The organism is Enterobacter sp. BIDMC109 (assembly GCF_001037885.1).
GTDB classification, from domain to species: Bacteria; Pseudomonadota; Gammaproteobacteria; order Enterobacterales; family Enterobacteriaceae; genus Enterobacter; species Enterobacter hormaechei_C.
Map to the genome: position 1 here is coordinate 1,489,197 of NZ_KQ090002.1, position 57,671 is coordinate 1,546,867.

At 51.9% G+C, this 57,671-nt stretch carries 48 protein-coding genes and 3 pseudogenes (2 of these 51 cut by a window edge); 41 read left to right on the forward strand and 10 right to left on the reverse strand.

Going from position 1 to position 57,671, the window contains the following annotated elements; all coding sequences use genetic code 11:
- The 3 genes from udk to asmA form a co-directional block, all read left to right on the forward strand.
- Positions 1-346 carry the 3' portion of a uridine kinase gene (gene udk / locus SK62_RS07000; protein ID WP_000130320.1) on the forward strand. It extends 296 nt beyond the left edge of the window, so the window shows 346 of its 642 coding nt (coding positions 297-642); the start codon falls outside the window, past its left edge; its stop codon occupies positions 344-346.
- A gap of 91 nt (positions 347-437) precedes the next feature.
- Positions 438-1,019 carry a dCTP deaminase gene (dcd, locus tag SK62_RS07005; protein ID WP_006811250.1) on the forward strand — a complete coding sequence of 194 codons (582 nt, stop codon included), beginning with the start codon at positions 438-440 and terminating at the stop codon, positions 1,017-1,019.
- A gap of 23 nt (positions 1,020-1,042) precedes the next feature.
- Positions 1,043-2,893 carry an outer membrane assembly protein AsmA gene (gene asmA, locus SK62_RS07010; protein WP_039270418.1) on the forward strand — a complete coding sequence of 617 codons (1,851 nt, stop codon included), beginning with the start codon at positions 1,043-1,045 and terminating at the stop codon, positions 2,891-2,893.
- Positions 2,894-2,983: 90 nt separating this feature from the next.
- On the opposite strand, the gene SK62_RS07015 is transcribed toward asmA, so the two are convergent.
- Positions 2,984-4,567 (reverse strand): TerC family protein, encoded by a 1,584-nt coding sequence (locus SK62_RS07015; RefSeq protein WP_015572372.1) that lies wholly within the window; start codon positions 4,565-4,567, stop codon positions 2,984-2,986.
- A gap of 693 nt (positions 4,568-5,260) precedes the next feature.
- On the opposite strand from SK62_RS07015, the gene SK62_RS07020 reads away from it, so the two are divergent.
- The 37 genes and pseudogenes from SK62_RS07020 to ugd all read left to right on the forward strand — a co-directional run bounded on the left by SK62_RS07020 (position 5,261) and on the right by ugd (position 48,525).
- On the forward strand, positions 5,261-6,397 hold the full coding sequence (locus tag SK62_RS07020; protein WP_003862079.1) for a polysaccharide export protein: 1,137 nt from the start codon (positions 5,261-5,263) through the stop codon (positions 6,395-6,397).
- Positions 6,398-6,403: 6 nt separating this feature from the next.
- Positions 6,404-6,847, forward strand: a complete 444-nt coding sequence (gene wzb / locus SK62_RS07025; protein ID WP_003862078.1) for a low molecular weight protein-tyrosine-phosphatase Wzb — start codon at positions 6,404-6,406, stop codon at positions 6,845-6,847.
- Between the two features lie 2 nt (positions 6,848-6,849).
- Positions 6,850-9,012 carry a tyrosine-protein kinase Wzc gene (wzc, locus tag SK62_RS07030; protein ID WP_015572374.1) on the forward strand — a complete coding sequence of 721 codons (2,163 nt, stop codon included), beginning with the start codon at positions 6,850-6,852 and terminating at the stop codon, positions 9,010-9,012.
- Between the two features lie 110 nt (positions 9,013-9,122).
- On the forward strand, positions 9,123-9,965 hold the full coding sequence (gene wcaA / locus SK62_RS07035; RefSeq protein WP_017383272.1) for a colanic acid biosynthesis glycosyltransferase WcaA: 843 nt from the start codon (positions 9,123-9,125) through the stop codon (positions 9,963-9,965).
- Positions 9,965-10,455 (forward strand): annotated as a pseudogene (gene wcaB / locus SK62_RS07040) (colanic acid biosynthesis acetyltransferase WcaB). Before wcaA ends, wcaB begins: the two are co-directional and overlap by 1 nt.
- A complete protein-coding gene (gene wcaC / locus SK62_RS07045; protein WP_045348878.1) occupies positions 10,452-11,669 on the forward strand; it encodes a colanic acid biosynthesis glycosyltransferase WcaC in 1,218 nt (405 codons plus the stop codon). Before wcaB ends, wcaC begins: the two are co-directional and overlap by 4 nt.
- Positions 11,644-12,864 carry a colanic acid polymerase WcaD gene (gene wcaD, locus SK62_RS07050; protein WP_048249368.1) on the forward strand — a complete coding sequence of 407 codons (1,221 nt, stop codon included), beginning with the start codon at positions 11,644-11,646 and terminating at the stop codon, positions 12,862-12,864. The genes wcaC and wcaD overlap by 26 nt, the downstream gene beginning before the upstream one ends.
- Positions 12,865-12,880: 16 nt before the next feature.
- Entirely contained in the window at positions 12,881-13,627 is a 747-nt protein-coding gene (wcaE, locus tag SK62_RS07055; RefSeq protein ID WP_003863510.1) for a colanic acid biosynthesis glycosyltransferase WcaE, read from the forward strand.
- 16 nt (positions 13,628-13,643) lie between these two features.
- Positions 13,644-14,198, forward strand: coding sequence for a colanic acid biosynthesis acetyltransferase WcaF (wcaF, locus tag SK62_RS07060; protein WP_015572376.1), 555 nt, complete (start codon positions 13,644-13,646; stop codon positions 14,196-14,198).
- 21 nt (positions 14,199-14,219) lie between these two features.
- Complete coding sequence (gene gmd / locus SK62_RS07065) at positions 14,220-15,341, forward strand: GDP-mannose 4,6-dehydratase (protein WP_003863514.1); 1,122 nt, start codon at positions 14,220-14,222, stop codon at positions 15,339-15,341.
- A 2-nt stretch (positions 15,342-15,343) separates the two neighbouring features.
- Positions 15,344-16,309, forward strand: coding sequence for a GDP-L-fucose synthase (locus SK62_RS07070; protein ID WP_047718275.1), 966 nt, complete (start codon positions 15,344-15,346; stop codon positions 16,307-16,309).
- Positions 16,310-16,311: 2 nt separating this feature from the next.
- Complete coding sequence (locus SK62_RS07075; RefSeq protein ID WP_003863519.1) at positions 16,312-16,791, forward strand: GDP-mannose mannosyl hydrolase; 480 nt, start codon at positions 16,312-16,314, stop codon at positions 16,789-16,791.
- A complete protein-coding gene (gene wcaI / locus SK62_RS07080; protein ID WP_022651482.1) occupies positions 16,788-18,011 on the forward strand; it encodes a colanic acid biosynthesis fucosyltransferase WcaI in 1,224 nt (407 codons plus the stop codon). The genes SK62_RS07075 and wcaI overlap by 4 nt, the downstream gene beginning before the upstream one ends.
- A gap of 3 nt (positions 18,012-18,014) precedes the next feature.
- On the forward strand, positions 18,015-19,451 hold the full coding sequence (gene cpsB / locus SK62_RS07085) for a mannose-1-phosphate guanyltransferase (RefSeq protein ID WP_017693088.1): 1,437 nt from the start codon (positions 18,015-18,017) through the stop codon (positions 19,449-19,451).
- Positions 19,452-19,560: 109 nt separating this feature from the next.
- Complete coding sequence (cpsG, locus tag SK62_RS07090; protein WP_045348874.1) at positions 19,561-20,931, forward strand: colanic acid biosynthesis phosphomannomutase CpsG; 1,371 nt, start codon at positions 19,561-19,563, stop codon at positions 20,929-20,931.
- Between the two features lie 128 nt (positions 20,932-21,059).
- Positions 21,060-22,454 (forward strand): undecaprenyl-phosphate glucose phosphotransferase, encoded by a 1,395-nt coding sequence (gene wcaJ, locus SK62_RS07095; RefSeq protein ID WP_039270430.1) that lies wholly within the window; start codon positions 21,060-21,062, stop codon positions 22,452-22,454.
- Position 22,455: 1 nt separating this feature from the next.
- Positions 22,456-23,934: a colanic acid undecaprenyl disphosphate flippase WzxC gene (gene wzxC, locus SK62_RS07100; protein WP_003863527.1), complete on the forward strand. Its 1,479-nt coding sequence runs from the start codon at positions 22,456-22,458 to the stop codon at positions 23,932-23,934.
- A 15-nt stretch (positions 23,935-23,949) separates the two neighbouring features.
- Positions 23,950-25,229, forward strand: a pseudogene (wcaK, locus tag SK62_RS07105) (colanic acid biosynthesis pyruvyl transferase WcaK).
- Positions 25,226-26,446: a colanic acid biosynthesis glycosyltransferase WcaL gene (gene wcaL, locus SK62_RS07110; RefSeq protein WP_017383280.1), complete on the forward strand. Its 1,221-nt coding sequence runs from the start codon at positions 25,226-25,228 to the stop codon at positions 26,444-26,446. The pseudogene wcaK and the gene wcaL overlap by 4 nt, the downstream one beginning before the upstream one ends.
- 12 nt (positions 26,447-26,458) lie before the next feature.
- Complete coding sequence (gene wcaM / locus SK62_RS07115; protein ID WP_032654200.1) at positions 26,459-27,850, forward strand: colanic acid biosynthesis protein WcaM; 1,392 nt, start codon at positions 26,459-26,461, stop codon at positions 27,848-27,850.
- Between the two features lie 174 nt (positions 27,851-28,024).
- Entirely contained in the window at positions 28,025-28,921 is an 897-nt protein-coding gene (gene galF, locus SK62_RS07120) for a GalU regulator GalF (RefSeq protein WP_039270434.1), read from the forward strand.
- Between the two features lie 318 nt (positions 28,922-29,239).
- On the forward strand, positions 29,240-30,637 hold the full coding sequence (locus SK62_RS07125) for a mannose-1-phosphate guanylyltransferase/mannose-6-phosphate isomerase (RefSeq protein ID WP_032103498.1): 1,398 nt from the start codon (positions 29,240-29,242) through the stop codon (positions 30,635-30,637).
- On the forward strand, positions 30,637-32,019 hold the full coding sequence (locus SK62_RS07130; RefSeq protein WP_023295012.1) for a phosphohexomutase domain-containing protein: 1,383 nt from the start codon (positions 30,637-30,639) through the stop codon (positions 32,017-32,019). Before SK62_RS07125 ends, SK62_RS07130 begins: the two co-directional genes overlap by 1 nt.
- 34 nt (positions 32,020-32,053) lie before the next feature.
- A complete protein-coding gene (locus SK62_RS07135) occupies positions 32,054-33,373 on the forward strand; it encodes an O-antigen ligase family protein (RefSeq protein ID WP_023295011.1) in 1,320 nt (439 codons plus the stop codon).
- On the forward strand, positions 33,370-34,506 hold the full coding sequence (locus SK62_RS07140) for a glycosyltransferase (RefSeq protein WP_032103494.1): 1,137 nt from the start codon (positions 33,370-33,372) through the stop codon (positions 34,504-34,506). Before SK62_RS07135 ends, SK62_RS07140 begins: the two co-directional genes overlap by 4 nt.
- The gene (locus SK62_RS07145) at positions 34,499-35,665 is read left to right on the forward strand and encodes a glycosyltransferase family 4 protein (protein ID WP_047718273.1); all 1,167 of its coding nucleotides are present in this window, start codon (positions 34,499-34,501) and stop codon (positions 35,663-35,665) included. Before SK62_RS07140 ends, SK62_RS07145 begins: the two co-directional genes overlap by 8 nt.
- Positions 35,662-37,155 carry a murein biosynthesis integral membrane protein MurJ gene (gene murJ / locus SK62_RS07150; protein WP_047718272.1) on the forward strand — a complete coding sequence of 498 codons (1,494 nt, stop codon included), beginning with the start codon at positions 35,662-35,664 and terminating at the stop codon, positions 37,153-37,155. The genes SK62_RS07145 and murJ overlap by 4 nt, the downstream gene beginning before the upstream one ends.
- 9 nt (positions 37,156-37,164) lie before the next feature.
- Positions 37,165-38,364: a glycosyltransferase gene (locus SK62_RS07155; RefSeq protein WP_023295007.1), complete on the forward strand. Its 1,200-nt coding sequence runs from the start codon at positions 37,165-37,167 to the stop codon at positions 38,362-38,364.
- On the forward strand, positions 38,342-39,523 hold the full coding sequence (locus SK62_RS07160; protein WP_023295006.1) for a glycosyltransferase family 4 protein: 1,182 nt from the start codon (positions 38,342-38,344) through the stop codon (positions 39,521-39,523). Before SK62_RS07155 ends, SK62_RS07160 begins: the two co-directional genes overlap by 23 nt.
- 43 nt (positions 39,524-39,566) lie before the next feature.
- A pseudogene (gene wbaP, locus SK62_RS07165) lies at positions 39,567-41,004 on the forward strand (undecaprenyl-phosphate galactose phosphotransferase WbaP).
- A gap of 39 nt (positions 41,005-41,043) precedes the next feature.
- Positions 41,044-42,075, forward strand: a complete 1,032-nt coding sequence (locus SK62_RS07170) for a glycosyltransferase (protein ID WP_023295004.1) — start codon at positions 41,044-41,046, stop codon at positions 42,073-42,075.
- A gap of 79 nt (positions 42,076-42,154) precedes the next feature.
- Positions 42,155-43,219, forward strand: coding sequence for a dTDP-glucose 4,6-dehydratase (rfbB, locus tag SK62_RS07175; RefSeq protein ID WP_032103484.1), 1,065 nt, complete (start codon positions 42,155-42,157; stop codon positions 43,217-43,219).
- A gap of 15 nt (positions 43,220-43,234) precedes the next feature.
- Positions 43,235-44,101: a glucose-1-phosphate thymidylyltransferase RfbA gene (gene rfbA / locus SK62_RS07180; RefSeq protein WP_023295002.1), complete on the forward strand. Its 867-nt coding sequence runs from the start codon at positions 43,235-43,237 to the stop codon at positions 44,099-44,101.
- Between the two features lie 12 nt (positions 44,102-44,113).
- Positions 44,114-45,004, forward strand: coding sequence for a dTDP-4-dehydrorhamnose reductase (gene rfbD / locus SK62_RS07185; protein ID WP_048249370.1), 891 nt, complete (start codon positions 44,114-44,116; stop codon positions 45,002-45,004).
- Between the two features lie 10 nt (positions 45,005-45,014).
- The gene (gene rfbC, locus SK62_RS07190) at positions 45,015-45,563 is read left to right on the forward strand and encodes a dTDP-4-dehydrorhamnose 3,5-epimerase (RefSeq protein WP_023295000.1); all 549 of its coding nucleotides are present in this window, start codon (positions 45,015-45,017) and stop codon (positions 45,561-45,563) included.
- A 135-nt stretch (positions 45,564-45,698) separates the two neighbouring features.
- Complete coding sequence (gene gndA / locus SK62_RS07195) at positions 45,699-47,105, forward strand: NADP-dependent phosphogluconate dehydrogenase (protein ID WP_023294999.1); 1,407 nt, start codon at positions 45,699-45,701, stop codon at positions 47,103-47,105.
- Between the two features lie 253 nt (positions 47,106-47,358).
- Positions 47,359-48,525 carry a UDP-glucose 6-dehydrogenase gene (gene ugd, locus SK62_RS07200; protein ID WP_023294998.1) on the forward strand — a complete coding sequence of 389 codons (1,167 nt, stop codon included), beginning with the start codon at positions 47,359-47,361 and terminating at the stop codon, positions 48,523-48,525.
- A 47-nt stretch (positions 48,526-48,572) separates the two neighbouring features.
- Here the strand turns inward: ugd and SK62_RS07205 are convergent, their stop codons facing one another.
- A complete protein-coding gene (locus SK62_RS07205; protein ID WP_047718268.1) occupies positions 48,573-49,577 on the reverse strand; it encodes an NAD-dependent epimerase in 1,005 nt (334 codons plus the stop codon).
- A gap of 192 nt (positions 49,578-49,769) precedes the next feature.
- Between SK62_RS07205 and wzzB the strand changes: the two genes are divergently transcribed.
- Positions 49,770-50,750, forward strand: coding sequence for an LPS O-antigen chain length determinant protein WzzB (gene wzzB, locus SK62_RS07210; protein ID WP_047718266.1), 981 nt, complete (start codon positions 49,770-49,772; stop codon positions 50,748-50,750).
- A 39-nt stretch (positions 50,751-50,789) separates the two neighbouring features.
- Here wzzB and hisIE read toward each other — a convergent pair whose 3' ends face one another.
- The 8 genes in view from hisIE to hisG are tightly spaced (at most 5 nt apart) and all read right to left on the reverse strand, a layout consistent with a single transcriptional unit that may run on beyond the window.
- On the reverse strand, positions 50,790-51,401 hold the full coding sequence (hisIE, locus tag SK62_RS07215) for a bifunctional phosphoribosyl-AMP cyclohydrolase/phosphoribosyl-ATP diphosphatase HisIE (protein WP_032103476.1): 612 nt from the start codon (positions 51,399-51,401) through the stop codon (positions 50,790-50,792).
- Positions 51,395-52,171 (reverse strand): imidazole glycerol phosphate synthase subunit HisF, encoded by a 777-nt coding sequence (hisF, locus tag SK62_RS07220; RefSeq protein WP_003859481.1) that lies wholly within the window; start codon positions 52,169-52,171, stop codon positions 51,395-51,397. The genes hisIE and hisF overlap by 7 nt, the downstream gene beginning before the upstream one ends.
- Complete coding sequence (gene hisA / locus SK62_RS07225) at positions 52,153-52,890, reverse strand: 1-(5-phosphoribosyl)-5-[(5-phosphoribosylamino)methylideneamino]imidazole-4-carboxamide isomerase (RefSeq protein ID WP_047718265.1); 738 nt, start codon at positions 52,888-52,890, stop codon at positions 52,153-52,155. The genes hisF and hisA overlap by 19 nt, the downstream gene beginning before the upstream one ends.
- Positions 52,890-53,480 (reverse strand): imidazole glycerol phosphate synthase subunit HisH, encoded by a 591-nt coding sequence (gene hisH / locus SK62_RS07230; RefSeq protein WP_045333807.1) that lies wholly within the window; start codon positions 53,478-53,480, stop codon positions 52,890-52,892. Before hisH ends, hisA begins: the two co-directional genes overlap by 1 nt.
- The gene (gene hisB / locus SK62_RS07235) at positions 53,480-54,547 is read right to left on the reverse strand and encodes a bifunctional histidinol-phosphatase/imidazoleglycerol-phosphate dehydratase HisB (RefSeq protein ID WP_047718263.1); all 1,068 of its coding nucleotides are present in this window, start codon (positions 54,545-54,547) and stop codon (positions 53,480-53,482) included. Before hisB ends, hisH begins: the two co-directional genes overlap by 1 nt.
- Positions 54,544-55,605: a histidinol-phosphate transaminase gene (gene hisC, locus SK62_RS07240; protein ID WP_045142658.1), complete on the reverse strand. Its 1,062-nt coding sequence runs from the start codon at positions 55,603-55,605 to the stop codon at positions 54,544-54,546. The genes hisB and hisC overlap by 4 nt, the downstream gene beginning before the upstream one ends.
- Entirely contained in the window at positions 55,602-56,906 is a 1,305-nt protein-coding gene (gene hisD, locus SK62_RS07245) for a histidinol dehydrogenase (protein ID WP_047062988.1), read from the reverse strand. Before hisD ends, hisC begins: the two co-directional genes overlap by 4 nt.
- A 5-nt stretch (positions 56,907-56,911) precedes the next feature.
- Positions 56,912-57,671: the 3' portion of an ATP phosphoribosyltransferase gene (gene hisG / locus SK62_RS07250; protein WP_000886595.1), read on the reverse strand. The gene runs 140 nt beyond the window's last position; 760 of the gene's 900 nt are visible here — the last part of the coding sequence; its start codon lies off the right edge, out of view; it ends in the stop codon at positions 56,912-56,914.

The following is a 57,671-nucleotide window of genomic DNA, read 5'->3' on the forward strand; positions in this document are numbered from 1 at the left end:
ACATACCCGCACCCAGGAAACGATCCGTATCGAGCCCAAGAAGGTGATTATCCTTGAAGGGATTTTGCTGCTCACCGACGCCCGTCTGCGCGAATCTATGAACTTCTCGATTTTCGTCGACACTCCGCTGGATATCTGTCTGATGCGGCGTATTAAACGCGACGTTAACGAACGCGGCCGCTCCATGGACTCCGTGATGGCGCAATATCAGAAAACCGTTCGCCCGATGTTCCTGCAATTTATTGAGCCTTCGAAACAATACGCCGATATTATCGTGCCTCGCGGCGGTAAAAACCGTATTGCCATTGATATCTTAAAAGCGAAAATCAGTCAGTTTTTTGAATAAGCCGTGTGAATTGTGTACCGTTCAGAGATAACCTGGTTTTGCCCTGACGCCGTAAGGCTTCAGGGCGCGATGCACGAAAGGAGAAAGTGCCATGCGTCTTTGTGACCGCGATATAGAAGCCTGGCTGGATGAAGGCCGCCTGTCTATCACCCCGCGTCCGCCGGTTGAGCGTATTAACGGCGTGACCGTCGATGTGCGTCTGGGGAATAAATTCCGCACCTTCAGCGGCCACACGGCACCGTTTATCGACCTCAGCGGGCCAAAAGACGAAGTCAGTGCGGCGCTGGATCGCGTCATGAGCGACGAAATCGTCATCGAAGAAGGAGAGGCGTTTTATCTCCATCCTGGCGAACTGGCGCTGGCGGTGACCTTTGAATCGGTCACGCTGCCTGCGGACCTGGTCGGCTGGCTTGACGGACGCTCTTCCCTGGCGCGTCTGGGCCTGATGGTGCACGTCACCGCGCACCGTATCGATCCGGGCTGGTCTGGCCGTATCGTGCTGGAGTTCTTTAACGCCGGTAAACTGCCGCTGGCGCTTCGCCCGGGAATGATGATTGGTGCGTTGAGCTTCGAACCGCTAACCGGCCCGGCAGACCGTCCTTATAACCGCCGTCAGGACGCAAAATATCGCGACCAGCAGGGTGCGGTTGCCAGTCGTATCGATAAAGACTGATCTGTGAGTTCACTGAGGAAGCCATGAGAAGAGTTCTGACAACGCTGATGATTTTGCTGGTGGTGCTGGTGGCTGGCCTTTCAGCGTTGGTGCTGCTGGTTAACCCGAATGACTTCCGGGCCTACATGGTGCGGCAGGTGGAAGCGCGCAGCGGGTATGAACTCAAGCTGGACGGGCCGCTGCGCTGGCACGTCTGGCCTCAGCTCAGCATTCTCTCCGGACGTATGTCCCTCACCGCGCCGGGTGCCGCGCAGCCGCTGGTCACGGCGGATAACATGCGTCTTGATGTCGCGCTCATCCCGCTGTTATCCCATCAGCTCCAGGTTGAACAGGTGATGCTGAAAGGGGCGGTGATTCAGCTTACGCCGCAAACCGAAGCCGTTCGTCAGGCGGATGCTCCGGTCGCACCGCGTGAAAACACCTTGCCTGACGTCCCGTCTGACACCGGCTGGTCGTTCGATATTGGTAATCTGAAAGTTGCTGACAGCGTGCTGGTTTTCCAGCATGAAGATGACGAACAGATCACCGTACGCAATATCAACCTCAGGATGGAGCAGGATGCCAACCATCACGCCACCATGGAGTTCTCCGGGCGGATCAACCGCAATCAGCGCGATCTCAACCTGTCGATGAACGCGAACGTGAACGCCTCTGATTATCCGCACCAGCTGACGGCGGACGTTCAGCAGCTTAACTGGCAGCTGACCGGCGCGGATTTACCCGCGAAGGGGATTGCCGGCCAGGGCACGATGCAGGCGGTGTGGCATGAAGAGCGCAAACAGCTCGAACTGAACGCGCTCAACCTCCAGGCCAACGACAGTGCCCTGAAGGGGCAGGCGAGCGTCACGCTTGATGAGAAACCTAAGTGGGTGCTGGATCTGCAATTCGACAAGCTGAACCTCGAGAACCTGCTTCCGCCCCAACCGGTGAACGCGACCGATGAGGGAGCCACGCAGGTGGGGCAAAGCCAGGTCACGCAGTCGCGTCCGGTGATCTCCTCAAATCTCGATCAGCCTGACTACAACGGCCTGCGCGGATTTACCGCCGACATTCTGCTGAAAGCGAACAGCGTGCGCTGGCGTGGGATTGATTTTACTGACGTCAGCAGCCAGATGTTCAACCACAACGGCCTGCTGGTCATCTCCGAGCTCAGCGGAAAAATGGGAGCAGGGAACCTCTCCCTGCCGGGCTCGCTGGATGTGCGCAAAGACGTTGCCAGCGCCGCGTTCCAGCCGCGTCTGGAAAACGTTGAGATTGGCACCATCCTGAAAGCCTTTAATTACCCGATTGCCCTCACGGGGCAGCTGTCGCTGGCAGGGGATTTCTCTGGTACGAAGATTGATGCGGACGCCTTCCGTCGTAGCTGGCAGGGGCAGGCGCATGTTGAGCTGAAAGATTCGCGCATGGAAGGGCTGAACTTCCAGCAGCTGGTGCAGCAGGCGGTAGAGCGCAGCAGCAGCGTGAAAGCGAATGAAAACTACGACAGCGCAACCCGTCTCGACAGCTTTACCAGCGAGCTTGCCCTCGACAACGGTCAGCTCTCGCTTGACGACATGCAGGGGACGTCGTCACTGCTGGCGCTGACCGGAACCGGCGCGCTGGATCTGGTGAAAGAGACGGCAGACACCCGCTTCAACGTCCGCGTGAAGGCTGGCTGGGAAGGCGAAGGACAGCTTGTGGAGTTCCTGAAAGAGACGCCGATACCGCTGCGCGTGTACGGAAAATGGCAGGAGTTGAATTACAGTTTGCAGGTCGATCAGATCCTGCGTAAGCACCTTCAGGATGAAGCGAAACGTCGGCTGAATGACTGGGCGGACCGCAATAAAGAGTCTCAGTCAGGTAAGGATGTGAAAAAGCTGCTCGATAAGCTGTGATGCCTGTTGTGCCGGGTGGCGGCTTTGCCTTACCCGGCCTACAAAAGCCAGACACCGTAGGCCGGGTAAGCGAAGCGCCACCCGGCTTTTTTACACCTCAAAATCCATCTCATCTTCACCGCGCAGCGGTATCAACTGCACCTTCTGCACGCGATGGCTCTCTACCTGCAAGGTTTTGATCATGTAATCCCCCACCTGAACCTCTTCGCCCGGCTGCGGGATACGTTGCAGATATTCCATCAGCAAACCGGCGATGGTGTGGTATTCGCGCTTCTCGTCCAGCGGAAGCGGAACGAACTGCACCAGATCTTCGAGCGGCATGTGGCCGTTGGCGGTCCAGCTGCCGTCGGCGTTTTTCTGAATATCGTGGCGCGCATCGATCTCATCCACCTCATTAGGCAGATTACCGGCGATGGTTTCCATCACGTCGCTGAGCGTCACCAGCCCTTCCACAGAACCAAACTCATCAACGACAAACGCGAAGTGGGTACGCGCGTTGCGGAACTGCTCCAGCGCGGAGAGCAGCGGCAGCGCTTCCGGGAAGACCAGCGGCTGGCGCACCAGCGCCCGCAGGTTGAGCGGCTCGCCGTGAAGTTGCTGTTGCAGCAGGTCAATCACGTGTACCACGCCCAGCAGCTCTTCTTCCTCTTCACCGCCGGTGACAACCACCCGGGTGTGCTGGTTTTTATCCAGCAGGGCGCGGATCTGCTCTTCCGGCGCGGTCAGGTCTATATGCTCAATGTCATGGCGGGAGGTCATAATACTGCTCACCGAGCGCTGGTTGAGGTTAAGCACGCGCTCTATCATCCGGCGTTCCTGCGGGTTGAAGATCTGCCCGTCGCTGTGGTCGGCAAGCATCGCCGCGGATTCAGCATCCAGCTCGGCATCCTCTTTTTTGCCGCTCAGCAGGCGCATCACCGTATCTGCGGTGCGCTGTCGTAATGTCTGGTTCGCGGAGAGAAAACGGCGACGGTTGAAAATGGCCAGCTGGTTGAGAAATTCAATCAGCACCGAGAAACCAATGGCGGCATACAGATACCCTTTCGGGATATGGAAGCCAAAACCATCCGCCACCAGGCTAAAGCCAATCATCAGCAGGAAGCTCAGACAGAGGATGACGATAGTCGGGTGACTGTTCACGAAGCGCGTCAGGGCTTTACTGGCGAGCACCATCAGGGTGATGGCAATGATCACCGCGGCCATCATCACCGCCAGATGGTCAACCATCCCGACGGCCGTGATCACGGAGTCGAGAGAAAAGACGGCGTCCAGCACCACGATCTGTGCGACCACCGGCCAGAATTTAGCGCCGCGTCGCTGGGTGGGGTTTTCACTGTCTTTTCCTTCCAGCCGCTCATTAAGCTCAACCGTGGCTTTGAACAGCAGGAACAATCCGCCGAAAAGCATGATCAGGTCGCGGGCGCTAAAGCTCAGACCCTGCACGCTGAATAAGGGTTTGGTCAGCGTCACCAGCCAGGAGATTGAGGCCAGTAACAGCAGACGCATCACCATGGCGAGCAGAAGGCCCGTCACGCGGGCGCGGTCGCGTTGTGAAGGGGGTAATTTATCGGCAAGGATGGCGATAAACACCAGGTTATCAATGCCGAGCACTAATTCGATGACGACCAGCGTCACCAGCCCGGCCCAGATTGATGGATCGGCAATCCATTCCATAGTAAATGCAATACCTTCTGTTATATGACTAATGTCACACTTCGATCATGGATAAAGCCGACGGAAATTGCAATGCCGGGGTGAGATTTCTCTTAATGCTACACTCTGGTAAACCCCATTTGCCGGGCGGTGTAAATAAGTTAATTGCGGAGATTTAATTACACAAGTCGACATTTAGGAAATATCGCAATAAATGGTCCGGCGATCTATTTTGTCAATATAAAGAAAATCCGAAAACCTTAAAACTTTGCTCTTAATATTAATCTTAAAAACGAATATTAGGACGGTTGTCTCCTTGCCTGCTATTAGGTTAGCTGCAACAATTCTTCCAGCATCAAATGTTAAATCTCCTTGTTGCTATTTTTGTTTCGGTCTTTGGTGAAGGTTATACATTATCAATCGTCCCTGTGAGGCGTTTGATATATTTCGCAAAAGGCCTTATCCAAGAGGGTGTCTAACCATAACGCATTGTTTAGTCAGTGGATTGGTAACTGAAAGCCAAGGGCGGTAGCGTGCCTGAAAGCGTGTGAATCAGCCTCAATTATTCTGTCAATAGCCAATGGATGAATAAGCTTTTTTTAGGACTGATGCCAGTTATATTGCTAAATGATTAACTGCATTCTGATTGTCACCACGACCCGCGCTTATTTTAATTGCACAGGATAATTACTCTGCCAAAGTGATAAATAATCAATGATGAAATCCAAAATGAAATTGATGCCATTATTGGTGTCTGTGACCTTGATGAGTGGTTGCACGGTCTTTCCCGGCAGCAATATGTCGACAATGGGCAAGGATGTGATTAAACAGCAGGATGCTGATTTTGATCTCGACAAAATGGTGAATGTGTATCCATTAACCCCACGTCTGGTGGAACAATTACGCCCACGTCCAAATGTTGCTCAGCCAAATATGTCTCTGGACCAGGAAATTGCCTCTTACCAGTATCGCGTGGGTCCGGGTGACGTCATTAATGTGACCGTCTGGGATCACCCTGAACTGACCACGCCTGCGGGCCAGTACCGCAGCTCAAGTGACACCGGTAACTGGGTACAGTCCGATGGCACCATGTTCTATCCCTACATTGGCAAAGTGCACGTCGCGGGCAAAACGCTTGCTGAGATCCGTAGTGATATTACCGGCCGCCTGGCGCAGTACATTGCTGACCCGCAGGTGGACGTTAATATCGCCGCGTTTAGATCCCAGAAAGCCTATATCTCTGGCCAGGTCAATAAATCCGGCCAGCAGGCAATCACTAACGTCCCGCTCACCGTTCTCGATGCGATCAATGCCGCAGGCGGCTTAACCGACGGCGCTGACTGGCGCAACGTGGTGCTGACCCACAACGGCAAAGAGCAGCGCATTTCGCTTCAGGCGCTGATGCAAAACGGTGACCTGACCCAGAACCGCCTCCTTTATCCGGGCGATATTCTGTACGTGCCGCGCAACGACGATCTGAAAGTGTTCGTGATGGGTGAAGTGAAGAAACAGAGCACCCTCAAGATGGACTTCAGCGGTATGACCCTGACCGAAGCGCTGGGCAATGCGGAAGGCATCGATCTGACCGCCTCCAACGCCAGCGGTATCTTCGTGATCCGTCCTATCAAAGGCGAGAACGCGAAGGGCAAGATTGCCAACATCTACCAGCTGGATATGTCCGACGCGACGTCCCTGGTCATGGCAACGTCGTTCCGTCTCCAGCCGTACGATGTGGTCTATGTCACCACCGCGCCGGTTGCCCGCTGGAACCGTCTGATCAACCAGTTGCTGCCTACCATCAGTGGCGTTCGCTACATGACGGATACGGCTAGCGACGTTCATAACTGGTAAGCCGCGATGTTTAACAAAATTCTGGTGGTGTGCGTGGGGAACATTTGCCGCTCCCCCACGGCTGAAAGGCTGTTGAAAAATTACCAGCCTGCGTTAACGGTCGACTCCGCAGGGCTGGGCGCGCTGGTCGGAAAAGGTGCCGACGAACGTGCCGCAAGCGTTGCCCTTGAGCATAACCTCTCACTCGACGGGCACGTTGCCCGTCAGGTCTCTGGCCGGATGTGCCGGGAATATGACCTGATCCTCGCGATGGAAAAACGCCACATTCACGCGCTGTGCGATATCGCACCGGAGATGCGCGGCAAGGTGATGCTGTTTGGTCACTGGGATGGTGAGCGCGAAATTCCCGATCCGTATCGCAAGAGCCGCGAGGCCTTTGAGGCGGTATACACCTTACTAGACCAGTCTGCCCGTCAGTGGGCGCAGGCACTGAAAGCTCAGCAGGGATAACAATGACAGAAAAAACAAGACCTTCTGCCGCCCCGACATCGGGCAGTGATGAAATCGATATCGGTCGCCTGGTCGGGACCGTTATTGAAGCGAAATGGTGGGTGCTGGGTATTACCGCCATCTTTGCCGTGGCGGCGATCGTTTATACGCTGTTCGCGACGCCTATTTACAGCGCCGACGCGCTGGTGCAGATCGAACAAAATACCGGAAACTCGCTGGTTCAGGATATCGGCTCGGCGCTGGCCAACAAGCCGCCGGCATCGGAAGCCGAAATTCAGCTGATTCAGTCGCGCCTGGTACTGGGCAAAACGGTTCACGATCTGGGGCTTGATATCGCGGTCACCAAAAATACCTTCCCGGTGTTTGGCGCAGGCTGGGATCGCCTGATGGGGCGCAGTAACGATACGGTAAAAGTGACTGACTTCGTGATCCCAAAAGGGGCAGGGGACCAAACCTTTACCCTGACCGTGCTGGGACCAAAACAGTATCAGCTGACCAGCGACGCGGGCTTCAGCGCACGCGGTGAGGTGGGGCAGATGCTGACCAAAGAGGGCGTCAGCATCAAGGTCAGCGCAATTCAGGCGCATGAGGGCGGGGAGTTTACGGTCACCAAATTCTCGACGCTCGGGATGATCAACAACCTGCAAAACAACCTGACCGTCACCGAAAACGGCAAGGACACCGGCGTCCTGAGCATGACATTCACCGGTGAAGACAAGGATCAAATTCGCGACATCCTCAATAGCATCACCCGCAACTATCTGGAGCAGAACGTTGAGCGTAAGTCAGCGGAAGCCGCAAAAAGCCTGGCGTTTCTCAGTAAACAGCTGCCGGAGGTGCGCGCCCGTCTGGATGACGCTGAGAACAAGCTGAACGCGTACCGTCAGGACAAGGATTCCGTCGATCTGCCGCTGGAGGCGAAATCGGTTCTCGACTCCATGGTGAATATTGATGCGCAGCTGAACGAGCTGACCTTCAAAGAGGCGGAGATTTCCAAGCTCTATACCAAACGTCACCCGGCGTACCGCACGCTGCTGGAGAAACGTCGTACCCTGGAAGAAGAGAAGGCGAAGCTGAATGACCGCGTGACCGCGATGCCGAAGACGCAGCAGGAAATTGTACGCCTGACGCGTGATGTGGAATCCGGCCAGCAGGTTTACATGCAGCTGCTGAACAAACAGCAGGAGCTGAAAATCACCGAAGCCAGCACCGTCGGCGACGTGCGTATCGTTGACCCGGCGATTACCCAGCCGGGCGTGCTGAAGCCGAAGAAAGCGCTGATTATTCTCGGCAGCATTATTCTCGGCCTGATGCTTTCCATCGTCGGCGTGCTGCTGCGCTCGCTGTTTAACCGCGGTATCGAAAGCCCGCAGGTGCTGGAAGAGAACGGGATCAGCGTGTACGCCAGCATCCCGCTCTCCGAGTGGCAGAAGTCCCGTGACAGCGTCAAAACCGTTAAGGGCGTCAAGCGCTACAAGCAGAGCCAGCTGCTGGCCGTGGGTAACCCGACCGACCTGGCGATTGAAGCGGTGCGCAGCCTGCGTACCAGCCTCCATTTCGCCATGATGCAGGCCAAAAACAACGTCCTGATGATGACCGGTGTCAGCCCGTCAATCGGTAAAACCTTCGTCTGCGCCAACCTGGCGGCGGTGGTGAGCCAGACCAACAAGCGCGTGCTGCTGATCGACTGCGATATGCGTAAGGGCTACACCCACGAGCTGCTGGGCACCAACAACGTTAACGGTCTGTCGGAAATCCTGCTCGGTAAAGGGGAAATCAGCGAGAGCGCCAAGCCGACGTCGATTCCGAAATTTGACCTGATCCCGCGTGGCCAGGTGCCGCCGAACCCGTCTGAACTGCTGATGAGCGAGCGCTTCACGCAGCTGATTGAGTGGGCGAGCAAAAATTATGACCTGGTGCTGATCGATACCCCACCAATTCTGGCGGTCACCGACGCTGCCGTGGTAGGGCGTCATGCGGGCACCACGCTGATGGTTGCACGCTATGCGGTGAACACCCTGAAGGAAGTGGAAACCAGCCTGAGCCGCTTTGAGCAGAACGGTATTGAGGTTAAGGGGGTCATTCTGAACTCCATCTTCCGCCGCGCGACCGGGTATCAGGATTACGGCTACTACGAGTACGAATACAAGTCTGACAGTAAATAATAATCCCCCTCATCCTAACCCTCTCCCCAGGGGGGAGAGAGGACTGCATGGTGCAGCTTTTCTCCCTCTCCCTCCGGGAGAGGGTCGGGGTGAGGGATAAGGGGAAGACCATGACCACACAACGCCCTTTGATTTCTATCTATATGCCGACATGGAATCGTCAGCAGCTGGCGATCCGCGCGATTAAATCGGTCCTGCGTCAGGATTACGATAACTGGGAACTGATTATCGTGGATGACTGTTCCTCCTCTTACGAACAACTGCAAAAGTTTGTTGAAGACCTGAACGACCCGCGCGTGGTGTACACCCACAACGCCATCAACTCCGGGGCGTGTGCGGTGCGCAACCAGGCGATTATGCAGGCGAAAGGGCAGTATCTGACCGGTATCGACGACGATGACGAATGGACGCCAAACCGTCTGTCAATCTTCCTGTCGCACAAAGCGCAGCTGGTGACCCACGCGTTTCTGTATGCCAATGACTATGTCTGCCAGGGCGAGGTCTATTCGCAGCCGGCCAGCCTGCCGCTGTATCCGAAATCACCGTATTCCCGCCGCCTGTTCTACAAGCGCAACATTATCGGCAATCAGGTGTTTACCTGGGCATGGCGCTTTAAGGAGTGCCTGTTCGATACCGAGCTGAAGGCCGCGCAGGATTACGACATCTTCCTGCGGATGGTGGTGGAGTACGGCGAGCCGTGGAAGGTGGAAGAGGCCACGCAGATCCTGCACATCAATCACGGGGAGATGCAAATCACCTCGTCACCGAAGAAATTCTCGGGCTACTTCCATTTTTACCGCAAGCACAAGGACAAGTTTGACCGTGCCAGCCGGAAGTATCAGCTCTTCACCCTGTATCAGATCCGTAATAAGCGCATGAACTGGCGCACGCTGCTGACGCTGCTGTCGGTACGTAACGGCAAGCGTCTGGCTGACGGGCTTCGGGGGAAATAATGTTTCTGGAAGATTGCCGCGCTAACAGCTGGAGCCTGCGCCCGTGCTGCATGGTTCTGGCCTACCGTATTGCGCACTTTTGCTCGGTGTGGCGCAAAAAAAATGTGCTGAACAATATCTGGGCCGCGCCGGTGCTGGTGCTGTACCGCATCATCACCGAATGCTTTTTTGGCTATGAAATTCAGGCCGCTGCCACCATTGGCCGCCGCTTTACCATTCATCACGGCTATGCGGTGGTCATCAACAAGTTCGTCGTCGCGGGTGATGATTTCACCATTCGCCACGGGGTGACAATCGGCAACCGCGGGCCAGACAGCCTGGCCTGCCCGGTGATTGGCAATAACGTCGAGCTGGGGCCAACGTGGTGATGATCGGGGACATTACCGTGGGCAATAACGTGACGATTGGCGCAGGCAGCGTGGTGCTGGACAGCATTCCGGACAACGCGCTGGTGGTGGGCGAGAAAGCCCGCGTGAAGGTGATTAAATGAACATTCTGCAATTTAACGTACGCCTCGCAGAGGGCGGGGCGGCAGGCGTAGCGCTGGATCTGCACCAGCGCGCGCTGCAAAAAGGACTCCAGTCGCGCTTTGTTTACGGTTACGGTAAAGGCGGCAAGAAAAGCGTCAGCCATGATAACTATCCGCAGGTGCTGAAGCAGACGCCACGTCTGACCTCCATCGCCAATATTGCGCTGTTCCGCCTGTTTAACCGCGACCTGTTCGGCAACCTGAATAATCTCTATCGCACCGTCACCCGCACTCGCGGCCCGGTTGTGCTGCACTTCCACGTGCTGCACAGCTACTGGCTGAATCTGGAAGAGGTGGTGGCGTTTTGTGGCAAGGTGAAGGCGCACAAGCCGGATACCCGATTTGTCTGGACGCTGCACGACCACTGGAGCGTGACCGGACGTTGCGCCTTTACCGACGGCTGCGAAGGCTGGAAAGATAACTGCCAGAAATGCCCTACGCTCAGCAACTACCCGCCGGTGAAGGTCGATCGCGCGCATCAGCTGGTTGAGGGTAAGCGTCAGCTGTTCCGCGATATGCTCTCGCTCGGCTGCACCTTTATCTCCCCAAGCCAGCACGTGGCGGACGCTTTTAATAGCCTGTACGGAGCAGGGCGCTGCCAGATCATCAACAACGGTATTGATGTGGCAACGGAAGCGATCCTGGCCGAACTGACGCCCGTAGCCGTTACCCCCGGTAAGCCGAAAATTGCGGTCGTCGCCCATGACCTGCGCTACGACGGCAAAACCAACCAGCAGCTGGTGCGCGACATGATGGCGCTCGGCGACAAAATTGAGCTGCATACCTTTGGCAAATTCTCGCCGTTTGATGGCGCTAACGTGGTGAACCACGGGTTTGAAACCGACAAGCGCAAACTGATGAGCGCGCTGAACGGTATGGACGCGCTGGTGTTCAGCTCCCGCGTGGACAACTACCCGCTGATCCTGTGCGAAGCGCTCTCCATCGGCGTACCGGTGATTGCCACCCACAGCGACGCCGCGCGGGAAGTGCTGGAGAAATCCGGCGGTAAAACCTTCAGTGAAAATGAGGTGCTGCCGCTGGTGCAGTTGTCGAAGGCCGATATCGCGCAGGCTGTTTTTGGCACGGACCTGGAATCGTTCCGCAACCGTAGCCGCAAAGCGTACAGTGGACAACAGATGCTGGAGGAGTATGTCTCGTTCTATCAGAATCTGTAGTTATCTGCTGCTGCCGCTGCTCTACCTGCTGGTCAACGTTAAGATTGCCCAGCTCGGTGAAAGCTTCCCGATCACTATCGTCACCTTCCTGCCGGTTCTGCTGTTGCTTTACGTTGACAAGCTTAACCTCAAAAAGCTGATGATTTCACTGGGCATCGGGTTTGGTCTGACGGCGTTTAACTACATCTTTGGTCAGTCGCTGGACGCCAGCAAATATGTCACCTCCACCATGCTGTTTGTTTATATCGTTATCATTATTGGCATGGTGTGGAGTATTCGCTTTAAAACTATTTCTCCGCACAATTATAGGAAAATCCTCAGGTTCTTTTATATTGTCGTCGGGCTGATTGTTGTGCTTGCGGCAATGGAGATGGCGCAAATTATTCTCACAGGCGGCAGTAGCCTGATGGAAATAATTTCGAAATATCTTATATACAGTAACAGCTATGTACTGAACTTCATTAAGTTTGGTGGCAAGCGTACAACCGCGCTCTATTTTGAACCGGCGTTTTTTGCTCTGGCATTAATCTCAATTTGGCTCAGCATCAAACAGTTCGGTATCAAAACCCCCAGGACCGATGCTATGATTCTTGCAGGAATCGTTCTGTCAGGGTCGTTCTCCGGGGTAATGACGTTTATTCTGTTTTACCTGCTGGAGTGGGCGTTCCAGTACCTGAACAAAGAGGCGATTAAGAAAAAACTGCCGCTGGCGATAATCTCTCTGACGGTATTTTTAGTGGGCGTAATATTTGCGTTTCCGTACATTTCTGAACGTCTGGGTGATTTGGGAACGGAAGGTTCGTCGTCCTATTATCGCATCATTGGTCCACTGGTGATGGTGGGTTATTCCTTAACCCATATTGATGGCGTAGTAAGATTCGGCTCACTTTACGAATATGTTGCATCATTCGGAATCTTTAACGGTGCGGATGTCGGTAAAACCATAGACAATGGTCTGTATCTGTTAATTATCTATTTTTCCTGGTTCGCCGTACTGTTGACACTGTGGTATCTGTTTAAAGTTTTCAAAATGATGATTAACGCGTTTGGTGATAACCAGAACTTTCGCGTGCAACTTTATCTGTTCACACCGGTGTCGTTGTTTTTTACCGGGTCAATATTTAGCCCGGAATATGCATTCTTAATTGTATGTCCGTTTATTTTGCGCAAAGCGCTGAATATTACGAGCGTATGACGAAATGAGGTGATTTATGTTTCTTAGCGTCATTACTGTCGCCTTTCGTAACTACGAAGGGGTGGTAAAAACCTGGCGCTCGCTGCGCAACCTGGCGCGCGATCCGAGCCTCACCTTTGAGTGGATCGTGGTCGATGGCGGCTCGAACGACGGCACGGCGGAGTTCCTGGAAAAACTCAACGGTGAGTTCAACTTACGTTACATCAGCGAGAAAGATAAAGGTATTTACGATGCCATGAATAAAGGCATCAACATGGCGCAGGGGCGTTACGCGATCTTCCTCAATTCCGGCGATGTGTTCCATGAAGATGTGGCGCTGTTTGCCCGTCAACTGGCGCGCCAGAAAGAAGATGCCATGTTTATTGGTGATGCGCTGCTTGATTTCGGCGAGGGGAAAAAAGTGCTGCGCGGCGCGAAACCAGGCTGGTATATCTACCACAGCCTGCCGGCCAGCCATCAGGCTATTTTCTTCCCAATGAGCGGCCTGAAAAAACAGCCTTACGATTTGCGCTATAAAGTGTCATCAGATTATGCCCTGGCCGCCAGCCTGTACAAATCTGGCTACCCGTTCCGTCGAATTAAAGGACTGGTATCTGAATTTTCAATGGGTGGCGTGTCAACCTCGAATAATCTGGAACTGTGCCAGGATGCCAAAAACGTGCAGCGTAAAATATTACGCGTGCCGGGATTCTGGGCGGAATTATCTTATTTCTTACGTCTGAAAACGACGGGTAAAGCGAAAGCCTTATATAACAAAGCCTGAGATATAAGGAAACGTAATGCAGGAATTAAATGGATTCTCCGTGCCGAAAGGTTTTCGGGGCGGGAGCGGTATTAAAGTTCAACTGTGGTGGGCTGTACAGGCAACGTTATTTGCCTGGTCGCCGCAAATACTGTACCGCTGGCGCGCATTTTTACTGCGTCTGTTTGGCGCAAAAATAGGAAAAAACGTAGTCATTCGACCTTCGGTGAAAATTACTTATCCCTGGAAATTAACGCTTGGGGATTACGCCTGGGTTGGGGATGACGCGGTGTTATATACCCTTGGCGAGATTACGATTGGCGCAAATTCGGTGGTTTCACAGAAGTGTTATTTGTGCACCGGCAGCCACGATTTTATGAGCCCGCATTTTGATATTACCGCTTCGCCTGTTGTGATCGGTGAAAAATGCTGGCTGGCAACAGACGTCTTTGTTGCACCCGGTGTTTCTGTTGGCGATGGCACGGTAGTCGGTGCCCGCAGCAGCGTTTTTAAATCGCTTCCGGCAAATAAAATTTGCCGTGGCAACCCCGCAGTGGTGATACGCGAACGCGTTGAAACTGAAAAACTTTGATAAGTACAGAGGAATATAAACATGTCTAAAGTCGCTCTCATCACCGGCGTTACCGGACAAGATGGTTCTTACCTGGCAGAATTGCTGCTGGAAAAAGGGTATGAAGTTCACGGTATTAAGCGTCGTGCCTCTTCATTCAACACCGAGCGTGTCGATCACATTTACCAGGATCCGCATGCGGCAAACCCGAAATTCCATCTGCACTACGGCGACCTGACCGATACCTCCAACCTGACCCGCATCCTGCAAGAAGTACAGCCGGATGAAGTGTACAACCTGGGGGCAATGAGCCACGTTGCGGTTTCCTTCGAGTCCCCGGAGTACACCGCTGACGTGGATGCGATGGGTACGCTGCGTCTGCTGGAAGCGATTCGCTTCCTTGGTCTTGAGAAGAAAACCCGCTTCTACCAGGCATCTACCTCTGAGCTGTACGGTCTGGTGCAGGAAATTCCGCAGAAAGAGACCACGCCGTTCTACCCACGTTCTCCGTACGCTGTGGCGAAACTGTACGCTTACTGGATCACCGTGAACTACCGTGAATCCTACGGCATGTACGCCTGTAACGGCATTCTGTTCAACCACGAATCTCCGCGTCGCGGCGAAACCTTCGTGACCCGCAAAATCACCCGCGCGATCGCCAACATCGCTCAGGGCCTGGAGTCTTGCCTGCACCTCGGCAACATGGATTCCCTGCGTGACTGGGGCCATGCGAAAGACTACGTGAAAATGCAGTGGATGATGTTGCAGCAGGAACAGCCAGAAGACTTCGTGATCGCGACCGGCGTGCAGTACTCCGTGCGTCAGTTCGTTGAGATGGCTGCGGCACAGCTGGGCATCAAGCTGCGCTTCGAAGGCACCGGCGTGGAAGAGAAGGGTATCGTTGTTTCCGTGACCGGCCACGACGCACCGGGCGTGAAGCCAGGCGACGTGATTGTCCAGGTTGATCCGCGTTACTTCCGTCCTGCTGAAGTGGAAACCCTGCTGGGCGACCCAACCAAAGCGCACGAGAAGCTGGGCTGGAAACCAGAAACCACCCTGCAAGAAATGGTATCCGAGATGGTGGCCAAAGATCTTGAAGCAGCGAAAAAACACTCCCTGCTCAAGTCTCATGGCTACGAGGTTGCCATCGCGCTGGAGTCCTGAGAATGACAAAACAACGTATTTTTGTCGCCGGTCATCGCGGAATGGTGGGTTCCGCGATTGTTCGCCAGCTGGAACAGCGCGGCGACGTTGAGGTGATTGTTCGCACCCGCGACGAACTGAACCTGCTTGACAGCAAAGCGGTGCAGGACTTCTTCGCCAGCGAACGTATTGACCAGGTGTATCTGGCGGCGGCGAAGGTGGGCGGCATTGTCGCTAACAACACCTACCCGGCGGATTTCATCTACGAGAACATGATGATTGAGAGCAACATCATTCACGCGGCGCATCTGCACAACGTGAATAAGCTGCTGTTCCTCGGCTCATCCTGTATCTACCCGAAAATGGCGAAGCAGCCGATCGCCGAGAGCGAACTGTTGCAGGGCACGCTTGAAGCCACCAACGAGCCGTATGCGATTGCCAAAATTGCCGGGATCAAGCTGTGTGAATCCTACAACCGTCAGTATAACCGCGACTATCGCTCGGTGATGCCGACCAACCTGTACGGACCGCACGACAACTTCCACCCGAGCAATTCGCACGTGATCCCGGCGCTGCTGCGTCGTTTCCACGAGGCGACTGCCGAAAACGCCCCGGACGTGGTGGTGTGGGGCAGCGGTACGCCAATGCGTGAGTTCCTTCATGTGGACGACATGGCTGCGGCCAGCATTCACGTCATGGAGCTGGATCGCGAGGTGTGGCAGGAAAACACCGAGCCGATGCTGTCGCACATTAACGTCGGGACCGGCGTGGACTGCACCATTCGCGAGCTGGCGCAGACCATCGCGCAGGTGGTGGGCTACAAAGGACGCGTGTTGTTTGATGCCACCAAACCGGACGGCACGCCGCGCAAGCTGCTGGACGTGACCCGTCTGCATCAGCTGGGCTGGTATCACGAGGTCTCACTGGAGCAGGGGCTGGCCAGCACCTACCAGTGGTTCCTGGAAAACCAGCACCGCTTCCGGGGGTAATGATGTTTTTAAGTCAGGAAGATTTTGCCACGGTAGTGCGTTCCACTCCGCTGATCTCAATTGATTTGATCGTGGAGAACGAACGCGGCGAGTTCTTGCTGGGGAAACGAACCAATCGTCCTGCACAGGGCTTCTGGTTCGTGCCCGGCGGGCGCGTGCAGAAGGATGAGACGCTGACCGATGCGTTTGAGCGTCTCACTCTGGCGGAACTGGGCCTGCAACTGCCGATGGCAGCGGGCCAGTTTTACGGGGTCTGGCAGCACTTCTATGACGATAACTTTTCAGGCACCGGGTTCACCACGCACTACGTCGTGCTGGGGTTCCGCCTGAAGGTGAGTGAGGCAGACCTGCGTCTGCCTGATTCTCAGCATGACGATTACCGCTGGTTAACGCCAGAGGCGCTGCTGGCAAGCGACAACGTCCATGACAACAGTCGGGCGTACTTCCTTGCGGAACGTCAGGCCGAGGTGCCAGGTCTATGAAAATCCTCGTCTACGGAATTAACTACTCGCCGGAGCTTACCGGTATCGGGAAATACACCGGCGAGATGGTCGAGTGGATGGCGAGCCAGGGACATGACGTGCGGGTGATTACTGCCCCGCCGTATTACCCGGAGTGGAAGGTAGGCGAACGCTATTCCAGCTGGCGCTACCGCCGCGAAGAGGGCGCCGCGACCGTCTGGCGCTGCCCGCTCTACGTGCCGAAACAGCCCTCGACGCTGAAACGTTTAATTCATCTGGGCAGCTTTGCCCTGAGCAGTTTCTTCCCGCTGATGGCGCAGCGTCGCTGGAAGCCGGATCGCATCATCGGCGTGGTGCCGACGCTGTTCTGTACGCCAGGCATGCGCCTGCTGGGCAAACTCTCCGGCGCGCGCACCCTGCTGCACATTCAGGATTATGAAGTGGACGCCATGCTCGGGCTGGGGATGGCCGGGAAAGGCAAGGGCGGCAAGGTGGCGAAGCTTGCCAGCGCCTTTGAGCGCAGCGGCCTGCACAACGTGGATTACGTCTCGACCATCTCGCGCTCAATGATGAACAAGGCGCAGGAGAAGGGCGTCCCGGCGGAAAAAGTGATCTTCTTTCCGAACTGGTCCGAAGTGGCGCGCTTCCGCGATGTGACAGACCAGGATGCGCAGGCGTTACGCGCGCAGCTCGGGTTGCCTGCTGAGCAAAAAATCATTCTTTACTCAGGCAACATCGGCGAAAAACAGGGGCTGGAGAGCGTGATTGACGCCGCGCTTCAGCTGAGCGAACACCCGTGGATGTTCGTGATAGTCGGGCAGGGCGGCGGTAAAGCGCGGCTGGAAAAAATGGCCAGCGAGCGCGGACTGACCAACATCCGCTTCTTCCCGCTTCAGTCTTATGACGCGCTGCCCGCGCTGCTGAAAATGGCGGATTGCCATCTGGTGGTGCAAAAACGCGGCGCGGCGGATGCGGTGCTGCCGTCCAAGCTGACCAACATTCTGGCAGTGGGCGGAAATGCGGTGATTACGGCAGAAGCCGCAACAGAATTAGGCCAGCTGTGCAACAGCTACCCGGGCATTGCCGTTTGCGTGGAGCCTGAATCGGTTCCTGCGCTGGTGACCGGAATTGAGCAGGCACTCGCCATGCCAAAAGAGAACACGGTGGCACGTGAATATGCCGAACGCACGCTTGAGAAAGAGAACGTGCTGAGCCAATTTATTGCAGATATACGGGGATAAATCATGAGTCAAACCACTTTGTATCCGGTCGTAATGGCGGGTGGATCCGGGAGCCGGTTGTGGCCACTGTCCCGCGTGCTTTATCCAAAACAATTCCTGTGCCTGAAAGGCGACCTCACCATGCTGCAAACGACGGTTAACCGTCTGCACGGCGTGGAGTGTGAAAGCCCGGTGGTGATCTGTAACGAACAGCACCGCTTTATCGTTGCCGAGCAGCTGCGCCAGCTGAACAAACTGACCGAAAATATCATTCTGGAACCTGCCGGACGCAACACGGCGCCTGCCATTGCCCTCGCGGCGCTGGCGGCAAAACGCAGCAGCCCGGACTGCGACCCGCTGATGCTGGTGCTGGCGGCTGACCACGTCATCCAGCAGGAAGAGGCCTTCCGCGATGCGGTACGCGCCGCGATTCCTTACGCTGAGAACGGCAAGCTGGTGACCTTCGGCATCGTGCCGGATCTGCCAGAAACCGGCTATGGCTACATTCGCCGCGGCAGCGTTACGCCTGGTGAAGGCGACAGCGTGGCCTTTGACGTGGCGCAGTTTGTCGAAAAACCGAATCTGGAAACCGCGCAGGCGTACGTGGCCAGCGGGGAATACTACTGGAACAGCGGTATGTTCCTGTTCCGCGCCGGTCGCTACCTGGAAGAGCTGGAAAAATATCGCCCGGATATCTTGCGCGCCTGCGAAAAAGCGATGGCGGTGGTGGATCCGGATCTCGATTTTATCCGCGTGGACGAAGAAGCCTTCCTCGCCTGTCCGGAAGAGTCCATTGACTATGCGGTAATGGAACGTACGGCAGATGCGGTAGTGGTACCGATGGATGCTGGCTGGAGCGACGTCGGCTCCTGGTCGTCACTGTGGGAGATCAGCGCGCATACCCCGGAGGGTAACGTCCATCACGGGGATGTGATCAGCCACAAAACGGAAAACAGCTACGTCTACGCCGAATCTGGCCTCGTCACCACGGTAGGGGTGAAGGATCTGGTGGTCGTGCAGACCAAAGACGCGGTGCTGATTGCCGACCGTAATGCCGTGCAGGACGTTAAAAAAGTGGTGGAGCAGATCAAGGCCGATGGCCGCCACGAACACCATATTCACCGCGAAGTCTACCGCCCGTGGGGCAAATATGACTCCATCGACGCCGGCGAGCGTTACCAGGTGAAACGCATCACCGTGAAGCCGGGAGAAGGGCTGTCGGTGCAGATGCACCATCACCGCGCCGAACACTGGGTGGTGGTGGCGGGGACCGCCAAAGTGACCATCGACGGTGAAGTGAAGCTGCTCGGTGAAAACGAGTCCATTTATATTCCGTTGGGCGCCACGCACTGTCTGGAAAACCCGGGGAAAATTCCGCTCGACTTAATTGAGGTGCGTTCCGGCTCCTATCTGGAAGAGGACGACATCATCCGCTTCCAGGATCGCTACGGGCGCGTGTAGCACTCCGCATCATGCCCGGTGGCGCTGCGCTTTCCGGGCCTACGAATGACAAAAATAAATTTGGCCATTACATGGTCAGGGCCAACTGTTGCCTGAAAAAGGGGTCATCATGGAAAAATTAACCTGTTTTAAAGCCTACGATATTCGCGGCAAGCTGGGCGAAGAGCTGAACGAAGACATTGCGTGGCGCATCGGCCGCGCGTACGGCGAATACCTGAAACCACAAACTATCGTGCTGGGCGGCGACGTGCGTCTGACAAGCGTTTCCCTGAAGCTGGCGCTGGCGAAAGGGCTACAGGACGCGGGCGTCGATGTGCTGGACATTGGCCTTTCCGGTACCGAAGAGATCTATTTTGCCACCTTCCACCTGGGCGTGGACGGCGGTATCGAAGTGACGGCCAGCCATAACCCGATGGACTACAACGGCATGAAGCTGGTACGCAAGGGCGCGCGTCCTATCAGCGGTGACACCGGCCTGCGTGACGTGCAGCGTCTGGCCGAGGCCAACGACTTCCCGCCGGTGAATGAAGCCAGACGCGGCAGCTATAAGCAGATTAACCTGCAAAAAGAGTACATCGACCACCTGCTGGGCTACATCAACGTGGCGAACCTCAAACCGCTGAAGCTGGTGATTAACTCCGGCAACGGCGCGGCAGGCCCGGTTGTCGATGCACTTGAAGCCCGCTTTAAGGCGCTGAACGTGCCGGTGACCTTCGTCAAAGTGCACAACACGCCAGACGGCAACTTCCCGAACGGTATTCCTAACCCGCTGCTGCCGGAGTGCCGCGACGACACCCGCAACGCGGTGATTGAGCACGGCGCCGATATGGGTATCGCCTTTGACGGCGATTTCGACCGCTGCTTCCTGTTCGACGAGAAAGGGCAGTTTATCGAAGGCTACTACATCGTTGGCCTGCTGGCGGAAGCGTTCCTCGAGAAAAACCCGGGGGCGAAAATCATTCACGATCCGCGTCTTTCCTGGAACACCGTCGACGTGGTGAAGGCCGCGGGCGGCGAGCCGGTGATGTCCAAAACCGGCCACGCGTTTATCAAAGAGCGTATGCGTGAGGAAGACGCCATCTACGGCGGCGAGATGAGCGCCCACCACTATTTCCGTGATTTTGCCTACTGCGACAGCGGGATGATCCCGTGGCTGCTGGTGACTGAGCTGCTGTGCCTGAAAGGGAAGAGCCTGGGCGAACTGGTGCGCGACCGCATGGCGGCGTTCCCGGCGAGCGGCGAGATCAACAGCAAACTGGCGCAGCCCGCTGAGGCCATTGCCCGCGTAGAGCACCACTTTGCCATTCATGCGCTGGAGATTGACCGTACCGACGGTATCAGCATGGCGTTCCCGCAGTGGCGCTTCAACCTGCGCTCCTCCAACACCGAGCCGGTGGTGCGCCTGAACGTGGAGTCCCGCGCCGATACCGCGCTGATGGAAGCCCGAACGAAGGACATTCTGGCGCTGTTGAATCAGTAAAAAGAAAACCTTACCCCTCACCCTAACCCTCTCCCCAAAGGGGAGAGGGAACTTGAACACCCTCTCCCCTTTGGGGAGAGGGCCGGGGTGAGGGGCGAGGGGTAAGGTTTAGAACTAAAGGAACAACGATGACAAATCTAAAAAAGCGCGAACGAGCGAGAACGAATGCATCGTTAATCTCTATGGTGCAGCGTTTTTCTGATATCACCATCATGGTCGGCGGACTGTGGGCGGTGTGTTGGGTCAGCGGGCAGTCGTTCTTATACATGCACTTGCTGATGGCGTTGATTGCGCTGGTGGTGTTTCAGATGATCGGCGGCATGACCGATTTCTATCGTTCATGGCGCGGCGTCAAAATGACCACCGAACTGATGCTGCTGCTCCAGAACTGGACCTTAAGCCTGGTTTTCAGCGCAGGGCTGGTGGCGTTCAGCCATGATTTTGATAACCGTCTTGTGACCTATCTCTGCTGGTATCTGTTAACCAGCATTGGCATGGTGGTCTGCCGCTCGCTGATCCGCTTTGGCGCGGGCTGGCTGCGCAACCGCGGGTATAACCGTCGCTTCGTTGCCGTGGCGGGCGACCTGCCGGTGGGACTGGTGTTGCTCGACAGCTTCCGCAAAGAGCCGTGGTTAGGTTTTGAAGTGGTCGGGATTTATCACGACGCGAAGCCCGGCGGCGTGCCGTCCGACTGGGCAGGTAACTACGAACAGCTTATTGACGATGCGAAAGCCGGCAAAATTCATAACGTCTACATCGCCATGCAGATGAAAGATGAATCCCGCATCAAGAAACTGATGCGCGAGCTGGCGGATACCACCTGCTCGGTGATCCTCATCCCGGATGTCTTCACCTTCAATATTCTCCACTCCCGTATTGAAGAGGTGAACGGGGTACCGGTTGTTCCACTGTACGACACGCCGCTGTCGGGGATTAACCGCGTGCTGAAGCGCGTGGAAGATATCGTGCTTTCGTCCCTGATCCTGCTGCTCATCTCCCCGGTGCTGTGCTGCATTGCGCTGGCGGTGAAGCTCAGCTCGCCGGGGCCGATCATCTTCCGTCAGACCCGCTACGGCATGGACGGTAAGCCGATCATGGTGTGGAAATTCCGCTCTATGAAGGTGATGGAGAACGACAAGGTGGTGACCCAGGCGACGCAGAACGATCCGCGCGTCACCCGCGTGGGCAACTTCCTGCGCCGTACCTCGCTCGATGAGCTGCCGCAGTTCATCAACGTGTTCACCGGCGGGATGTCCATCGTCGGGCCTCGTCCTCACGCCGTGGCCCATAACGAGCAGTACCGCACCCTGATTGAAGGCTACATGCTGCGCCATAAGGTGAAGCCAGGCATCACCGGCTGGGCGCAGATCAACGGCTGGCGCGGCGAGACCGACACGCTGGAAAAAATGGAAAAACGTATCGAGTTCGATCTGGAGTACATCCGCGAGTGGAGCCTCTGGTTTGATATCAAGATTGTTTTTCTGACCATTTTCAAAGGCTTCGTGAACAAAGCGGCGTACTAAGATGAGCTTACGAGAAAAAACCATCAGCGGCGCGAAATGGTCAGCCATGGCCACCATAGTCATCATTGGCCTAGGCCTGGTGCAGATGACGGTGCTGGCGCGCATTATCGATAACCACCAGTTTGGTCTGCTGACCGTCTCGCTGGTGATTATCGCCCTGGCCGATACGCTGTCGGACTTTGGTATCGCCAACTCCATTATCCAGCGCAAAGAGATCAGCCATCTGGAGCTGACCACCCTCTACTGGCTGAACGTCGGGCTGGGTATCTTCGTCTTTGTGCTGGTGTTCCTGCTGAGCGATGTGATCGCCGGCGTGCTGCATAACCCGGACCTGGCGCCGCTGATGCGCACCCTGTCGTTCGCTTTCGTGGTGATCCCGCACGGGCAGCAGTTCCGCGCGCTGATGCAGAAAGAGCTGGAGTTCAACAAAATCGGCATGATTGAAACCAGCGCCGTACTGGCGGGCTTTACCTTCACCGTGGTCAGCGCCCATTTCTGGCCGCTGGCGATGACCGCCATCCTCGGCTACCTGGTTAACTCTGCCGTGCGCACGCTGCTGTTTGGCTTCTTTGGCCGTAAGATTTATCGCCCGGGGCTGCATTTTTCACTGGCGTCTGTTTCATCCAACCTGCGCTTCGGCGCGTGGCTGACGGCAGACAGCATTATCAACTACGTGAATACTAACCTCTCCACGCTGGTGCTGGCGCGCATTCTGGGCGCGAGCGTCGCGGGTGGCTACAACCTGGCGTATAACGTCGCGGTTGTCCCGCCGATGAAGCTCAACCCTATCATTACCCGCGTGCTGTTCCCGGCGTTCGCCAAAATTCAGGACGATACCGAAAAGCTGCGCGTGAACTTTTACAAGCTGCTCTCCGTCGTGGGGATCATCAACTTCCCGGTCCTGCTGGGGCTGATGGTGGTTGCCAGCAATTTCGTACCGCTGGTGTTTGGCGAGAAGTGGAACAGCATCATCCCGATCCTGCAACTGCTGTGCGTCGTGGGGCTGCTGCGCTCGGTGGGGAACCCGATTGGTTCTCTGCTAATGGCGAAGGCGCGCGTGGATATCAGCTTCAAGTTCAACGTGTTTAAAACCTTCCTGTTTATTCCGGCAATTATTGTGGGCGGCCACATGGCGGGCGCCATTGGCGTGACGCTCGGCTTCCTGCTGGTGCAAATCGTCAATACCGTGCTGAGCTACTTCGTGATGATCAAACCGGTGCTGGGCTCCAGCTACCGTCAGTACATCCTCAGCCTGTGGCTGCCGTTTTACCTCTCCTTACCGACGCTTGCGGTGAGCTACGGTCTGGGCGTGGTGCTCAACGGGCATCTGCCGCTGGCGGCGTTGCTTGCGGTGCAAGTCGCGGCAGGCGCGCTGGCGTTCGGCGTGATGATTGTGCTGTCACGCAATGCGCTGGTGGTCGAGATGAAGCGCCAGTTTTGCCGTAACGAAAAAATGAAAACGCTGCTTCGCGCAGGCTAATTTTACGAGGCCATTATGAAATTACTTATTCTTGGCAACCATACCTGCGGCAACCGTGGCGACAGCGCCATCCTGCGCGGTTTACTGGATGCAATTAACACCCTTAAGCCTGAGACTGAAGTGGATGTGATGAGCCGTTATCCGGTCAGCTCATCCTGGTTACTGAACCGCCCGGTGATGGGCGACCCGCTCTACAGCCAGATGAAACAGCACAACAACGCCGCGGGCGTGATGGGGCGCGTGAAGAAAGTGCTGCGTCGCCGCTACCAGCATCAGGTGCTGCTTTCTCGCGTGACCGACACCGGCAAGCTGCGCAACATTGCCATCGCGCAGGGCTTTACCGATTTTGTTCGTCTGCTGTCCGGCTATGACGCCATTATTCAGGTGGGCGGTTCGTTCTTCGTCGATCTATACGGCGTGCCGCAGTTTGAGCATGCACTTTGTACGTTCATGGCGAAAAAGCCGCTGTTTATGATCGGCCACAGCGTCGGGCCATTCCAGGATCCGCAGTTTAACCAGCTGGCGAACTATGTCTTCGGCCACTGCGACGCGCTGATCCTGCGTGAATCGGTCAGCCTCGACATGATGAAGCGCAGTGAAATCGACACCAGCAAAGTGGAGCACGGTGTGGACACCGCCTGGCTGGTGGATCATCAGGATGACAGTTTCCAGGCCAGCTACGCGGTACAGCACTGGCTGGACGTGGCGGCAAAGCAGAAAACCGTCGCCATTACCCTACGTGAACTTGCGCCGTTCGATAAACGCCTCGGCACGACCCAGGCGGCGTACGAGAAAGCCTTTGCCGATGTGGTGAACCGCGTGCTGGACAGCGGTTACCAGGTGCTGGCGCTTTCCACCTGTACCGGTATCGACAGCTACAACAAAGATGACCGTATGGTGGCGCTCAACCTGCGCAACCTGGTGAACGACCCGTCCCGCTATCACGTGGTGATGGACGAGCTGAACGACCTTGAGATGGGCAAGCTGCTCTCCGCCTGCGACCTGACCGTGGCACGCGTCTGCACTCGGCTATTATCTCGATGAACTTCGGCACGCCAGCCATCGCCATTAACTACGAACACAAGTCCGCGGGCATTATGCAGCAGCTCGGTATGCCGGAAATGGCCGTTGATATTCGTCATCTGCTGGACGGGTCGCTGGGTGCGATGGTGGGCGACACGCTCGGCCAGCTGCCTGCGATCAACGAACGTCTGGCGATAGCGGTAAAAGCCGAACGCGAAAAAGGTATTGGCATGGTGAAATCCGTACTCGACCGCGTCCGGGAGGGGAAATGAAGGTTGGTTTCTTCTTACTGAAATTTCCGCTGTCGTCTGAAACCTTTGTGCTGAACCAAATCACCGCGTTTATCGATATGGGGTATGACGTGGAGATTATCGCCCTGCAAAAGGGCGATACGCAAAACACCCATGCGGCGTATACCCGGTATGGGCTGGAGGCGAAAACCCGCTGGTTGCAGGATGAACCCACCGGACGAATGAACAAACTGCGCCATCGCGCCAGCCAGACGCTGCGCGGCCTTCATCGCGCCTCGACGTGGCGGGCGCTGAATATGTCGCGCTATGGGGCGGAGGCCCGCAACCTGATCCTTTCCGCCATTTGCGGGCAAACGGCCCAGCCGTACCGGGCCGATGTCTTTATCGCCCACTTTGGCCCGGCGGGCGTCACTGCGGCAAAACTGCGTGAGCTGGGGGTGATTGACGGCAAAATCGCAACCATTTTCCACGGTATCGACATCTCCAGCCGGGAAGTACTGAACCACTACACGCCGGAATATCAGCAGCTGTTTCGCCGCGGCGACATGATGCTGCCGATAAGCAACCTGTGGGCCGGACGCCTGAAAACCATGGGGTGCCCGAGCGAGAAAATCACCGTTTCACGCATGGGCGTGGATATGGAACGTTTCACTCAGCGACCGGTTAAGGTGCCGGGCAAGCCGCTGCAAATTATCTCTGTTGCCCGCCTGACCGAAAAGAAAGGGCTGCACGTAGCCATCGAAGCCTGTCGCCAGCTGAAGGCGCGCGGCGTGGACTTCCACTACCGCATCCTGGGTATCGGGCCGTGGGAGCGTCGCCTGCGCACGCTGATTGAACAGTATCAGCTGGAAGACGTGGTCGAGATGCCGGGCTTCAAGCCGAGCCACGAAGTGAAAGCCATGCTTGATGACGCGGATGTGTTCCTGCTGCCTTCCGTAACCGGCGCCGACGGCGATATGGAAGGTATTCCCGTGGCGCTGATGGAGGCGATGGCGGTCGGCATTCCGGTGGTCTCGACCCTGCACAGCGGTATCCCGGAGCTGATCACCTCTGAGCATTCCGGCTGGCTGGTCCCTGAAAACAATGCGCTGGCGCTGGCGGATCGTCTGGCTGCGTTCAGTGATATCGATCAGCAGACGCTGATCCCTGTGCTGCAAAATGCGCGGCAAAAAGTTGAAGCAGAATTTAATCAGCAGGTGATTAATCGCCAGTTAGCGAGCCTGCTGCAAACGCTGTAACGCTGAGGTTGTATGCTGAAAAAGATTACCCGACGCCGATTTGTCTCTTCTTTATCCGTCCTGGCTGCCATGCCACTGCTGTCGCCCCGCGCTGTGCGGGCGGCAACCGGGAAGACGGTTTCTGTCGATCGCTACAACAATAACGACTGGATCGCCGCCTTTAAGCAGGCATTTACCGAGGGCGATACCGTTGTTGTTCCCGCCGGGTTAACCTGTGAAAACATCAATACCGGCATTTTCATTCCTGATGGCAAAACCCTGCTGATCCGCGGTGCGCTGAAGGGCAACGGCCGCGGGCGGTTTGTGCTCCAGGAAGGCTGTAAGGTCATTGGGGAAGGAGAGGGGCGCACGCATAACATTACGCTGGACGTGCGTGGCTCCGACTGTGTCATTAAAGGGCTGGCGATGAGCGGCTTCGGCCCCGTCACCCAGATCTACATCGGCGGTAAAAAGCCGAGAGTGATGCGTAACCTGCTTATCGATCGCATTGCCGTGAGCCAGGCCAACTACGCCATTCTGCGCCAGGGTTTTCATAATCAGGTGGACGGTGCGCGCATAACCAACAGTAAATTCAGCCATTTGCAGGGTGACGCGATTGAGTGGAACGTGGCGATTAACGACCGCAATATCCTGATCTCTGACCACGTGATCGATAACATCAACTGCACAAACGGCAAGATCAACTGGGGGATAGGCATTGGGCTGGCTGGCAGCACGTACGACAATGACTATCCGGAACAGCAGACCGTTAAAAACTTCGTGGTGGCAAATATCACCGGCAGCAACTGTCGGCAGTTGGTCCATGTTGAAAACGGTAAACACTTTGTGATCCGTAATATCAAGGCCAGCAATATTACTCCCGACTTCAGTAAAAAGGCCGGAATTGATAACGCGACGGTAGCTATTTATGGCTGTGATAATTTCGTTATTGATAATATCGATATGGTGAACAGCGCCGGAATGTTAATCGGGTATGGCGTGATCAAGGGCGATTATCTGTCGATACCGCAAAACTTCAAACTTAACGATATTCGCCTGGATAACCGACAGCTGGCCTATAAGTTGCGCGGGATACAGATTTCCTCCGGCAATGCCACGTCGTTTGTTGCCATCACCAACGTCAACATGCAGCGAGCAACGCTTGAGCTGCACAACAAGCCACAGCATCTTTTCTTGCGTAATATCAACGTGATGCAGGAGTCAGCGACGGGACCAGCGCTTAAGATGAACTTCGACTTGCGCAAAGACGTGCGTGGGAAGTTTATGGCCAAAAACGAGACGCTGTTGTCGCTCGCGAACATAAAAGCGGTTAATGAAAAGGGGCAGAGTTCGGTGGATATTGATCGGGTCGATCAACATGTGGTGAATACGGAACGGTTGAATTTTGCGCTGCCGCACAGGTAATCCTACAGCCTATTTTGCGACTATTCCTGGTACGGAATCGCGATCTATTCAGATTACAACTACTGTAATTTGTGGTGGGGTGACCTAGGATTACTTCATATTTACGGCAAAACATGCTGGCGAAAACAGGTTTAAAAGCTATAATTCGTCAACCATTTTAAGGTGGAAGAAATAATGATTAATTTGAAAGCAGTCATACCGGTAGCGGGTTTGGGCATGCATATGTTGCCCGCCACAAAGGCCATTCCTAAAGAGATGCTGCCGATCGTTGACAAGCCGATGATTCAGTACATCGTCGACGAGATTGTTGCTGCGGGGATCAAAGAAATTGTTCTGGTGACGCACTCTTCGAAGAATGCCGTTGAGAACCACTTCGACACCTCTTATGAACTCGAGGCGCTGCTTGAGCAGCGCGTTAAGCGTCAGCTTCTGGCAGAAGTTCAGTCTATCTGTCCTCCTGGCGTGACCATCATGAACGTGCGTCAGGCGCAGCCGCTGGGTCTGGGCCACTCAATCCTCTGCGCGCGCCCGGTGGTGGGTGATAACCCGTTCATCGTGGTCCTGCCGGACATCATTATTGATACCGCTTCCGCCGATCCGCTGCGTTACAACCTGGCGGCAATGGTCGCGCGCTTCAACGAGACGGGCCGCAGCCAGGTGCTGGCGAAACGCATGGATGGCGATCTCTCTGAGTACTCTGTCATTCAGACGAAAGAAGCGCTGGAGACGGAAGGGCAGGTGAGCCGCATTGTTGAGTTCATCGAAAAGCCGGATCAGCCTCAGACGCTGGACTCCGACCTGATGGCCGTTGGCCGCTATGTTCTGAACGCGGATATCTGGGCCGAGCTGGAAAAAACGGAGCCAGGCGCCTGGGACCGTATCCAGTTGACCGATGCGATCGCTGAACTGGCGAAAAAACAGTCCGTAGATGCCATGCTGATGACCGGCGATAGCTACGACTGCGGTAAGAAAATCGGGTATATGCAGGCATTTGTGAACTACGGTCTGCGTAACCTGAAGGAAGGGGCGAAGTTCAGAAGCCGCATTGAGAAGTTGCTGGCTAACGACTGATCCGTCTCTGTCTATTTGAAAAAGCGGCAGTTATCATTTGGTATGTGTAAACATAACCAAAATGGTAACTGCCGTTTTTCGTTATTAATTCTAGTGATAACATGGAGTTATCTGATTCAAAAGTGGACTGATTTGTAACGATTTGTGCTTGTTTCCGAGTCCATTTAGGACGACAATTAACGCCAGTTTTTTGTCTGTAATCAGACCTCAAAATCCTTTATTCAACATTCGCTCAGTGCACTGGTAGCTGTTAAGCCAGGGGCGGTAGCGTGCCTTTTTTACACACAATCTAGTATTGAGCAAAGCAGGAGAAGCAGGATGTTACTTCCAGTGGTGATCGCAGGAGGAACAGGGAGTCGACTATGGCCGATGTCTCGCGAGTTGCAGCCTAAGCAATTCCTTTCATTCCATCAGGGCGGATCGATGCTGCAAAATACGATTTCACGCCTTGACGGTCTGGATGTGACCGATCCGATTGTTATCTGCAATGAAGATCACCGTTTTCTGGTGGCCGAGCAGTTGAGACAAATGCATAAGCTCGCCGGGAATATCATTCTTGAACCTGTTGGGCGCAATACGGCACCGGCTATTACTCTGGCTGCCCTCCATGCACTGGAAACTGGTGAAGATCCTGTCATGCTCATTCTGGCTGCCGATCACTTGATTGCCGACACAGCCACATTCCATTCCGTCATTACCAACGCCATTCCTTTTGCAGAACAAGGCAAATTGGTTACCTTCGGTATCGTGCCTACGCAGCCAGAAACTGGCTACGGCTACATTCAGCGTGGTGAAGAACAACATGCCGATCAGTCTACCGCCTGGAAAATCAAGCGCTTTGTTGAAAAACCGGATCAGGCGACCGCTATCTCTTACCTCGAAAGTAAAGAGTATCTCTGGAACAGCGGTATGTTTATGTTCCGGGCCTCTTCCTATCTGAACGAAGTTGCGAAATTTTGTCCGTCGATCCTTGATGCATGCAAAAATGCCATGCAGCAGCCCGTCAGCGATCTCGATTTTATCAAACTCGATAAAGAGACATTCACCTGTTGTCCGTCTGATTCCATCGACTATGCGGTGATGGAACATACAGACTTGGGCATTGTGACGGCGATGGATGCAGGGTGGAACGACGTGGGCTCGTGGTCAGCGCTATGGGAAACCTCGTCGCATGATGCTAATGGCAACGCGCTGATTGGCGATGTTTTCACCCATCAGACCCGCGATTGTTATATCCGCAGCGAAGGGAAATTAACCGCAGCGTTAGGGTTGGACGACCTTATTATTGTTAATACCAAAGATGCGCTGCTGGTTTCCCATAAGGATAATGTCCAGGATGTGAAAGTTGTTGTTGAGCATCTAAAAGCCCATTCACGTGCTGAATGTCGCGAACATACCACGCGTTATATGCCCTGGGGCCATGTCGAAACGCTTGTTCGGGATACGCGTTACCGGGTTAACCGTGTAACCATTATTCCTGGTGGTGAGCTCTCGCTTCAGCTGCATCATCATCGTATTGAGCACTGGGTTGTGCTGACCGGAACGGCGCTAATTGGTGTCGAAGGGAACGAAATTTATCTCACTGAAAATGAATCAACGACAATCCCTGTGGGAAAAAAACATAAGCTCTCGAATCCAGGAAAAATAAATCTGGAAATTCTGGAAATTCAGTTTGGTAGTTATTTGGGTGAAGATGACGTACTAAGGATTTCATAATGGAAAATAACAATAAAAAATTAAGTTGTTTTAAGGCCTATGATATTCGGGGGAAATTAGGTGAAGAGCTTAATGAGGATATTGCCTGGCGTATTGGTCGCGCTTATGCGCAATGTCTGGAACCAAAACAGGTTGTTGTCGGCGGCGACGTTCGTCTGACAAGTGAGTCTCTGAAGCTGGCTCTCGCGGAAGGCTTGATGGCGGGCGGCTGTGATGTGCTTGATATTGGACTTTCTGGCACAGAAGAGATTTACTTCGCCACCTTCCATCTGGGCGTTGATGGCGGTATAGAAGTAACGGCCAGCCATAATCCGATTGACTATAACGGGATGAAGCTGGTTCGCAGCGGTGCCCGTCCGATCAGCGGTGACACGGGTTTGAAAAAGATCCAGCTCCTCGCGGAAATAAATGATTTCGCCCCATCTCAGCGTATGGGAAGCTATAAAAAGATTAACGTTCTTAATGAGTATGTTGATCATTTACTGGGCTATATCAATCTCGACAATTTCCGCATTAAACCGATTAAGTTAGTCATCAACTCCGGTAATGGTGCCGCGGGGCACGTTATTGATGAAATTGAAAAGCGTTTCAAAACGGCCGGCATTCCTGTCGATTTTATAAAAGTTCATAACGATCCGGATGGTACTTTCCCGCACGGTATTCCAAATCCACTTCTGCCAGAAGCACGCCAGGATACCGCCAATGCGGTTGTTACAGCTGAAGCGGATATGGGTATCGCGTTTGACGGAGATTTTGATCGCTGCTTCCTGTTTGACGAGAAAGCCAATTTTATCGAAGGTTACTATATCGTTGGACTCTTAGCAGAAGCCTTCCTGAATAAAGAGCGTGGCGCGAAAATCATCCACGACCCGCGACTGACCTGGAATACGGTTGATATTGTCGAGCGCGCGGGCGGGATCCCTGTGATGTCTAAAACCGGTCATGCTTTTATTAAAGAGCGTATGCGCAAAGAGAATGCGGTATACGGCGGTGAAATGAGCGCTCACCATTATTTCCGTGAGTTTGCTTATTGTGACAGCGGCATGATTCCATGGTTGCTGGTTGCTGAACTGGTAATAACATCCGGACGCTCTCTTGGCTCGCTGGTGGAATCACGTATCGCACGCTTCCCTGTATCTGGTGAAATTAATCGCAAAGTGGTCCATGCTTCTGCGTTAATTGATGAGATTGAAAACCGCTACTCCTCCCTGGCTGTGGATATTGACTACACGGATGGACTGAGCATGTCTTTCCCGGGCTGGCGCTTTAACATTCGCACCTCCAATACCGAACCGCTGCTGCGTCTAAATGTGGAAGCAGATGCCGATCTGGGTTTAATGGAAGCGAAACGAGATGAGCTGTTAGGGCTGATAAAAAGCTAATTTCTAAGTTGCCTAATCGCGTGGGAAAATATTAATGTTAGAAGTCTTATTAGCGGCAATCGTAGGTTTAATTTTCTTTTTTGTTTTCCTCGCTCTGCACCTACGCATCAGGTTGTTAATGGTGCTGGTATGTAGCATTCCGCAGCTCTATCTGGTGCAATTAGGTGGAGCCGATGTTCCAATGGCATTTCTGCTTCCGGCATTGCTCCTGCCTGAATTTATTATTAATGCAAACCGGTTCTTAGCAAAAGCAACGAATATTATGCTTCTTGGCCTGATACTCATCAGCACCCTGAGCCTTGCGTGGTCGGTTGAGAAATCGATGGGTATTCGTGATATTGCCTATTTGTGTGAATTTATCGTCATCTCAAACGCCGTCTACGTTTTAGCGGTGAAAGATCGAGTTGCATTGTATAAAACTATCAACGTTATGCTGTTTTTTGTTTGCTTGCAGGCGATTACGGTCATCATCTTTAGATTTAATGAGTCACTCGAATTGGCGGTAGTGTTGTCCCCTATAAGTAAATATACGATGGGAATGAATACGCTTCAGAGCTTATTAGATGGAGCTAGGAATAACTTCTACGATCCGGTTAAAGCGGGTGGGGTTTTGTTCGTTAATGCCAATGCTGCTGCCTGTTATGCAGGAATCTCATCCTTTATGGCTTGGGGCATTTACAAGGCGTTGAAATCAAAAATCACGCTTATGATGGCTATTCTGCTCTGGGCAACCGTATTTTTTACCGGCTCCAAAGCGGGCGTCCTTTTCGCGATACTTATCCCGGCATTTATTTTCTATCTGAAACTTCAGCGTTCGACACGCGTCATTTTGAGTTCAGTAGGCGCCTCGTTTGCCATAGTATTAATCGCTATAAGCGTTGTTTTCAGCATTACCGAACAAAGCGTTTTTTTAAAAGAATCCACGGATACGGCTGAAACACGTTACGAGATATGGAACTATGCATTTGACGCATTTTTAAATAATCCACTGATGGGGCAGGGCTACGGTGGTTGGGAAGCCGATTACAGTAAGCACACTGATTATTTCCTTCCGCCACACAACACGCTTATTTATCTTTGGTCTAAGTCAGGAATTATTGCTTCAATGCTGGGGCTAGGTTTTATCCTTTGCAGCATTGGGGTTGCTTTGAGAGCAATACGAAGTACAAATAATGAACAAAAAAACATCGGCTTTTCCTTCCTGATGGTGCTTTCCTGGCTTTTTGCTCACGGATTTGGCGAAAACTTTGGCTTAATAGGTGAGCAACACCAGATGATCGTGTTAGCCGTAATGCTTGGGCTTTGCCTGGCAGCAAATTTACCAATTAATCGGCATAATAGGGTACAGGAATGAAGACGGTCGGTATTTTCAGAAACCAGCTTTTTAAGGGTTCGGAAGTTTTTATTCAGCAGCAGGCTGAAGCATTACAGTGTTTTGATAAATGCTATATCGGCAGACGCCTCATCGGGACGAAACCAGAAGGCTCAGTCGCATGTGTATTGAATGAACATGGAAATGTTTACGGTAAACTCGCAGAAATGGTGAATGCGATCACCACGTCGCAGCTGCCTTATCAGTCTGTTTTAAAATCACAGCCCTTAGACCTCATTCATGCACACTTTGCGATCGATGGACTTTATGCTTTAAAGCTGGCGCAGAAGAAAGGTATTCCTTTGGTGACGACACTTCATGGATTTGATGTGACGGTCAGTAATAAGGATTTACTGGCGTCCCGGTCACCAGCCTGGATTAATTATCTTCTCCATCAAAACAAAGTTAAAAGTCAGGGCGATAAGTTTATTTGTGTTTCAGATTTCATTGCCCGTCAGGCACTGCAACATGGTTTCCCGGAAAGCAAAATCATTCAGCACTATATTGGTATCGATGTGAATAAATATCAGCCGCGTGCAAAAGAGGACGATCAAGGCATTATCCTTCATGTTGCAAGGCTGGTAGAGAAAAAAGGGACGGCCGTTTTAATCAATGCAGTCAAGCAGGTAAAGGTATCAAATCCTGATGTTAAGCTTGTGATTATAGGAGAAGGTCCGTTATTGGATGGGCTAAAGGCTCAGGTCACATCCCTTGGTCTGGATCAAACCGTTACTTTTACAGGCGCGTTGCCCCACGTCGATGTTATGGAATGGATGCGTAAAGCCAGCATGTTGGTTTTACCAAGCATTACAGCGAAAACCGGTGATGCTGAAGGGTTGGGTATGGTTCTTCTTGAAGCGGCAGTGACCGGTGTTCCTGTCATCGGTACTCAGCATGGTGGGATACCAGAGGCGATTATCGATGAGCAAACTGGGTTTTTAGTTAAAGAGCGAGATGATAAGCAATTAGCGGAAAGAATCTCGTTTCTAATGAAGGATGAACATAAGCGGTTTGAAATGGGTAAAAATGCCCGTATTTTCATTAGCGAAAAATTTAACTTGTCCAAACAAACCATAAAATTAGAAAAAATATATCAGGAACTGATTCATGGCTGAGGAAGTAATCATATTTGCTCGCTCTCTTCCATTCCATCACCTTGGCGGAATGGAAGTTGTAGCATGGGATTTAGCGGTTCAGCTACAGGTTAAAGGCTTTAAGGTTACTGTAGTTACCACGGATTTTGATGAAGATATTCCTGTTTTAGAAAATACCCCACAAATAATAAAGTTAAAAAATATCCCTAAGGCGGCATATTCGCCCGGTTGGTGGGCTGAGACTGAAAAAATCATTGAAACGTGGAGAACTAAAGATAATGTTAGTGCGGTAATTAGCATTAGCGCAGGGGCATTTAGTACACTTAAACACAAAAAATTATTCCCAAATGCAAAGTTTATTATGCAGGCCCATGGCACATCAATTGGTGAATTAGTTTCTAAGATAAAAACACGGAAAATTAAAAAGATTTTATCAAGTGTTAAAAATATACTTGGTTTTTATTCAGATGCTAAACATTACTCTTACTTCGACTGGGTTGTTGCTGTTGGGGACGCTGTAAAAAAAGATTTAACGTCCTTTCCAACAACGCTTATTTGCAGTAACGATAAAGTAGTTAAAATCGAAAATGGAATTGACGAATATTTGTTCTCTGATGATATATCTCAGCGAAACACTGTGCGCGAGCAGTTAGGCATAAGCTTTGAAGCAAAAATATTCTTGTCAGCATCACGTCTACATGAGCAAAAGGGGGTTGATAAAAATATCGATCTTTTCGCTGAAATAAAAAAAGTTAACTTAGATGCGAAACTTTTGATTTGTGGTGATGGACCTTATGAAAAACAGTTGCGAAAGAAAGTTGACGAACTCAAGTTAAATCATGATGTAATTTTCTTGGGGGCAAAAACGCGAACTGATTTGGCAAAAATAATGCAAGGTGCCGATATTTTTCTATTCCTTACCAAAAGAGTTGAAGGATTGCCATTGAATGTACTGGAGGCGATGAGCTCCGGATTACCTCTTATAATATCGGAACATCTTACATTTAATTCGAGCGATAAGATATTCAAGTGCAATCCTAATCATATTCCTTTTAAAGATGTGCAGGCTTATATTAATACTCTTAGTAGCAAGGAAAGAAGATCTTTTATCCCCAAAAAAAATACATTAAGTCACTCTGTGAGCGAATATACCTCATTATTCCTAAGAAATTCTAAATGAAAAAAGCTATTAGCCAGCTGCTAGGCGGCAACATGCTTTCGAAAGTCCTTGGATTGGTCAGGGAAGTTTTGATGGCAAAGTTTTTTGGTACAGGAGATGTCAACGGGGCTTATCGTATTGCGCAGACGGGAACCCTTGTACCAATCAATTTTATGACCAGTGACAGCCTTAATTCAGCATTCATCCCATTATATAAAAAATATCTCACCGAGAATGAATTTCGTGCATCGACTTTCAAGCTCTGTATGTTTATTTTTTTCGCTCTGATATCTGTATTTATATTCATTGTTCTGTATTTTTTATCAGACTATTGGGTCGGTATCATGGCTCCCGGAATTGGCGGGAATGCGCGTGAGATGTCGACTGAGTTACTTAAGATAATGGCTATCTGTTGTCCTTTCTATCTTTTTTCAGCGTTAATAAATTATTTGTCGATGGCACATGGAGATTATAAACCCATATCTATGCGGGCCTCCATTCAAAATGTCGGCATGCTGTTGGGAGTGGTTGCTGCATATTATTATAATAATTATCTATTACTTGCATGGGGTTTTACAGGTAGCTATATAATTTTTAGTATCTGGGCGCTTATCCGTGCAAGAAAGGGCACTATTCTAGCCCTCCCTGGTCGTTTTGATGCGGCCGAAGTCAAATTGGTAATGAAGAGTTTTTGGATAACGCTTCGGCCCTTGCTTATACTACCTCTAATATTGCAAGGTAATATTACTCTGGAAAGGGCACTAGCATCATTAATCAGTATTGATGTAGTGTCCGGACTCGATTATGCCCGGTTTATTACTGACACTGTTGTTTTTATTTTGTCTGTGCCAATAGCATTTGCTGGATTATCTGAATGGTCATCGCAGAAGCCAGAAGTTGTTCGAGATAAGATAAGGTTTATTTATAATTGGCTGGCACTGCTTGTTATAAACATGTCTTTTTTCATTTTTTTCTATGCAAAAGACATCGTTATTCTACTGTTTATGCGTGGTGCATTTGATCAGCACTCCGTAACGGTAACAACTGATATTATTCAAGGAATGTGCATAGGCCTTTGGGCTCAGGTGATAGGTTATATATTCATTAAGGCATTGAGCGCACATCTCAATAATAAGAAAGTATTGGTTGTGATGATGGTTGCATTGCTGAGTAATGCGGTTGTCAACCTGGCGACGTATAAAATGTGGGGTGCATTTGGGTTAGGGCTAGGGAATTCGATATACAGTTTAATGATGTTTATCCTTAGCGCGTGTTACTTAAGAATTGCAAAAGATCTTTTTCCTGTGTTAATTAAAATTTCTTTGGGATTAATTCTTTATACATCTATTATCTTGACTCTTGGGCATTACATTATTCAACCTGATAATGTTATTTTCCGACTCTTGATTAATGGCGCAATATTTGTGATGTTTAGTCTGTTATGGGCAATGTTATTCCCATTGTACCGAAATGGTATTAAAGGGATTTTCCAAAAAAAGGGACTGAGATAGCGTATTTTTATGAACAAAAATAAAGATATAAAAGACATCGTCGTCTTATCCACGGCAGACTGGGACAACCCATTCTGGACAAATAAACAGCATGTTGCCTTAGAGCTGGCAAACCGTGGGCACCGTGTTCTTTACATAGAGTCTCTGGGACTGCGCCGACCTAGTGTAAATAAGAAAGACCTTTCGCGTATCTTCCGCCGGGTTCTTAAAGCGATTAAAGCACCTCGAAAAGTGCGCGACAATGTCTGGGTATGGTCACCAATTTCCATCCCATTTAATAACTACGCTATTGTGCGTAAGCTTAATAAACTGATTTTGAGCAGCGCGCTCAAATTCTGGTGCTGGCGTTTAAAATTCAAAGACGAAACGCTATGGACCTATAACCCGTTGACCACGCGTTTTCTGGAGCCGGGTGATTTCGGTTATGTTGTTTATCATTGTGTCGACGAAATTAAAGCTCAGCCTGGAATGCCGGTAGAGATCCTTCAGGATGCAGAGGAAGAGCTTGTACGTCGCGCAGACATTACCTTTGTCACTTCTCTGACGCTTCTGAAGTCAAGAAAGCATTGGAGCGATGAGGTTTATTACTTCTCTAACGTAGCTGACTATAATCACTTTTCAAAAGCGTTGGATGATCAACTGCCCGTTCCTGCCGACCTGAACGCGATCCCGGAGCCAAGAATTGGCTTTATTGGCGCTATTAGCGGCTATAAGGTGAATTTCTCTCTCCTGGAAGCGATTGCAGAAGCTCATCCTGAGTGGTCGCTAGTGATGATTGGCGATGTTGGCGAGGGAGATCCGAACACTGATGCGACTCAACTTACCCGTCACAAAAATATTCATTTAATTGGGCCAAGGGCGTACCAGCAGTTGCCTGGTTACCTGAAGGGCTTTGCCGCAACTTTGCTGCCTAATAATTTGAATGAATATACTGCTTCAATGTTCCCTATGAAGTTCTTTGAGTATCTGGCGGCAGGGAAGGCAGTGGTGAGTGTCGATTTAGCGTCCTTGTGTGACTTTAAAGACTATTTTCGCGTTGCCCACACCCCCGTTGAGTTTATTTCAGCTCTGGAAGATATTACCTCTGGCGATCGGATTTCTGTGGAGAAATGTCAGGAGCTTGCCCGAGAATATACTTACCAGTCACGCACTGAAAAAATGTTTAAGCTAATTGATGAGAAGCGCAATGAAAGTAGCAATCGTTCATGAGTGGTTCAGTTCCTATGCGGGTTCTGAAAAAGTGGTTGAGCAAATTTTACGTTGTTATCCCGATGCGGATATTTTCGCTGTATGTGATTTCTTAAAGCCAAAAGAAAAACATTTTCTTAATAATAAAAAAGTCACTACAACATTTATTCAGCGTTTGCCATTTGCAGCAAAAAAATTCCAGTCTTATCTGCCGTTGATGCCGTTGGCTATCGAACAGCTTGATATGTCTGCTTATGACGTAGTTATTTCAAGCAGTCATGCTGTTTCCAAAGGGGTGATCACTGGCCCTGACCAGATTCATGTGTCGTATGTCCATTCTCCTATCCGTTACGCGTGGGATTTCCAGCACCAGTATCTGCGGGAATCCGGCCTGAACAAAGGTCTGAAAGGGTGGCTTGCTAAGTATCTCCTGCATAAGATTCGTATTTGGGATTACCGTACCGCTGCGGGCGTTAATCATTTTATTGGTAACTCACGGTTTATTGCGCGCCGCATTAACAAGGTTTATGGCAGACAAGCAGACGTCATCTATCCGCCGGTGAATACGGATAAGTTCGAATTCAGTGACAAAAAAGAGGATTTCTATCTGGCTGCTTGTCGCATGGTGCCTTATAAGCGTGTTGATCTTATTGTTAGTGCGTTTGCCAAAATGCCTGATAAAAAGTTAGTGGTTATTGGTGATGGTTCTGAGATGGATAAGATCAAACAGCTGGCGATGGATAATATCACGCTACTCGGCTATCAGGATGACGCTGCAATGGTCGACTATATGAAGCGTGCTAAAGCTTACGTATTTGCTGCAGAAGAGGATTTTGGTATCTCGCCTGTAGAAGCACAAGCAAGCGGTACGCCGGTCATTACTTTCGGTAAAGGCGGGTGCCTCGAAACGGTTAAACCCCTTGGTAGCGATAAACCGACTGGGCTGTTCTTCTTTGAACAAACCGCAGACGCCATATGCGAAGCAGTGAATACCTTTGAAAAATACGCCGATGAAATTAAGCCAGAAGACTGTCGCGAACATGCTTTAACATTTTCAGAGCAGCGTTTCCGTGACGAGATTAGTCAGTATGTCGATAGTGCCTGGGCTCAATACTCTGAGTCGCTGATCAATACTCAGGCTGCGCGAGTACAGAACAGTTATACTCATCCGGAAAAATAATGACCACGGCATAAATCAGCCGATTTATGTCAGGATTTAAACAATGAAAATCAGCGTATTTAAAGATCAAAAGAAAGAATTTATTTGCCGTGGGGCCTTAATTGCATCGGATTTATTTTGGCTTAATGTTTCTTTGGGGCTTTCCTTTTTAACCGTTATGTTTTTTATTGGCGACCTGAATACCTTTATGCCAATTCTACAAATTGATGTGAGGGTGTTGTCACACTTTATTCTGACAGTAATGTGTGTTTTTTGGTTTGGCGTCCGCTTACGTCATTATGCACAAAAGAAACCCTTCTGGTCTGAACTTAAAGAAACACTGCGTACTATTGTCATCTTTTCGATCTTCGATCTTGCATTAGTGGCATTTTCTAAATGGCACTTTTCTCGCTATATTTGGGCCTACTGTTGGCTATATGCCATCATTATGGTTCCGTTATCGCGTGAAATTACAAAAATCATTCTTAACAAATTTGGCTACTGGAAAAAGCGCACCGTTATTTTAGGTTCCGGACGAAATGCGCGTGAAGCCTATTATGCTTTACAAAGCCATGAGGTGTCTGGTTTCAAAATTGATGCGTTTTGTGATTTTGATGCGACAGCCGATATTATGGAAGAGTGTCCGATCGTTAAAGATGAAGAGACATTGCTTACTCATTATAATTCGTTTTCAACTCAGTTCGTAGTCGCGTGCGATTTTGACGAAAAGGATAAATTTGAAAACTGGTTACGATTCCTTGCGAAAAATAAGTGCCGTAACGTTATAATTATTCCTTCTCTGAGAGGATTTCCTTTATACGGCACTAGTATGTCATTTATATTTAGCCACGAAGTATTACTTCTTCAGGTTCACAATAATCTGTCTAAACTGACCTCGCGCTTTATTAAGCGTACCTTCGATATCGTCTGCACCTTAGGCATTCTTCTTGTTTCATCGCCACTGCTGGTTTACCTGTGGTATAAAGTTTCCCGTGATGGTGGGCCGGCTATCTATGCTCATACGAGAATTGGGCGCCGTGGTGAGAAATTTGACTGTTATAAGTTTCGCTCTATGAATATCAATTCAAAAGAGATCCTTGCAGAATTACTTGAGAAAGATCCTGAAGCTCGTGCTGAATGGGAAAAAGATTTTAAGTTGAAAAACGATCCGCGTATTACTGCCATTGGTCACTTCATTCGTAAAACGAGTCTTGATGAGTTACCTCAGTTATTTAACGTACTTAAAGGTGAGATGAGCCTGGTCGGCCCGCGTCCGGTCATCCACGAAGAGCTGGAACGCTATGCCGATGACGTTGAATATTATCTGATGGTAAAGCCAGGCATGACTGGCCTGTGGCAGGTGAGTGGACGTAACGATGTTGACTACACCACGCGTGTTTATTTTGACTCCTGGTATGTCAAAAAACTGGTCTTTGTGGAATGATATCGTCATTCTCTTCAAAACCGTCAATGTGGTTCTGTTGAGAAAAGGCGCTTACTGAATTAAGCACATTGGATATGGCCTCTAATACGGAGTTTTAATGAAAGCCTTTGTTTTTGTTAATGATAACGGCGCTGCTTTTAGCCGTTATAAAAAAAATGAGATCCCTGCGCAGTTCGTGTACGGCGTATCCAAATTAGAAAAGATGGGCTTTGAGGTAATGGTCGGTCGGGGGAATTTACTTAATGATCTTATTTCATTTTGGAAGTTCAAACCAGATTTGTTCTTTATGCCTTTTATTAAAAGAAAAACGATGCTTTTTTATATTCTGGCACGTATTTTTTTATTTAAAACAAAGTTTGCGGGTTGGATGCATCTCGATGTTTTCGCCCCTCCAGTGTCTCGATTAAAGAAAGTAATACATTCATTGCTTCTGCCATTTTTAAAGTGTTATGTAAGAAAAATTGATGCGATTTTCTTTCTTTCGGAAAAGTCACGCGATGAAATCAAGGCCTCAAGGGGACTTCATTCTCATCAATGTCACTTTATACCATGGGGAGGGGATGCAACTTTCTATGCACCTTTTATTAATGGATTACATAACGAGAATATAATTTCGACAGGGCGTGAAAATAGGGATCTGCCGTCTGTAATGTCATCGGTAAAAAATAGCGACGTTACAATTGATATCTATACCAGCGATTTAAATTTGCCTGATAGCTATGCAAATGTAAATGGCGACATTAGGATAAATAAAGGTCGCTGGGCATATACAGACTTGCTTGAGAAAGTAAGTGCATCAAAGAGTATGATTATCCCTATTAAAACAGATAAGATCAATTATTGTGTCGGATTGTCTTCATTGATTGAGGCTATCGCTTTAGGCGTGCCAGTTATTGCTACATACAACCCTTACTGGTATGTCGATATTGAGAAAGAGAAGTGCGGTATTTATATTAAAGATAATTCTTTAATTGAATGGACGCGCGCTCTAGAAAAGTTAAATAGGGATCCCGAATTGGTTGCTCAAATGTCTAAAAATGCATTGAAAACATTCGTAGAAAAATGTGACTTTGTCCGTACGGAAGAGATGCTTGCAATGCATATAGATAATATACTCAAAAAAAAGTGATCCTTTAAAAGCTTATAAAGAATTGTATGAGTCAGTTGAGTATAGAGCTCCTCTGAATAACTAACAGAAAGTGAAAACTATGAAAATTCTTGTCACTGGTGGTGCTGGTTTTATTGGTTCAGCCGTGGTTCGGCATATTATAAATAATACTCAGGATTCAGTATGCGTGGTTGATTGTTTAACCTATGCAGGTAATGTTGAGTCTCTGGCACCAGTTGAAAAAAATTCGCGATACTCATTCTCTCTAACTGATATTACTAATGCGAAGGCTGTTGCGGATATTTTCAATTCCTTCCAGCCTGATATCGTGATGCATTTGGCTGCTGAAAGTCATGTTGACCGTTCTATCGACGGACCCGCGGCCTTCATCCAGACTAACGTAATAGGTACATTCATTCTTCTTGAAGCATCGCGTCAGTATTACGCATCACTTGATGATGATAGGAAGAAGGTTTACCGCTTCCATCACATCTCTACTGATGAAGTTTTTGGCGATCTTCACGATGCTGACGGATTATTCACTGAAGAAACACCTTATGCGCCAAGTAGCCCTTACTCGGCCTCTAAGGCGGGTAGCGATCATTTAGTTCGCGCCTGGAATCGTACCTATGGTTTACCAACGGTGATTACCAACTGTTCTAACAACTATGGCCCCTACCATTTTCCAGAGAAGTTAATTCCGCTCATTATTCTTAATGCTTTGTCGGGAAAACCGCTCCCGGTCTATGGGAACGGCGAGCAGATCCGCGATTGGCTGTATGTTGATGATCACGCCCGCGCACTGTACAAAGTGGCTACAGAGGGCAAGATCGGTGATACATATTGCATTGGTGGTCATAATGAACGTAAAAATATTGATGTTGTAAAAACTATTTGCGCAATTCTTGATAAAATCATCGATAAAAAACCAAACGGTATTGTCAATTTTGCAGAGCTTATAACTTTTGTTGCCGATCGTCCTGGACATGATCTTCGTTATGCCATTGATGCAACTAAAATGAAAAATGATCTCGGCTGGGAGCCTCTAGAAACCTTTGAAAGCGGGATCGAAAAAACTATTCAATGGTATCTTAATAATGAAGGTTGGTGGCAGCGTGTTCTTGATGGCTCTTACGCTGGTGAACGTCTTGGCCTGAACAAATAATCGAGGTATAGCGTTATGAAAGGAATTGTTTTAGCTGGCGGTTCAGGTACACGCCTGTACCCGATTACACAAGGTGTGTCTAAGCAACTGCTCCCTATATATGACAAGCCTATGATTTTTTACCCAGTATCGGTACTCATGCTTGCCGGTATTCGGGATATCCTCATTATCACCACACCTGAAGATATGCCTGCTTTCCAGCGATTAATGAAAGATGGCTCGCAGTTTGGTGTTAATTTCACCTACGGCGTGCAGCCCTCACCAGATGGCCTGGCACAGGCATTTACTATCGGTGAAAAGTTTATTGGCGACGAGCCTTGCGCATTAGTGTTGGGTGATAATATTTTCTTTGGTCAAAGTTTCGGTATGAAGTTGAATGCGGCGGCAAAGAAAACGTCAGGGGCAACTGTGTTTGGTTACCAGGTTCAGGATCCGGAGCGCTTTGGTGTTGTCGAGTTCGATGAACATTTCAAAGCATTATCTATTGAGGAAAAACCCCTCAAGCCTAAATCAAACTGGGCAGTCACTGGACTCTATTTCTATGACAATAATGTTGTCGACATGGTTAAGGAAATAAAGCCCTCTGCTCGCGGTGAGCTTGAAATCACAACTCTAAATCAGATGTATCTTGACCGGGGTGAGCTTGAGGTGGAGTTATTAGGTCGTGGATTTGCCTGGCTCGATACAGGTACTCATGATAGCTTGATTGAAGCTTCTCAGTTCATTCATACCATTGAAAAACGGCAGGGTATGAAAGTGGCATGCCTTGAAGAAATTGCATTCCGTAATAAATGGCTCAGTTCGGACGAAATAGCTGTTCAGGCCGATCTGCTTCAGAAAACATCTTATGGTCAATATTTGAAAATGTTGATTGGACAATAAACCGGCATGCCAATGAAAATTTTACTTGCAGGGAAAAACGGGCAGGTTGGATGGGAATTACAACGTTCTCTTTCCACTCTTGGAGAAGTCATCGCAGTAGATTATTTCGACAAGCATTTATGTGGTGACTTGACTGACCTTCCTGGCATCGCACAAACCGTACGATTGGTGAAACCTGACGTTATCGTTAACGCGGCAGCGCATACCGCTGTGGACAGAGCCGAACAAGAACGTAACCTGTCTGAGTTGCTCAATCAGAAAGGGGTTGCGGTTCTCGCTGAGGAGTCAGCGAAATTAGGTGCGCTCCTAATTCATTACTCTACAGATTATGTGTTTGATGGTGAGGGCGATCATTATCGGCTGGAAGATGAGGCGCCAGCACCGTTAAATGTCTACGGTGAGACTAAATTAGCAGGCGAGTTGGAAATTACGCGCCTTAATCCCCGACATCTCATATTCCGCACCAGCTGGGTTTATGCCACTCGTGGTAATAATTTTGCGAAAACCATGCTGCGTTTAGCTCGTGAGAAAGAGAGGTTGTCCGTTATCAACGACCAGCATGGCGCTCCGACAAGTGCTGAATTATTGGCTGATTGTACTGCACTGGCAATTCGAGAAGAGCAGAATAATAAATTTGTTGTTGGTAAATACCATTTAGTCGCAAGCGGGGAAACGACCTGGTTTGATTATGCAAATTTTGTTTTCGAAACGGCTAAAGCTCAGGGTGAGCCTCTTCTTATCCAGGAAGTTAACGGCATTTCTACCAGTGAGTATCCTACACCTGCTACTCGTCCGTTGAATTCGCGCCTCTCAAATCAGAAATTCCAGCGTGTGTTTAATGTGACACTTCCAGACTGGAAACAAGGTGTTGAACGTGTGGTAATAGAAGTTTTGGGGAAATAAAGAGTTAATAATGAAAGTCATTGATACTGAAATTCCTGATGTAAAAATTATCGAGCCGGTCACTTTTGGTGATGAACGGGGTTTCTTTATGGAAACCTGGCAACAAAAGAAATTTTGTGAATTGGTATGCGAACGTAACTTCGTGCAGGATAACCACTCAAAATCTGCAAGGAATATTTTGAGAGGTTTACATTACCAGACTCAAAATCCACAAGGAAAATTGGTACGTGTTGTCAGCGGAGAAGTCTTTGATGTTGCTGTTGATATGCGAAAATCATCAGCCACGTTTGGGCGCTGGACAGGTATTATGCTTTCCGCTGAAAACAAACGTCAACTTTGGATCCCTGAGGGATTTGCTCACGGTTTTTACGTCTTGTCTGAAAGCGCTGAGTTTGTCTATAAGTGCACTGATTATTATAACCCTTTGTCTGAACATTCCCTATTGTGGAATGATGATTCTGTTGGGATTAAGTGGCCACTTATTGATGGTGAGTTACCCCTGCTGTCATCCAAGGATAGTTTAGGCAAGACGTTCGCCGATTCCGTCTATTTTGACTAAACGATACACTGTTTGCCTATCTCGCGGCCGTTAGCGCACCAAAGGCTATCCATAAGTAACAGGCTTGAGTTAACATCGTATATACATTCAAACTGCATCGCACCGCAGTGATTATCCCCAAGACAGGAGTATGTAATGTCAAAGCAACAGATCGGCGTTGTCGGTATGGCAGTGATGGGGCGCAACCTGGCGCTCAACATCGAAAGCCGTGGTTATACCGTCTCCGTTTTCAACCGCTCCCGTGATAAGACTGAAGAAGTCATCGCTGAGAATCCAGGCAAGAAGCTGGTTCCTTTCTATACGGTTAAAGAGTTCGTTGAGTCTCTGGAAACGCCTCGTCGTATCCTGTTAATGGTGAAAGCGGGCGCGGGTACCGATGCTGCTATCGATTCCCTGAAACCGTATCTGGATAAAGGCGACATCATCATTGATGGCGGCAACACCTTCTTCCACGACACCATTCGTCGTAACCGTGAACTGTCTGCGGAAGGCTTTAACTTCATCGGTACCGGCGTTTCCGGTGGTGAAGAAGGTGCACTGAAAGGTCCTTCTATCATGCCTGGCGGCCAGAAAGAAGCGTACGAACTGGTCGCGCCTATCCTGACCAAAATTGCAGCCGTTGCAGAAGACGGCGAGCCGTGCGTGACCTATATCGGTCCTGACGGTGCTGGCCACTATGTGAAAATGGTTCACAACGGCATCGAATACGGCGATATGCAGTTGATTGCCGAAGCATACTCCCTGCTGAAAGGTGGCCTGAACCTCTCTAACGAAGAACTCGCCGAGACCTTCACCGAGTGGAATAAAGGCGAGCTGAACAGCTACCTGATCGACATCACCAAAGATATCTTCACTAAAAAAGATGAAGAGGGTAAATACCTGGTTGATGTGATTCTGGATGAAGCAGCGAACAAGGGGACCGGTAAATGGACCAGCCAGAGCTCTCTGGATCTGGGCGAGCCTCTGTCCCTGATCACCGAATCTGTGTTTGCACGTTACATTTCCTCTCTGAAAGAGCAGCGTGTTGCCGCTTCAAAAGTACTGTCTGGCCCTCAGGCCAAGCCAGCGGGTGATAAAGCTGAATTCGTTGAGAAAGTTCGTCGTGCACTGTATCTGGGTAAAATCGTCTCTTATGCACAAGGTTTCTCTCAGCTGCGTGCCGCTTCAGACGAAAACAACTGGGATCTGAATTACGGCGAAATCGCGAAGATCTTCCGTGCTGGTTGCATTATCCGCGCTCAGTTCCTGCAGAAAATTACTGATGCGTACGCTGAAAATGCCGGTATCGCGAATCTGCTGCTGGCACCGTACTTCAAGAAAATCGCGGACGAATACCAGCAGGCGCTGCGTGACGTGGTTGCTTACGCTGTGCAGAACGGTATCCCTGTTCCGACCTTCTCCGCTGCGGTGGCGTACTATGACAGCTACCGTGCTGCCGTACTGCCAGCGAACCTGATCCAGGCGCAGCGTGATTACTTTGGTGCGCATACGTATAAACGTACCGATAAAGAAGGTGTGTTCCACACCGAATGGCTGGATTAATCTGATTTAACTCAGCCTGATAACAAAGCCCGGTGATGTTCACCGGGCTTTTTTTATAACGGATAAGCCCATCTGGACTTGCTTTGTCCAGCGAGTGTCTTTAAACACCCTATAAACCACTGCGTTTTCTCATTTCTGCAGCCAGGCATTCGCCTTGACAGCCGCTCAACATAAGAGGTAAAAACCTCAACAGTTGTTTATTGCGGTGGTGTGCTTACGCCTCCTGAAACCTAAACTTGAAGAAGTTGAACGAATGAAAATAACTATCTCCGGAACAGGCTATGTAGGCCTATCAAACGGCATTCTGATCGCACAAAACCATGAAGTGGTGGCGTTGGATATCGTTCAGTCCAAAGTGGATATGCTTAATCAAAAGCAATCCCCGATTGTTGATAAAGAAATCCAGGAATACCTTGCTAATAAACCGCTGAATTTCCGTGCTACGACGGACAAAGAAGACGCCTACCGCGACGCAGATTTCGTCATCATCGCCACACCAACGGATTACGACCCAAAAACCAACTACTTCAACACCTCAACCGTAGAAGCGGTGATCAAAGATGTTATCGCAATCAACCCAAAAGCGGTGATGATCATCAAATCGACCATTCCGGTAGGCTTCACCAAATCGATTAAAGAAGAGTTGGGTATTGATAATGTCTTCTTCTCGCCGGAATTTCTCCGCGAGGGCAGGGCGTTATACGATAACCTGCACCCATCCCGTATCGTGATTGGCGAGCGTTCCGAGCGTGCGGAGCGTTTTGCTGCGTTGCTTCAGGAAGGCGCAATCAAAAAAGATATTCCGGTGCTGTTCACCGATTCCACCGAGGCAGAGGCCATTAAGCTTTTCGCCAATACCTATCTGGCGATGCGTGTGGCTTACTTCAACGAACTTGACAGCTATGCCGAGAGCTTAGGTCTGAACACCCGTCAGATCATCGAGGGCGTGTGTCTTGACCCGCGTATCGGTAACCATTACAACAACCCATCCTTCGGTTATGGTGGCTACTGCCTGCCAAAAGATACCAAGCAGCTGCTGGCTAACTATCAGGCGGTGCCGAACAACCTGATTTCTGCCATTGTGGATGCCAACCGCACGCGTAAAGACTTCATCTCGGATTCCATTCTCGCGCGTCAGCCGAAAGTGGTGGGCGTGTATCGCCTGATCATGAAGAGCGGTTCCGATAACTTCCGCGCTTCTTCCATTCAGGGGATCATGAAGCGTATTAAGGCGAAGGGCGTGCAGGTCATTATTTATGAACCGGCGATGCAGGAAGATGAGTTCTTCCACTCGCGCGTCATTCGCGATCTGGATGCATTTAAGAAAGAAGCGGATGTAATTATCTCCAACCGTATGGCGGAAGAGCTGGCGGACGTGAAAGATAAAGTCTATACCCGCGATTTGTTCGGCAGCGACTGATTAAAATCGTGATAAAAAAACCCGGCAATCTGCCGGGTTTTTTGTTTTTAAACGTTATAGAAGTTGCGGTACCAGTCGACGAAGTTTTTCACGCCTTCTTTGACTGAGGTTTGTGGTTTAAACCCAATAACGTCATACAGCGCTTTGGTGTCCGCACTGGTCTCCAGCACGTCCCCCGGCTGGATCGGCATCATATTTTTCACCGCTTCCTTGCCCAGCGCCTCTTCAAGCGCGGTAATGTAATCCATCAGTTCGACAGGTGAACTGTTGCCGATGTTATACACGCGATACGGGGCAGAGCTGGTTGCTGGCGAACCGGTTTCGACCGTCCAGTCGGCATCGGCCTGAGGGATAACGTCCTGTAGGCGAATAATCGCCTCCGCAATATCATCGATATAGGTGAAGTCGCGCTTCATCTTGCCGTAGTTGTATACGTCGATGCTGTTGCCTTCAATCATGGCTTTGGTGAATTTGAACAGCGCCATGTCCGGTCGGCCCCATGGGCCATACACGGTAAAGAAGCGCAGGCCAGTGGTCGGCAGATTGTACAGATGCGAATAGGTATGCGACATCAACTCATTGGCTTTTTTGGTTGCCGCATACAGGGAAACCGGATGGTCTACGGAGTCGTCAGTAGAAAACGGCATCTTACGGTTGAGGCCGTATACAGAGCTGGATGAAGCATACAGAAGATGCTGAACCTTATTGTGGCGACAGCCTTCCAGCACGTTCAGGTGACCTACCAGGTTCGCATCCGCGTAGGCATGCGGGTTTTCCAGCGAGTAACGCACGCCCGCCTGGGCGGCAAGATGGATCACGCGGTCAAATTTTTCATTGGCGAAGAGCGCAGCCATGCCCTCGCGGTCCGCTAAGTCCAGCTTGTGGAAGGTGAAACTCTCGGATTTGAGCAGTTCGAGGCGAGCGAGCTTGAGGTTAGGGTCATAGTAATCATTCAGGTTATCAAGCCCAACAACCTTATGCCCTGCATCAAGCAGGCGCTTGCTGACATGAGAACCGATAAAGCCCGCCGCGCCAGTTACCAGAAATTTCATAGCTTCCCTCATTCACAGTCTTCTTGTTGATGTCCCAGGACATCAGAATCCGTCTATGATAGCGCGTCGCACTTCACTTACATAACCCATCTTTCCGATATAACTCATCGGATTCTTATAGAAAAATCGCCAGCAACAGATACACTAAGGAAACAAGATTATTTTTGCCCTTTTTCATCTGTTAGGGATTGTATGACGCAAAACAACAATAACCTGGTCACACGCAACAATGACCCGGAGCAAATTGATTTACTGGATTTAATGCTACAGCTGTGGCGTGGTAAGTGGGTAATAGGGGCATTTGTTGCTGCTTTTATCGTTCTCGCCGTTGTCTACATCACTGTTGCTAAAGAGAAATGGACGTCATCCGCCATCATAGCCCAGCCAGATGCGGCACAAATCGCCACCTATTCCAATGCGTTGAATATCCTCTATGGCGGGGCAGCACCTTCAACCTTAGATATCCAAAATCGTGCTATTGGTCGTTTTAATTCTTCTTTTTCAGCATTAGCGCAAGCGCTGGACAACCAGGAATTTCCCGAGAAATTGTCCATTGAGCCTACTGTAAAGGGACAGAGTGTACCTTTAACTGTCAGTTATCAGAGCGATTCGGCTGAAGCTGCGCAAAAGCAGTTGGCCCAATACATCCAGCAGGTTGACGAACAAACGGCCAAAGAACTGACGCTTGACCTCAGAGACAACCTCAAGCAACAGATCACAACCCTGAACGACTCTCTTCTGAACCAGGAGAAAGTGGCACAGGAGCAAAAAGATCTGCGTATCAAGCAAATTTCTGAGGCGCTTAAGAACGCGGAGGCGGCGAAAATTAGCACACCGCAGCTCCAGCAAACGCAGGATGTTACTCAGGAAACCATGTTCCTGCTGGGCACCGTAGCGCTCAAATCAATGGTTGATAACGAGGCGTCCCGTCCGCTGGTCTTCCCTGGCTCTTACTATCAGACCAAAAAGAACTTACTGGACATTGAAAACCTCAACGTTAACCCAGACACGTTACATGTCTATCGTTACGTAATGAAACCAGATCTGCCAATCAAGCGTGACAGCCCTAAAAAGGCCATCACCCTCATCCTTGCCGTTCTCCTCGGCGGGATCATCGGTTCTGCTGTCGTCCTCGGCCGTAACGCGCTGAGAAACTACAAGCCACGAGCCTGATTTACACACAAAAAAAGACCGGGTCTCCCCGGTCTTTTTTTATTTATGCCGTTTCCGCAAATTCTCAATCACCGTCGTTAAATCCAGCTCCTGATCCTGAAGCAGCACCAGCAGGTGATACATCAAATCCGACGCTTCGTTCGTCAGCTCCTCCCGGTCATGCACGGTGGCCGCCAGCGCCGTTTCAACGCCTTCCTCACCCACTTTCTGCGCAATACGCTTGGTGCCGCTGGCGTACAGCTTCGCCGTGTACGAGCTCTCGGGATCCGCTGATTTACGCTCTGCCAGCAGCTGTTCCAGCTGATAGAGGAACAGCCACTGGTGGCTCGCCTCGCCGAAGCAGCTGCTGGTGCCTTTGTGGCAGGTCGGCCCAATCGGGTTGACCAGCACCAGCAGGGTGTCGTTGTCGCAGTCTGGCGTAATGCCGACCACATTCAGGAAGTGACCCGAGGTTTCCCCTTTCGTCCACAGGCGCTGTTTGGTGCGCGAGAAAAACGTCACCTTGCCGCTGTCGATCGTTTTTGCCAGTGCCTCCTGGTTCATGTATCCCAGCATCAGCACTTCGCCTGAAACGGCATGCTGTACAACCACCGGCAGTAATCCGTCAGTTTTTTCCCAGTCCAGCTGCGCCTGTTGTTGCTCTGTTAACATACCCTGATCTCCACGCCCTGGTCGGCCAGGTACGTTTTTAACTCACCAATATTGATAATCTGTTTGTGGAACACGGAAGCGGCCAGCGCGCCGTCTACGTTCGCATCGCGGAAGGCTTCAAGGAAGTGTTCCATGGTGCCCGCGCCGCCGGAGGCAATCAGCGGAACCTGGCAGACCGCGCGCACTTTTTTCAGCTGCTCGAGGTCGTAACCGTTGCGTACGCCGTCCTGGTTCATCATGTTCAGCACGATCTCACCCGCGCCGCGTTTTTGTACTTCCTGCACCCAGTCCAGCGTCTCCCATTGGGTGACGCGCGTGCGGCTTTCATCGCCGGTGTACTGGTTAACGTGATATTTGCCCGTCGCGGTATCAAACCAGGTGTCGATCCCCACGACAATGCACTGCACGCCAAAGCGGTCCGCCAGACGCGTAATCAGCTCCGGATCTGCGAGCGCAGGGGAGTTAATCGAAATTTTGTCCGCACCGAAAGAGAGAATTTTCGCCGCATCGTCAGCAGATTTAATCCCGCCCGCCACGCAGAAGGGAATATCAATCACCTCTGCCACGCGCGCCACCCAGCTTTTATCCACCACGCGGCCATCGCTGGAGGCGGTGATATCGTAAAATACCAGTTCGTCTGCGCCTTCTTCGGCATAACGTTTTGCCAGCGGAACGATGTCGCCAATGATCTCGTGGTTGCGGAACTGCACGCCTTTTACAACCTGACCATCACGCACGTCCAGGCAGGGAATTATCCGTTTTGCCAGCATTGAATCGCCTCCTTCACCGTAAATTTGCCTTCCAGCAGCGCGCGACCCACGATCACGCCACGTACACCGGTTCCGCGCAGAGCGGCGATATCCGCCAGGTCGCCGATACCGCCAGAGGACTGAAACGCCACCTGCGGATAACGCGCGCAAACCTCTTCATACAGCGAGACGTTAGATCCTGCGAGCGTACCATCGCGTGAAATATCCGTGCACAGGACGTGCTTCAGCCCTACGGGGAGATAAATCCCGACCAGCTCTTCCAGCGTTACGCCGGAGTTTTCCTGCCAGCCGCTGACCGCGACCTGCTTGTTACCCTGCGCGTCAATGCGCACATCCAGCGCCAGCACCAGCGCATCCGCACCGAAGCGGCGGAACCAGCCCTTGACACTGTCAGGATCTTTCACAGCGGTCGAACCCACTACCACGCGCGTCACGCCCGCGTCCAGTAAGGCGGCAACATCGGCTTCCGTACGCACGCCGCCGCCAACCTGCACCGGGACGTCCACGCCAGCCACCAGTGTTTTAAGCAGCGGGATCTGGCGCTTCGACGGATCTTTCGCGCCGGTCAGATCGACCAGGTGCAACACCTCAGCACCCTCGGCGGCGTAAGCCTGTAACCGCGGCAGCGGGTCGTTGCCGTAGTCGCGCTGCTGCCCGTAATCGCCCTGGTGGAGACGAACAACCGTGCCGTCAATTAAATCTAAAGCGGGAATTATCATCACATCTCCAGGAAATTTTTCAGCAGTTGCGCACCGGCTGCGCCGGAGCGTTCCGGGTGAAACTGCACGCCGTAAAAGTTATCTTTCTGCACGGCGGCGGTGAACGCCTCGCCGTAATTGCACTGGGCGATGGTGTAGGTATTCACGGGCATGGCGTAGCTGTGGACGAAATAGAAGTATGCGCCGTCTTCGATACCCTGGAACAGCCTGTTGCCCGCCTTCGGATAAACGCGGTTCCAGCCCATGTGCGGCAACGGCAGGCCGTGGTCGGTCATTTTCGGCACGTCTTCTTCAATAATGCCCAGCAGCTCAACGCCGTTGCTCTCTTCGCTGCGGCGGCCAAGCAGCTGCATGCCGAGGCAAATGCCCAGCACCGGTTGAGTACAGGCTTTGATGAGATCCACCAGCTCGCGCTCATGGATCTGATCCATCGCCGCCTGGGCGGTGCCAACGCCCGGCAGAAAGAGTTTATCCGCGCGCAGCACCACGTCCGGGTCGCGGCTCACCACCGGCTCGTAGCCGTGGCGCATAATCGCCGACTGTACGGAGTTCAGGTTGGCGCATCCGGTGTCCAGAATCACCACGTTCATTACAGCACTCCTTTCGACGAGGGCAGGGCGTCACCTTCCACGCGGATCGCCTGGCGCAGGGTACGGCCAAAGGCTTTGAACAGGCTTTCGACGCGGTGGTGATCGTTTTTGCCTTTGGTTTTCAGGTGCAGCGTCAGACCCATAGTGTAAGAAAGCGAGCGGAAGAAATGCTCCACCATCTCGGTGCTGAGATCGCCCACGCGCTGGTAGGTAAAGTCGGCTTTATATTCCAGGTGCGGACGCCCGGAGATATCCAGCGCGCAGCGCGCCAGGCACTCGTCCATCGGCAGAACAAAGCCGAAGCGGTTGATGCCGCGCTTGTCGCCGAGCGCCAGCTTCAGGGCTTCGCCCAGCGCCAGGCCGGTATCTTCCACGGTGTGGTGATCGTCGATATACAGGTCGCCCTTCACCGCGATTTCCATGCGGAAGCCGCCGTGCGTGGCGATTTGATCCAGCATGTGGTCAAAGAAACCGACGCCGGTGTGGATCTTGCTGCCGCCTTCGCGGTCGAGCCAGACCTTCACATCGATCTGCGTCTCTTTGGTGTTGCGTTCAACGTGGGAATAGCGGTCGCGTCTGGTGAGCTGCTCGCCAATCATCGCCCAGTTTAGCGTGTCGCGGTTATAGCGCAGGCCCGCAATGCCCATGTTGTCCGCCAGCGTGATATCCGTGACGCGATCGCCGATCACATAGCTGTTGCCTTTATCCAGCGCCTCTTCCGCCAGATAACGTTCAACAAGCTTCACTTTTGGCTTGCGGCAGTCGCACTCGTCGGCAGGCATATGCGGGCAGATCAGCACTTCGTCGAAGGCGATGCCCTGCGAGGTCAGCACCTGCATCATCAGGTTGTGCGGGCCGTCAAAGTCCGCCTGCGGGAAGCTGTCGGTGCCAAGACCGTCCTGGTTGGTGATCATCACCAGCTTATAGCCTGCTTTCTGAAGCTTCAGCAGCACCGGGATCACGTCGGGTTCAAAGGCCAGCTTGTCGAAACGATCGACCTGAAAATCGCTGGGTGGCTCCGAGATGATGGTGCCGTCACGATCGATAAAGAGATACTTCTGACTCATACTTTCTCCGCTTTCAGGGCGTCAATCACGCGCTGGCTCTCTGCACGGGTGCCGACGGTAATACGCAGGCAGCCGCTCAGGGTAGGTTGTTTATTCTGGTCTCGTAAGATAATGCCCTGATCCCACAACGATTTAAATATCGCGCTTGAGGCGGTGAAGCGCACCAGGATGTAGTTGGTTTCCGAGTCGAACACCTGCTCCACGCACGGAATCGTTTTAAGGGCATCGACAAGATACTGACGCTCTTCCAGGATCTGCGCCACACGCTCGCGCATCGCGCTGATGCCCTGCGGGGCCAGCGCCTGTGCCGCAATATCGGCAACCGGCGTTGAGAGCGGATACGGGGCGATCACTTTCAGCAGCAGGTCGATAACCGCTTTATTTGCCAGCGTAAATCCACAGCGAAGGCCGGCGAGGGCGAAGGCTTTGGAAAGGGTACGCAGCACAACGAGATGCGGATACTCCTCAAGCCAGCCTGCCAGCGTCGCCTGCGGGCAGAACTCAATATAGGCTTCATCAGCGACGACCAGCGCCTTGCCGCGCGTCATCTCCAGCAGGGTGCGGATATCCTGCGGATGAATAATCTGCCCGGTGGGGTTGTTCGGGCTACAGACAAACACCACCTTCACGCCGTCGAGGTTATCGGCGATGCCCTGCAAATCCAGCTGCCAGTTGTCGAGCGCCTGCACGTTGCGGCAGGACACGCCAAAGGTTTCGGCGCTGACGCTGTACATCCCGTAGGTAGGCTGGCAGTACATCACCGCGTCTTTACCCGGCTCACAGAAGGCGCGGATCAGCAGCTCAATCCCTTCATCAGCCCCACGGCTGGCCAGCACCTGCTCAGGCTTCACGCCTGCATACTGCGCATAGTTCTCGATCACCGCTTTCGGCTGACACTCCGGGTAGCGGTTCAGCGTCTGCTGCGAGAGCTCAAAGGCCACCGCCGTGGGATATTCATTGGCATTCAGCCAGACGTCGCCGTTCCCGCCCAGACGACGCGCAGACTGATAGGGCGTCAGGCGACGGACATTTTCGCGGGCTAATTCTTCGATGTTCATGCTTGCTCCTTCAGGGCGGCAACGCGCAGCGTCACGGCATTTTTGTGGGCAGTCAGGCGCTCGGCGGCGGCCAGGGTTTCAATGGTCGACGCCAGCGAGGCAAATCCCTCGCGGGAGAGTTCCTGCACGGTCATGCGCTTCTGGAAATCCGCCAGCCCCAGGCTGGAGCAGGTTGAGGTATAGCCATACGTCGGCAGCACGTGGTTGGTGCCGGAGGCGTAATCCCCGGCGGATTCCGGTGACCAGTCGCCGAGGAACACTGATCCTGCGCTGGTTATACTGTCGACCAGATCGCGCGCGTTACGGGTCTGAATAATCAGGTGCTCAGGACCGTACTGGTTGGAGATGGCGATGCACTGGTCAAGATCGCGGGCCACAATCAGGCGGCTGGCGGATAGCGCCTGACGCGCCGTTTCCGCACGCGGCAGGTCAGCCAGCTGACGCTCAACGGCGTCGCCCACGCGTTTTGCCATGTCGGCATCTGGCGTCAGTAAAATCACCTGCGAGTCAGGGCCGTGCTCGGCCTGCGAGAGCAGGTCAGAGGCCACGAAATCCGGTGTAGCGCCGCTGTCGGCAATCACCAGCACTTCAGACGGACCGGCAGGCATATCAATCGCCGCGCCGTCCAGACGCTGGCTGACCTGGCGTTTCGCCTCGGTCACGTAGGCATTGCCCGGGCCAAAGATTTTGTCGACCTTAGGAATGGATACTGTCCCGAACGCCAGGGCGGATATCGCCTGCGCACCGCCCACTTTATAGATCGCCTGCACGCCGCACAGCTTCGCCGCGTACAGAATCTCATCGGCGATCGGTGGAGGAGAGCAGAGCACCACCTTCTGACAACCGGCAATACGTGCCGGGGTGGCCAGCATCAGGACGGTCGAAAACAGCGGGGCAGAGCCGCCGGGAATATAGAGGCCGACGGACGCCACCGGGCGCGTCACCTGCTGGCAGCGTACGCCGGGCAGGGTTTCCACATCCACCACCTGCAATTTCTGCGCGGTGTGGAAGGTATCAATATTTTTCACCGCGACGGCCATCGCCTGTTTGATGTCATCACCCAGACGATTGCTGGCATCAATGATTTCCTGCCCGGTAACCTGTAAAGCGCCGACTTCCGTCTTGTCAAATTTCGCGCTGTACTCGCGCAGCGCATCGTCCCCGCGGGCTTTGACGTTATCAAGGATCTCCGCCACGGTGCGGGTGATGCTCTCCGAGGCGGAAATTGCCGGGCGCATCAGCAGCTCGCGCTGTTGCGCGTCGCTACAGGTATTCCAGTCGATGATTGTGTTAAAGCTCATGGTCGTTACTCCATCATCTTCTCAATTGGCAGCACCAGAATGGAACTTGCGCCCAGCGCCTTCAGTTTTTCCATGGTTTCCCAGAACAGGGTTTCGCTGCTCACCATGTGCATCGCCACGCGCTGCTGGTCGCCCGCCAGCGGCAGAATGGTTGGACGCTCAGCGCCCGGCAGCAGGGCAATCACTTCGTCCAGGCGCTCGGTCGGCGCATGCATCATGATGTATTTGGATTCACGCGCCTGAATCACGCCCTGAATGCGGGTCAGCAGTTTGTCGATGAGCTGCTGTTTGGCGTCGGCCATCTCGCCGTCGCGCTGGATAAGGCACGCTTTGGAGCGGTAGATCACTTCCACTTCGCGCAGGCCGTTCGCTTCGAGCGTGGCGCCGGTGGAGACGAGGTCACAGATGGCATCGGCCAGGCCCGCACGTGGCGCCACTTCAACGGAGCCGTTCAGCAGACAGGATTTAAACTGCACGCCTTTTTGATCGAGGTAACGCTTCAGCAGGTGAGGGTAAGAGGTGGCGATACGTTTGCCGTTCAGCGCGGCCGGGCCGTCCCAGGCTTCATCGACCGGCGTAGCCAGCGACAGGCGGCAACCGCCAAAGTCCAGACGACGCAGGGTAAAGTAGCGCGGATCTTCGCCCTGCGCGCGGCGGGTTAATAACTCTTCTTCCAGTACGTTTTCGCCGATGATGCCGAGATCAACGACGCCATCCATCACCAGGCCCGGGATATCGTCATCACGTACGCGCAGAATGTCGATC

What these genes read in the sequence shown, in the direction of transcription:
- gmd (WP_003863514.1), top strand. Translation starts at nt 14,220, where the DNA reads ATGTCTAAAGTCGCTCTCATCACCGGCGTTACCGGACAAGATGGTTCT.
- wzb (WP_003862078.1), top strand. Translation starts at nt 6,404, where the DNA reads ATGTTTAACAAAATTCTGGTGGTGTGCGTGGGGAACATTTGCCGCTCC.
- SK62_RS07155 (WP_023295007.1), top strand. Translation starts at nt 37,165, where the DNA reads ATGAACAAAAATAAAGATATAAAAGACATCGTCGTCTTATCCACGGCA.
- hisIE (WP_032103476.1), bottom strand. Translation starts at nt 51,401, where the DNA reads ATGTTAACAGAGCAACAACAGGCGCAGCTGGACTGGGAAAAAACTGAC.
- hisD (WP_047062988.1), bottom strand. Translation starts at nt 56,906, where the DNA reads ATGAGCTTTAACACAATCATCGACTGGAATACCTGTAGCGACGCGCAA.
- SK62_RS07070 (WP_047718275.1), top strand. Translation starts at nt 15,344, where the DNA reads ATGACAAAACAACGTATTTTTGTCGCCGGTCATCGCGGAATGGTGGGT.
- hisH (WP_045333807.1), bottom strand. Translation starts at nt 53,480, where the DNA reads ATGAACGTGGTGATTCTGGACACCGGATGCGCCAACCTGAACTCCGTA.
- wcaC (WP_045348878.1), top strand. Translation starts at nt 10,452, where the DNA reads ATGAACATTCTGCAATTTAACGTACGCCTCGCAGAGGGCGGGGCGGCA.
- wzzB (WP_047718266.1), top strand. Translation starts at nt 49,770, where the DNA reads ATGACGCAAAACAACAATAACCTGGTCACACGCAACAATGACCCGGAG.
- SK62_RS07160 (WP_023295006.1), top strand. Translation starts at nt 38,342, where the DNA reads ATGAAAGTAGCAATCGTTCATGAGTGGTTCAGTTCCTATGCGGGTTCT.
- rfbD (WP_048249370.1), top strand. Translation starts at nt 44,114, where the DNA reads ATGAAAATTTTACTTGCAGGGAAAAACGGGCAGGTTGGATGGGAATTA.
- wcaD (WP_048249368.1), top strand. Translation starts at nt 11,644, where the DNA reads ATGTCTCGTTCTATCAGAATCTGTAGTTATCTGCTGCTGCCGCTGCTC.
- SK62_RS07020 (WP_003862079.1), top strand. Translation starts at nt 5,261, where the DNA reads ATGATGAAATCCAAAATGAAATTGATGCCATTATTGGTGTCTGTGACC.
- murJ (WP_047718272.1), top strand. Translation starts at nt 35,662, where the DNA reads ATGAAAAAAGCTATTAGCCAGCTGCTAGGCGGCAACATGCTTTCGAAA.
- wcaJ (WP_039270430.1), top strand. Translation starts at nt 21,060, where the DNA reads ATGACAAATCTAAAAAAGCGCGAACGAGCGAGAACGAATGCATCGTTA.
- gndA (WP_023294999.1), top strand. Translation starts at nt 45,699, where the DNA reads ATGTCAAAGCAACAGATCGGCGTTGTCGGTATGGCAGTGATGGGGCGC.
- wzc (WP_015572374.1), top strand. Translation starts at nt 6,850, where the DNA reads ATGACAGAAAAAACAAGACCTTCTGCCGCCCCGACATCGGGCAGTGAT.
- SK62_RS07205 (WP_047718268.1), bottom strand. Translation starts at nt 49,577, where the DNA reads ATGAAATTTCTGGTAACTGGCGCGGCGGGCTTTATCGGTTCTCATGTC.
- wzxC (WP_003863527.1), top strand. Translation starts at nt 22,456, where the DNA reads ATGAGCTTACGAGAAAAAACCATCAGCGGCGCGAAATGGTCAGCCATG.
- SK62_RS07075 (WP_003863519.1), top strand. Translation starts at nt 16,312, where the DNA reads ATGTTTTTAAGTCAGGAAGATTTTGCCACGGTAGTGCGTTCCACTCCG.
- hisC (WP_045142658.1), bottom strand. Translation starts at nt 55,605, where the DNA reads ATGAACATCGAAGAATTAGCCCGCGAAAATGTCCGTCGCCTGACGCCC.
- wcaM (WP_032654200.1), top strand. Translation starts at nt 26,459, where the DNA reads ATGCTGAAAAAGATTACCCGACGCCGATTTGTCTCTTCTTTATCCGTC.
- SK62_RS07140 (WP_032103494.1), top strand. Translation starts at nt 33,370, where the DNA reads ATGAAGACGGTCGGTATTTTCAGAAACCAGCTTTTTAAGGGTTCGGAA.
- rfbB (WP_032103484.1), top strand. Translation starts at nt 42,155, where the DNA reads ATGAAAATTCTTGTCACTGGTGGTGCTGGTTTTATTGGTTCAGCCGTG.
- hisB (WP_047718263.1), bottom strand. Translation starts at nt 54,547, where the DNA reads ATGAGTCAGAAGTATCTCTTTATCGATCGTGACGGCACCATCATCTCG.
- wcaI (WP_022651482.1), top strand. Translation starts at nt 16,788, where the DNA reads ATGAAAATCCTCGTCTACGGAATTAACTACTCGCCGGAGCTTACCGGT.
- asmA (WP_039270418.1), top strand. Translation starts at nt 1,043, where the DNA reads ATGAGAAGAGTTCTGACAACGCTGATGATTTTGCTGGTGGTGCTGGTG.
- rfbA (WP_023295002.1), top strand. Translation starts at nt 43,235, where the DNA reads ATGAAAGGAATTGTTTTAGCTGGCGGTTCAGGTACACGCCTGTACCCG.
- hisF (WP_003859481.1), bottom strand. Translation starts at nt 52,171, where the DNA reads ATGCTGGCAAAACGGATAATTCCCTGCCTGGACGTGCGTGATGGTCAG.
- SK62_RS07170 (WP_023295004.1), top strand. Translation starts at nt 41,044, where the DNA reads ATGAAAGCCTTTGTTTTTGTTAATGATAACGGCGCTGCTTTTAGCCGT.
- SK62_RS07135 (WP_023295011.1), top strand. Translation starts at nt 32,054, where the DNA reads ATGTTAGAAGTCTTATTAGCGGCAATCGTAGGTTTAATTTTCTTTTTT.
- SK62_RS07130 (WP_023295012.1), top strand. Translation starts at nt 30,637, where the DNA reads ATGGAAAATAACAATAAAAAATTAAGTTGTTTTAAGGCCTATGATATT.
- SK62_RS07015 (WP_015572372.1), bottom strand. Translation starts at nt 4,567, where the DNA reads ATGGAATGGATTGCCGATCCATCAATCTGGGCCGGGCTGGTGACGCTG.
- SK62_RS07125 (WP_032103498.1), top strand. Translation starts at nt 29,240, where the DNA reads ATGTTACTTCCAGTGGTGATCGCAGGAGGAACAGGGAGTCGACTATGG.
- wcaE (WP_003863510.1), top strand. Translation starts at nt 12,881, where the DNA reads ATGTTTCTTAGCGTCATTACTGTCGCCTTTCGTAACTACGAAGGGGTG.
- dcd (WP_006811250.1), top strand. Translation starts at nt 438, where the DNA reads ATGCGTCTTTGTGACCGCGATATAGAAGCCTGGCTGGATGAAGGCCGC.
- rfbC (WP_023295000.1), top strand. Translation starts at nt 45,015, where the DNA reads ATGAAAGTCATTGATACTGAAATTCCTGATGTAAAAATTATCGAGCCG.
- hisA (WP_047718265.1), bottom strand. Translation starts at nt 52,890, where the DNA reads ATGATAATTCCCGCTTTAGATTTAATTGACGGCACGGTTGTTCGTCTC.
- cpsB (WP_017693088.1), top strand. Translation starts at nt 18,015, where the DNA reads ATGAGTCAAACCACTTTGTATCCGGTCGTAATGGCGGGTGGATCCGGG.
- SK62_RS07145 (WP_047718273.1), top strand. Translation starts at nt 34,499, where the DNA reads ATGGCTGAGGAAGTAATCATATTTGCTCGCTCTCTTCCATTCCATCAC.
- galF (WP_039270434.1), top strand. Translation starts at nt 28,025, where the DNA reads ATGATTAATTTGAAAGCAGTCATACCGGTAGCGGGTTTGGGCATGCAT.
- wcaA (WP_017383272.1), top strand. Translation starts at nt 9,123, where the DNA reads ATGACCACACAACGCCCTTTGATTTCTATCTATATGCCGACATGGAAT.
- wcaF (WP_015572376.1), top strand. Translation starts at nt 13,644, where the DNA reads ATGCAGGAATTAAATGGATTCTCCGTGCCGAAAGGTTTTCGGGGCGGG.
- cpsG (WP_045348874.1), top strand. Translation starts at nt 19,561, where the DNA reads ATGGAAAAATTAACCTGTTTTAAAGCCTACGATATTCGCGGCAAGCTG.
- ugd (WP_023294998.1), top strand. Translation starts at nt 47,359, where the DNA reads ATGAAAATAACTATCTCCGGAACAGGCTATGTAGGCCTATCAAACGGC.
- wcaL (WP_017383280.1), top strand. Translation starts at nt 25,226, where the DNA reads ATGAAGGTTGGTTTCTTCTTACTGAAATTTCCGCTGTCGTCTGAAACC.